We start from the raw sequence: 57,671 nt of genomic DNA on the forward strand, positions 1-57,671 counted from the left end.
GGCCTGCGGCGCCCCGAGCTCCTCGAGGGTCCGCTCGAGCCACTGCGTCCAGAACGTCTCCAGATCGATCCCGGCCCGCAGCACCACATGTCGCAGCCGGTCCTCGACCGTGTCACTGCCCGGCGGGAAGTCCCGCTTCTCGATCTCCTCGTACTCGGCCAACTGCCGCCGGTGCAAGCCGAGATGGCGTCGCAGATCCGCCTCGATGCCGTCCGTGCCGACGACCGCCGCCGCCCGCAGGCGCAGCAGCAGCGTGTCCCGCAGCGGTTTGGGGTCCTGGCTCGCGGCCGTCCAGCGGGCCAGTTCGGCGCGGCCCGCGGGCAGGACCTCGTACTCCTTCTTCTGCCCGCGGGTGGCGTGCTGCTGCTCAAGGGCGCGGATGGCACCCTCCCGCTCCATTTTTCCCAGCTCGCGGTAGATCTGCTGGTGCGTGGCCGACCAGAAGTAGCCGATCGACTTGTCGAACCTGCGGGTCAGCTCAAGGCCCGACGAAGGCTTCTCCAGCAGGGCGGTGAGGATCGCGTGCGGCAGTGACATGGCGGCCATCCTAAGTACGGCGTCCGGAGCGGGCACCCCGCGTGACGGGGCGCCCGGCATCACAGGACACCCGGCGTCACAGCGCCGCGGCCAGCTCCGTGCCCTGCTTGATGGCACGCTTGGCGTCCAGCTCGGCCGCCACGTCCGCGCCTCCGATGAGGTGCGCGCTGTGCCCGGCGGCGAGCAGCTCCTCGTACAGGTCGCGGCGCGGGTCCTGTCCTGAGCAGAGGACGACCGTGTCGACGGGGATGACCGTGGACTGTCCGTCGACGGTGATGTGCAGGCCCGCGTCGTCGATCAGGTCGTAGCTCGCGCCCGCGACCATCGTGACGCCGCGGTGGCGCAGCTCGGTGCGGTGGATCCAGCCCGTGGTCTTGCCGAGTCCCTGGCCGACCTTGGACGTCTTGCGCTGCAGGAGGTGCACGGAGCGCGGCGGGGCCGGGCGGTCGGGCGCGGTCAGGCCGCCGCGGTCCTTGTAGTCCATGTCGACGCCCCACTGACGGAAGTACGTCACCGGGTCCAGGCTCGCCTTCTCACCGCTGTCGGTGAGGTACTCGGCGACGTCGAAGCCGATGCCGCCCGCGCCGATGATCGCGACCCGCTCCCCCACGGGCGCGCTGTCGCGCAGCACGTCGAGGTAGCCGACCACGCTGGGGTGGTCGATGCCGGGGATCTCGGGGGTGCGGGGCGAGACTCCGGTGGCGACGACCACGTCGTCGTACGCCGCGCCGGCGAGGCCCTCAGCGGAGGCCCGGGTGTTCAACTGGATCTGAACGCCGTGCAGTTCGAGCTGCGTGCGGTAGTAGCGCAGCGTCTCGTCGAACTCCTCCTTGCCGGGGACCTTGCGGGCGACATTGAGCTGCCCGCCGATCTCGGACGCCGCGTCGATGAGCGTGACGTCGTGGCCGCGCTCGGCCGCCGACACCGCGAAGGCGAGCCCGGCCGGGCCCGCGCCGACGACCGCTACGCGCTTCTTGTGGCGGGTCGGCGCAAGGACGAGCTCCGTCTCGTGGCAGGCGCGCGGATTCACCAGGCAGGAGGTGATCTGCAGGTTGAAGGTGTGGTCGAGGCAGGCCTGGTTGCAGCCGATGCAGGTGTTGATGGCATCGGCCTTCTCGGCCTTCGCCTTGGCGACGAAGTCCGGGTCGGCGAGCAGCGGGCGGGCCAGGGACACCATGTCGGCGGCGCCGTCGGCGAGCAACTGCTCGGCGATCTCAGGGGTGTTGATGCGGTTGGTGGTGACGAGCGGCACGGACACCTCGCCCATGACCTTCTTGGTGACGAAGGTGTACGCGCCGCGCGGCACCGACGTCGCGATGGTGGGGATGCGCGCCTCGTGCCAGCCGATGCCGGTGTTGATGATCGTGGCGCCCGCGGCCTCGATCTCCTTGGCGAGGTGGACGACCTCTTCGAGGGTCGAGCCGCCGGGGATCAGGTCCAGCATGGAGAGGCGGTAGATGAGGATGAAGTCCGCGCCGACCCGCTCGCGTATGCGCCGGACGATCTCGACGGGGAAGCGGATGCGGTTCTCGTAGGCGCCGCCCCAGCGGTCGTCGCGCTGGTTGGTGGGGGCCGCGATGAACTCGTTGATCAAGTAGCCCTCGGAGCCCATGACTTCGACGCCGTCGTAGCCCGCGAGCTTGGCGAGCTCGGCGGCGCGCACGAAGTCCTCGATGGTCTGCTCGACCTCGTCGTCTTCGAGAGCACGCGGCACGAAGGGGCTGATCGGCGCCTTGATCGCGCTCGGCGCGACCAGGCCCTCGTGGTAGGCGTACCGCCCGAAGTGCAGGATCTGCATGGCGATCTTGCCGCCCGCGGCATGCACGGCCGCCGTGACGCCCGCGTGCTCCTGGGCCTCCGCCTCGGTGGTCAGCTTGGCGCCGCCGTCCCAGGGGCGGCCGAGCTCGTTCGGGGCGATGCCGCCGGTGACGATGAGGCCGACGCCGCCGCGCGCACGGGTCGCGTAGAACTCCGCCATCCGCGCGAAACCGTTCGGGGCTTCTTCCAGGCCCACGTGCATGGATCCCATCAGGACCCGGTTGGGCAGGGTGGTGAAGCCCAGGTCGAGCGGGTTCAGCAGGTTCGGGTAGCGGCTCATGCGGGCCCTCCGTACGGGGTGTGTCGTCAGGACAGTTCTAGAGGACGCCGACCCCTTGTGCAACTAGTTGCATAAAGACGTGGCGGGTGCCACTTCGGCACGACGCACTCAGAGTGGTGACCGTTTTGACTGTTTCGCCGGAAGATTCACGGTGCGCAACGGGGGATTGACCATTCAACGAAGCACTCCTACGCTCCTGGCACCCCCGCAGGTATATCGATTAACCGCCCTGGTTTTGACGCTCCGGTTTAACGCCCTGGTTGGAGACATCCCGCTGTGCGCTCAACGATGAGTCGGCGCGGCTTCCTCGCCGCAGGTTCAGGCCTGGCCGCCGCCACCACCCTGCCCGCCCTCGCCGGCTGTTCCACGCTGGCATCGGCGGATTCCGATCCCGACACGCTCGTGGTGCACAGCCAGCTCGGCACCACCGCCCCGGGCTCGCCCACGTATCTGTCCGCCCTGAACACCTTCCGGGACGAGAACCCCGGCCTGAAGGTGAAGAACCTTGTCAACGGCGACGACCTCGCGCAGGTCTACGAGACCTCGCGGCTCGCCCGCAAGGAACCGGACGTCGTCATGGTCAACCTCTACGACAAGACGCTGGCCTGGACCGATGTCGGGGCAACCGTCGACGTCAAGGGATACATGGACGACTGGGGGCTGCGAAAGCGCGTCCTGCCCGTCGCCCTGGACGCCTGGACCGACGGCAAGGGACGCCTTCGGGCCTTCCCGTACTTCGCCACCAACTGGCCCGTCGCCTACAACACCGCCCTGCTCGACAAGGCCGGTGTCGACGCGATACCCACCACCGGCGACCAGCTGATCGCCGCCGCCCGCAAGCTCCGCGCCAAGGGCATCGCACCGGTGACCGTCGGCGGCAACGACTGGACGGGCCAGAAGCTCCTCGCCCAGATCATCCAGACCTTCCTCACCCCCGACGAGGCGCAGAAGGTGTTCACCAGCGGTGACTTCAGCGGCAGCAGGGGTGCCCGCGAGGGCATCGAGTACTTCGCGGCGCTGCGTGACGCGGGCGTCTTCGCCGACAAGGCGCAGGGCCTGACGTCCGACACGATGACGACGCAGTTCAACACCGGTGCCGCCGCCATCCAGTCCGCGATGTCATCGGCGCTCGCCAAGGTCCCGGAGAAGGTCGCCCGGCACACCGAGGTCGGCGGCTGGCCGCTGGCGCCGGACGCCGCGCACGAAAAGCCGACGATCCTGCGGACGTACACCCTCATCGGCTTCTGGATCAGCCCCAACGGCACGAAGAAGCTGGACTCCGTCGAGAAGTTCCTGCGCTTCATGTACCGCCCGGACACCGTCGCGCGCTTCATCAAGGAGAGCGGTCGCGACATGGCCCTGCGCTCGGACACCCTCAGCACCGACTTCCCGCTCGTCGCCGCGGCGCAGAAGCTCGGCACCGACGTCAGCCAGGCACTGCTGCCCGACATCTACGTCCCGCCGGCGGCGACACAGCCGCTGATCACCGCGACCAGTACGGCGTTCACCCGTGGCACGAGCCCCGCCAAGGTGCGCTCCGTGCTCGAAGCCGCGTACCGCACCGCATGAGCCGCCCGCCCGAGACCCCTGGGAGTCACCAGCGATGACGACACTGACGTCGACGCCGGGCGGGACCGAGGTCCGCCCCGCACCGTCGAAGCCCCCCGTCCCTAAGCGCCGCCGTGAGGGCGGCACGATCCTCGCCGTCCCTGCCCTGGTCTGGTACCTGGTCTTCATGGTCGGCCCGATGATCGCGATCTTCGTGATCGCGGCCCTGCACTGGCCGGGCATGCTGCAGCCCGTCTCGTTCGCCGGGTGGGACAACGTCCGTACGGTCTTCGACGATCCGGTGTTCTGGGACGCCGTGCGCAATACGGCGGTCCAGCTCGCCGTCGCACTGCCGATCATGATCGTCTGCGCGTACATGCTGGGCTACTACGTGGCGCAGAAGCCGCCGGGTCACAAGGTCCTGCGCTACCTCCTCTTCATCCCCGGCCTGATCTCCACCCCGGCCAAGGCGATGGTGTTCTACGCGGCGCTCTCCCCCGACGGCCTGGTCAACGGCGCGCTGAAGTCGGTGGGTCTCGGCTCGGTGACCGACGCCTGGCTGGCCTCTCCCTCGACGGCGCTCGCCTGCCTGATCGTGCTCGACATCTGGGGCGGCATCGGCTTCACGGCCGTCCTGTTCGCCGCGCGTCTCGGCAGTGTGCCCGAGGAGATCGGTGAGGCGGCGCAGCTGGACGGCGCCGGGCACTGGCGGACGATGTGGGGGGTGCACTTCCCGGTCATCCGCGACTACGTGGGCGTGGTCACGATGCTCCAGTTCCTCTGGACGTTCTTCGGTTCTGCGCAACACGTCCTGCTGCTCACGCAGGGCGGGCCCGGCAGTTCGTCGACGACGCTGTCGTTCCTCGTCTACCAGAAGGCGTTCATCGCGGCCGACCTCGGCTACAGCCAGACCGTCGGCGTGATCCTCTTCCTGGTCGGTCTCGTCGGTCTGCTCACCATCCGCCGCGCGTTCCGCCAGAACTACTGACGCCGCACGACCCCCGACACGACCCCCGATCGGAGCCGGTCACCTTGAAGCACGGAAAGTCCTGGCTGCCCGCGCACATCCTGGCGTGGGCGTACGCGGCGCTGCTCGTCGTCCCCCTCTACTACCTGCTCGCGTCCGCCTTCAAGACGAACGAGCAGATCTTCGCCAGCCCCTTCTCCCTTCCCACCTCACTCTCCTTCGGCAACTTCGGTACGGCCTTCGAGAGCGCCGATCTGGGGCTCGCGGTCGTCAACTCGGCGTTGGTGACGTTCTTCTCGCTCGCGCTGACCCTGGCGCTCGCGATTCCGGCGGCGTTCGCGATCGCCCGCGCGACGGGCCCCCTCGGGGCCTTCGTGGAGAAGGTCTTCTCGCTCGGCTTCCTCATCCCGACGTTCGCCGCGCTCTTCCCCACGTTCCTGCTCGCCGCGGCGACGGGCCTGTTCCACACGCGCCTGTTCATGGTGCTCTTCCTGCCCGCCACCGCGATGCCGCTGTCCGTCGTCATCCTGGTGCAGTTCATGCGGACCATCCCCAAGGAGATGGAGGAGGCGGCGCGCATCGACGGCGCGTCGACGTTCGGGGTCCTCCGGCACGTCTATACGCCGATGTGCATGCCCGGCATCGCGACGGTGCTCCTCCTGAACTTCCTCACCTTCTGGAACGAGTACCTGTACTCGCTCGTCATCATCGGCCCCGACCCCTCCCAGCGCACCGTGCAGGTCGCCCTGCCCACCCTCAAGTCCCTGACGGGGACGGATTACGGGGTGCTGACCGCCGGTACGGTACTGACTCTCGTACCGGTATGGGCCGTCTACACGGTGTTGCAGAAGCGGATGCAGCAGGCCCTCGTCAGTGGGGCGGTGAAGATGTGAGCGGGTCGGACACATCCCGTAGGGACAGCGGCGCACGACCGACGATCAAGGCGGTCGCCGCGGCGGCCGGGGTCTCCACGGCCGCCGTCTCGCAGGCCTTCAACGCCAAGGGCCGCATCTCCGAGTCCACCCGGCGCCGCATCCAGGACGCCGCCGCCGAGCTCGGCTGGTCGCCGAGCGCGACGGCGACGGCGCTGCGCAGCGCCCGGACGCGCACGCTCGCCCTCGTGGTGCGCCGTCCCACGGACGTGCTCGGCGCGGACCCGCACTTCAGCGAGCTGATCACCGGTCTGGAGGGCGAACTTGCGCCGCGCGGCTATGGCTTGCTGCTCCATCTGGTCACGGACGTGGCCGAGGAGAGCGCGCTGTACGAACGTCTCGCCGCCGAGGGCCGCGTCGACGGAGCCGTCCTGACCGACGCCCGCGCCGACGATCCGCGCCCGCCGCTCCTGCGGGGCATCGGCCTGCCCGCCGTGCTGCTCGGCGCGCCCCACCCGGACGCACCCGTGCCCACCGTGGGCCTGGGCAACCAGGGCGCGGGCATACACGAGGCCGTCGACCACCTCATGGAGCTCGGCCACCGGCGCATCGCCTATGTCTCGGGGCCCGGCGAACTGCTGCACACGGGGCAGCGGCGCGCGGTCTTCGAAGAGACCCTGCTGCTCAAGGGACTTGAACCCGCCGCCGTTCTGAGCACCGACTTCTCCGAGGCGGCGGCCGTCGCCGCGACCGAGGAACTGCTCGGCATGGCAGAGCGTCCCACCGCCGTCATGTACGCCAACGACTCCATGGCGGTGTGCGGCATCGGCGCGGCCCAGCGCGCAGGCCTTCGCGTCCCGGACGATCTGTCCGTCGTCGGCTACGACAACCTCCCGATCGGCCGCTGGCTGCATCCGCGTCTGACGACCGTCGACCAGCAGGTGCAGCGGGTCGGCGCCGCCGCCGCGCGTGCGCTGCTCGCGCAGTGCGGCGAGGACGTGCCGCCCCTCGCGCTCGACGACCGGCCACGGCTCGTAGTCCGCGAGTCGACCGGGCCCGCCTGACCGCTGAGTAACTTTTCACCCACGTACGGAAAGACCTGAGTACCACCATGCGACGCCACAGCGCACACCTCACCCATGACTCCGCCGTCCTGCCCTGGATCGGCGCCAACTTCTGGTCCCGCACCGGCGGTCCGCTGATGTGGCGGAACTACGACCCGAAGACGGTCCGCGAGGAACTCTCCGTGCTGCGTGAGCACGGCCTGACGATGACCCGCTCGTTCTTCTACTGGCCGGACTTCCACCCCGAGCCGCACCGCATCGACGAGGAGCTGTGCGAGCGCTTCCGTGACTTCCTCGACGCGCACACCGAGCTGGGGATGGGCACGGTGCCCACCTTCATCGTCGGGCACATGTCCGGCGAGAACTGGGACCCGGCGTGGCGCGGGGACCGCGACCTCTACGAGGACGTGTGGCTCGTCGGCCGCCAGGCGTGGTTCGTCTCGCAGATGACGCGCCGCTTCAAGGACCACGCGGCGGTGACCGGGTGGCTCATCACCAATGAGATGCCGGGCTACGGCCGCATCTACCAGGTGGATCCGCCGGCGAGCGATGTCGTCACGGCCTGGGCGCAGTTCATGTGCGACGCGGTGCGTGCGGCGGGCGGCACACAGCCGGTGTCGCTGGGCGACGGCGCGTGGGGCATCGAGGTGACGGGCCGCGACAACGGTTTCTCGCTGCGGGACACGGCCGAGTACGTCGACTTCGTGGGCCCGCACGTCTACCGCTCCGACACGGATCGCGTACGTCAGCACTACCGCGCAGCGTTCGAGTGCGAGTTGGCGGGCGTCACCGAGCAGCCGGTGATTCTGGAGGAGTTCGGGCTCTCGACGGACACCGTGTCCGCCCAGAACGCGGGTATCTACTACCGCCAGACGCTCCACAACTCCCTCCTCGGCGGCGCGACGGGCTGGATGGCCTGGAACAACACCGACTACGACGATCTGTGGGACCAGTCGCCCTACGACCATCACCCTTTCGAGATGCACTTCGGCATCACGGACCGCACCGGCGCCCCGAAGACCCCGCTCGTCGAGATAGCGGCATTCTCCGAGATCCTGGGGCAGGTCGACTTCGCGCGCTGCCGCCGCTCGGACGCGGACGCGGCGCTCGTCGTGCCCGCGTTCCTGGAGCGCGGCTACCCCTACAGCCGCCCTGCCGACCGTCCGCTGATCTTCACCTCCCTCCATCAGGGGTACGTCGCCGCGCGCGGGGCCGATCTCCCGGTGGCTCTCACACGGGAGGCGGACGGGCTTCCGGGAGACGCGGCGCTGTATCTCCTGCCGTCCACCCGGCAGTTCACGACCCGGACGCGGCGCGAGTTGGAGCGGCGGGCGCGCGAAGGCGCCACCGTGTACCTGTCGTTCTGCTCCGGCGAGCACCCCGGCACGCGCGGCCCGTGGTTCGACGACCTGGACGGGCTCTTCGGCGTCGAACTCCAGCTCACCTACGGGGTGGCAGAACCCATCGAGGACGACGTCCTGGAGCTGACCTTCACCGAGGAGTTCGGCGGCATCGCAGCGGGCGAGACACTGCGCTTCCCCGTCGCGGGGAACGAGGACAGCCGCGCCTATCTGCCGGTCGTCCCGACGGGGGCGCGCGTCGTGGCGAAGGACGCGCACGGCCGCCCGGCGCTCCTTGTCAACGAGACGGGCCGTGGCCGCACGGTCCTCGCCACCTACCCGCTTGAGCACATGGCCGCGCGCACGGCCCGCGTCAATCCGGAGCAGACGCACCGCCTTTACGCGGCCCTGGCTCAACTCGCGGGCGTGCGGCGGCCGGTGACCGTCGACAGCCCCTATGTCTCGGCGGACGTCCTGGTGCACGAGGACGGGCGGCGGTTCGTGTGGCTGGTCAGCCAGGCGGACAAGGAGCTGACGGTCCGTCCGGCGGTGGACGGTTCGCTGCACGACCTGGTGACGGGAGAGGCGGTCCAGGAGGCGCGGCTCGTCCCGTTCGGCGTGCGCGTCCTCGAACAGCGATGAACGCGCCGCTGTACAAGGAGGCGGGCGCTCCGGTTGCCGACCGCGTGCGTGACCTGCTCTCGCGGATGACGCTCACCGAGAAGGTGGGCCAGGTCAATCAGCGGATGTACGGCTGGGACGCCTACGAGCGGACGCCTGACGGCCACCGTCTGACGGACGCCTTCCGCGCCGAGGTCGCCGCGTTCGACGGGATGGGCGCGCTGTACGGGCTGCAGCGCGCCGACCCGTGGTCGGGTGTGACGTTCGCGGACGGCATCACCGCCGCGGACGCGGCGCGGGTGGCCGACTCGGTGCAGCAGCACGTCATGTCGAGCACACGGCTCGGCATTCCGGTCCTGCTCGTCGAGGAGGTTCCGCACGGCCATCAGGCCCTGGACGGCACGGTCCTTCCGGTGAACCTCGCGGTGGGTGCGAGCTGGGATCCGGAGCTGTACGAGGCCGCCGCCGCGGGCGCGGCCGCTGAGCTGCGCGCCCGGGGCGGCCATGTCGCCCTCGTCTCGGCGCTCGATCTGGTGCGGGATCCGCGCTGGGGGCGTGCGGAGGAGTGCTTCGGCGAGGACCCGTATCTGGCGGCGCGCTTCACGCAGGCGCTGGTGCGGGGCATGCAGGGCGACGACGCCGTCTTCGCCCCCGACCGGGCAGCGGTCGTGCTCAAGCACTTCGCCGGGCAGGGCGCGACGATCGGCGGCCGCAACAGCGCGGCCACGGAGCTCGGACCGCGTGAACTCCACGAGATCCACCTGGTGGCGGCGCGGGCCGGGGTCCGCGCCGGAGCGGCGGGTGTCATGGCCGCGTACAACGAGTACGACGGTCTGCCGTGCGCGGCCAGCCGTGAGCTGCTCACCGGCCTCCTTCACGAGCGCTGGGGGTTCACCGGCCTGGTCATGGCCGACGGGTGCGCGCTGGATCGTCTCGTACGCCTGGCAGGTGACCCGGTGGCGGCGGGCGCGCTCGCCCTGGGCGCGGGGACGGATCTGAGCCTGTGGGACGGCTGTTTCCCGCGGCTCGCGGAGGCGGTGGAGCGTGGTCTGGTCTCCGAGGACACCCTGGACGCGGCGGTCTCCCGCGTCCTGGCGCTGAAGTTCCGTCTGGGTCTCTTCGAGCGGCCTTACGTGGACGAGGAGCCTGCACGCTCCCCTGCCCTGGATGCGTTGAGCGAGCGCCTGGCCCGCGAGTCCATCGTCCTGCTGAGCCATGACCAGGCGAGCCATGACGAGGCGACCCTCCCCCTGACGGACCCGTCCCGCATCGCCGTCATCGGCCCCAACGCTGACTCGCTCGCCCAGCAGCTCGGCGACTACACCGCGCCGCAGCGCCCCGGCACCGGGCTCACCGTCCTGGACGGCATCAGGACCGTGGCACCGCCTGGCAGCGAGGTGACGTACGCGCGGGGCTGCGAACTGGTCGGCGACGATCTCGGCGGGATCCCGGAGGCGGTGGCGCTCGCCGCCGGTGCCGATACCGCCGTACTCGTGCTCGGCGGGTCGAGCGCGCGGGAGGCCGATACCCGCTTCGACAGCAACGGGGCCGCCGTCGTGGCCTCGGGCGCTCCGGTGGGCATGACGTGCGGCGAGGGCGTCGACCTTGCCGACCTGAGCCTGCCGCAGGGGCAGTTGGCGCTCCTCGATGCCGTGGCCGCCACCGGTACCCCGGTCGTCGTGGTCCTCGTCCAGGGGCGGCCGCATGCCGTGCCGGAGTCGGCCGGGCGGGCCCGTGCGGTGCTATCGGCCTGGTATCCGGGGCCGTGGGGAGGGCTAGCGATCGCCGACGTCCTCTTCGGGCGCGCGGAACCCGTGGGGCGGCTGCCCCTCTCCGTGCCGCGCTCGGCCGCCCAGCTCCCGGTCTTCTACAACGCCAAGGATCACGGCTACCGGGGTTACGTGGACCAGCCCGCCACCGCCCTGCACGCCTTCGGCCACGGCCTGTCGTACACGACCGTCGAGTACGGGGAGCCCCGGCTCTCCCGCTCTCGGGCTCCGGTCACCGATCCGACGCTCACCTGCACGGTCGCCGTGACGAACACGGGTACGCGGGCCACGCTTGAGACCGTGCAGCTCTATGTGCGCAGGGTCGCGGGGTCGAGCTCCTGGCCGCGCGTCCGTGAGCTGCGCGGCTTCGCCCGTGTCGATCTGGCCCCCGGTGAACACGCCGAGGTCGTCTTCGTCGTCGAGGCGGATACGCTGGCCTCGCTGGACCGTGCCCTGGAGTCTGTCGTGGAGCCCGGCGAGCTGCTGCTTGAGACCGGGCCCTCCTCCGACCGCACGAGCGGGACCCTCCTGACCCTGACGCCGTCGTGAGCGCCACGTCCGAATCCCGCCAGCCGCGCGCCCCCGCAGCCCGCAGACTGATGGGTGTCACCGGGGATCAGTGACCGGGAAATAGGGAGCATCTGATGACCAAGGTCATGGCCAAGGCCGTCTACACGACCGTCGGAAGCCCGCTGGGCGAGCTGCTGCTGGTCGGCGAGGAGTCGGCCACCGCGAACGGCGGCACCGCGCTGGCCTCGCTGTCCATGCCGGGCCAGAAGGGTGGCGCCGTCGTCCAGGACGGGTGGGTGCGCGACGACGAGGCCTTCGGCGTGATCGCCGGGCAGCTGCGCTCGTACTTCGAGGGGACGCGTCAGCGGTTCGACGTCGAGTACGCGAGCGGCGTCGGCACCGAATTCCAGCAGCGGGTCTGGCACTCCCTCGACACCCTCCCGTACGGCACGACCACCTCGTACGGGAAGCTCGCCGCGCAGCTCGGCCTCTCGCGCGCCGCGGTCCGCGCCCTGGGCACGGCGATCGGGCGCAACCCCCTGCTGGTCGTCCGCCCCTGCCACCGGGTCATCGGCGCCGACGGCTCACTGACCGGGTACGCGGGCGGTCTTGAGGCCAAGCAGCGGCTCCTTGACCTGGAGTCGCGGAGCCAGTTGAAGAACCAGCCGGTGAACTAGCGCCCGCCCCGGTGGCCCAGGCGTTCCGAGAGGTCGCCCGCGCCCTTGGCGGCGAGCTCGGCGAGTTCGTTCTCGCGCTCCTCGCTCCAGCGGATCACCGGCACGGAAATCGAGAGCGCCGCGACGACCTGGCCCGCACTGTCCCGGACCGGGGCAGCCACGCAGCTCACGTCCGGGTTGGACTCGCGGTGTTCGGCCGCGACCCCGCGCTCCCGGATACCGGCGAGCGCTTCGAGCAGTGCGTCCTGCTCCGTGATGCTGTTCTCGGTCATCGCCACAAGATCCCGCCCCGCAAGGCGGGTTTCGAGCTCGGCCGGGGGCAGCGAGGCGAGCAGCATCTTGCCGACCGACGTGCAGTGCGCGGGCAGCTTGCGGCCCGCGGCGGAGACCATGCGCACCGCGTGCGTGGAGTCCACCTTGGCGATGTAGATGACGTCGGCGTCCTCAAGGACCGCGACATGGACGGTCTCGTCGCAGGTCTCGGCCACCTCGCGGGCCACCTGCTGGCCCTCGGCGGCCAGGTCGAGCTGCTCCGCGTACCGGCTGCCGAGCTGGTAGGCGCGTACTCCCAGGCGGTAGCGGCCCGTCTGGTCCGGGATCTGGACAAGGTACGAGCGGGCGGCAAGGGTGGTGAGCAGCTCGTGCACCGTGGTGCGCGGCAGCTGGAGTCTGCGGGTCACCTCGGGGGCGGACAGCGTTCCGTCGCCCTCCAGGAACAGCTCCAGTATGTCCAGCGCCCTGGTCACCGCAGGAACCAGTCGTCCCATGGTCGGCCTCCCACCCCGTGCGTCCGAAGCTGTGTCCGAAACTTCGGTCAACGATCGATATGACGAACACAGGCTAGGCGCTGCGACGTTCCGCGCGCAACGGCCTGAGGGTTCGCTGTGGACCCAAGACCGTTTTGCTCGACCCATTGACACCCTGCCGCCTGCGTGAATACGGTCACGCCAACATTTCGAACGTGTGACGAAATACCGAACAACCAAGGGGCAACTGCCTTGCGTATTACGGGAATCAGCACGCACGTGGTGGGAACGCCGTGGCGCAATCTCACCTACGTCCAGGTCCACACCGACGAAGGCCTCACCGGCGTCGGCGAGACCCGCATGCTCGGCCGCACCGACGCGCTTGTCGGCTACCTCCAAGAGGCGGCGGCCAACCACATCGTGGGGTCCGATCCGTTCGCGGTCGAGGACCTCGTGCGGAAGATGAAGTACGGCGACTACGGCCGGGCCGGCGAGATCGTCATGTCGGGCATCGCCTGCGTGGAGATGGCCTGCTGGGACATCAAGGGCAAGGCCCTCGGCGTGCCGGTCTGGCAGCTGCTCGGCGGGAAGGTGACCGACAAGGTCAAGGCGTACGCGAACGGCTGGTACACCACCGAGCGCACTCCGGAGGCGTACCACAAGGCCGCTCGGGCCGTGATGGAGCGGGGCTACCGCGCCCTGAAGATCGACCCGTTCGGGACAGGGCACTTCGAGCTCGACCAGGCGGGCACGAACTACGCGGTCTCGCTGATCGAGGCGGTGCGGGACGCGATCGGTCCTGACGCCGAGCTGATGCTGGAGATGCACGGACGGTTCAGCCCGTCCACGGCGGTGCGCCTGGCGCGCGAGATGGCGCCGTTCAAGCCCGCCTGGCTGGAGGAGCCGGTGCCGCCGGAGAACCTCAAGGCCCTGGAAAAGGTCGCCGCCAAGGTGGACATGCCGATCGCCACCGGTGAGCGCATCCACGACCGGATCGAGTTCCGCGAGCTCTTCGAGTCGCAGGCCGCCGACATCATCCAGCCGGACCTCGGCCACATCGGCGGCATCCTGGAGACCCGCAAGCTGGCAGCGACCGCGGAGACGCACTACACGCTGATCGCCCCGCACAACGTCGGCGGCTCCGTGCTCACCGCGGCCTCGCTGCAACTTGCCGCCTGCACACCGAACTTCAAGATCCTGGAGCACTTCAACGACTTCGCCGACGCGGAGATCAAGAAGGTGGTCAAGGGCGCGCCCCAGGTGGTCGACGGCTACTTCGAGGTGTCGCACGAGCCGGGCCTCGGCGTCGAGCTCGACACGGACGCGGCGGCCGAATTCCCTCAGCAGCAGGCCCGGTTCGACCTGTGGGCCGAGGGCTGGGAGAAGCGCGCCCCCAAGGCAGCGGCGAAGTGAGCACCGACTCACGCGCCATCGTCATCGACCGCCCTGGCGCGCACCGGCTCACGGCCGGGACGCGGCCCGAGCCGGGACCCGGCGAGGTCCTGGTCCGGGTGGCCGCCGCCGGGATCTGCATGAGCGACCGCGAGGTGTACGACGGCCATCGGGACGCCGCCTACGTGCGCTATCCCGTGACCCCCGGGCACGAGTGGTCCGGCACCGTCGAGGCCGCCGGTGAGGGCGTCGACCCGGCACTCGTCGGGCAGAAGACCGTCGCCGAGGGGTTCCGTGCCTGCGGCACCTGCGAGCGGTGCCGGTGCGGGGAGACGAGCCTGTGCGGCGGCGGGTACGCGGAGACCGGGTTCACCGAGCCCGGTGCCTTCGCCGACCATGTGGTCGTCCCCGCCCGCCTGCTGCATCTCCTGCACCCGGACGCGGACCTCGCCGCCGCCGCTCTCCTCGAACCCGCCGCGGTGATCGCCGGCGCGGTGCGGGCGGGACGGCCGAGCCCCGGCGAGCGGATCGCGGTGGTCGGCGCGGGCACCCTCGGGATGCTTGCGGTGCAGCTCCTCGCAGCCTCGTCGCCCGGCGAGCTCGTGGTGATCGACCCGCGGGCCGAACGCGGCAGGCAGGCCCTGGAGTTCGGGGTGAGCGAGAGCCTGACGCCCGCCGACGCGGAGGCCTACCACGGTCGTTTCGACCTTGTCGTGGAGACGGCGGGGGCGCCGAGCACGGCCGCGTCCTCCTGTCTGCTCGCACGCAGGGGCGGCCGGGTGGTCCTCACCGGCATGTTCACGCCCGGTGCCGTCGGCATCGATCCGGTACATCTCTCGCTGAGCCAGCTGGAGGTGCGCAGTGTCTTCGGGGCGCCGTCCTCCGCCTGGTCGGACGCGGTCAGGGCGTTCGGGCTCGGGCTGCTCGACCCGGCCCCGCTCATCACGCACGAGTTCCCGCTGGAGCGCTTCGGCGAGGCCGTCGCGCTGGTCGGCGGCGGTGATCCGAAGACCGGGAAGGTGCTCTTGCGCCCCTGAGATGCCCCTGAAACGTACGGCTGAGACGTACGGCTGAGACGTACGGCCGTGCACACACCGTGAACCGACCGGCGTACGAAATATCGAACACAGCAGAATTCACTGCGTATGGGAGTCCCGTGACCAGCCCGTCAGCACCCCGCCGCCCCGGCGTCGACGCCCTAGCCCGCATCGGGCACCCCGTACCCGCCGTCGATCCTGCGGACGCGTCGCCGCACGCGTTCCCCGACGGCGGCACCTGGCGCACCGAGATCCCCTCCGTGGAGGGACCCGAAGCGCTCGCCGTCGTCCTCAAGGAGAGCTCGCGCCTCGATGTGCCGATCCACCGGATCAGCCAGGGCAGCGGAATCTGGATGCTCTCCGACGTCGAGATCACCGAGATGGTCGAGGCCTGCGCCGAACGGGACATCGAGCTCTGCCTGTTCACAGGACCGCGCGGCACCTGGGACATCGGCGCCGCGACCCGCACCGACTCCGGCGGCGGAGGGCTTCGCTCGCGCGGCCATGACGCGCTCGCCGGATGTGTCGAGGACGCGGTGCGCGCCACGGAGTTGGGGGTGCGCTGCCTGCTCGTCGCCGATGAGGGCGTGCTGTGGACGCTGCACCGGCTGCGCGTCGCCGGTGTGCTCCCCGCCGACACCACGTTCAAGGTCTCGGCCCTGATCGGCCCGGTCAACCCGGCCTCGTACGCGGTCTACGAGCGGCTCGGCGCCGACTCCCTCAACATTCCGTCCGACCTCACCCTGGCCCACCTGACGGAGATCCGCCGGGCAAGCCGCGCCCCGATGGACCTGTACGTCGAGGCGCCCGACGACCTCGGCGGCTACGTCCGGACGTACGAGGCGGCCGAGCTGATCCGGCGCGGCGCACCGCTCTACCTCAAGTTCGGCCTGAGCAAGTCCCCCGGCATCTATCCCTACGGCGCCCACCTGCGCGACCACACCCTGGCCACCGCCCGCGAGCGGGTCCGCCGCGGACGCCTCACCCTCGATCTGCTCGCCCGGCACGGCGCCGGCGGCGGGATGTCGCCGCTCGGCGCACGCCTGCCCGGCGAGCTCCAGCGCTTCCCCGTCCCGGAAGGGGACTGATCCATGAGAACCCGCATATCCCGCATGCGACTCACCGCCGCTGTGGCCACCGTCGTCATGATCGGCTCGCTGGCGGCCTGCGGCCAGGAGGCCAAGGGCGGCAGCCGCTACAAACCGGACGAGGGCAAGGGCAGCACCATCGGACTCGCGATGCCGACCAAGGCCTCCGAGCGGTGGATAGCCGACGGCAACAACATGGCCAAGCAGTTCCAGAAGGCCGGCTACAAGACCGACCTGCAGTACGGCGACGACAAGGTCGAGAACCAGATCGCCCAGCTGGAGAACATGATCACCAAGGGGCGCAGCCTCCTGGTGGTCGCCGCCATCGACGGCTCCGCGCTCACCGAGGTCCTGCAGCGCGCGCACGACGCGGGCATCCCCGTGATCTCGTACGATCGCCTCATCCTCGGCACGCCGTACGTCGACTACTACGCGTCGTTCGACAACGAGCGCGTCGGCCGCCTCGAAGCCCAGTACATCGTCAAGAAGCTGAAGCTCGGCAAGCCCGAGAAGGGCGGCGACACGAAGAACATCGAACTGTTCGCGGGCTCGCCGGACGACAACAACACCAAGTACTTCTGGACCGGCGCCATGAAGGTGCTCGAGCCGTACTTCAAGAGCGGTCAGCTCACCGTCCGCAGCAAGCAGACGAAGATGAACCAGGCCACCACACTGCGCTGGGACGGCGGCACCGCGCAGAAGCGCATGGACGACCTGATCAGCAAGAACTACGGCTCCGACAAGGTCGACGCGGTCCTCTCGCCGTACGACGGGATCTCGATCGGCATCATCTCCGCGCTGAAGAGCGCCGGTTACGGCTCCAAGAGCGACCCTCTGCCGGTGATCACGGGCCAGGACGCGGAGCTCGCGTCGGTGAAGTCCATCATCCGCGGCGAGCAGACGCAGACGGTGTTCAAGGACACCCGCAAGCTGGCGGCGCAGACGGTGTCCATGGGCGACGCGGTCCTGAACGACAAGAAGCCGAAGGTCAACAACACCAAGGACTACAACAACGGCAAGAAGACCGTGCCGTCCTTCCTCCTCGACCCGGTCAGCATCGACAAGTCCAACACCCAACTCCTGATCGACGAGGGTTACTTCAAGGCTGGGCAGCTCAAGTGAGCGCGCCCGTGCTGGAGATGCGCAACATCACCAAGACGTTCCCCGGCGTCAAGGCGCTCTCCGATGTGAATCTGACCGTGGGCCCCGGGGAGATCCACGCGATCTGCGGCGAGAACGGCGCGGGCAAGTCGACGCTGATGAAGGTCCTCAGCGGCGTTCACGAGCACGGCAGTTACGACGGCGAGATCCACTTCGAGGGCAAGCAGATGGCCTTCAAGGACATCCGCGCCAGCGAGAAGCACGGCATCGTGATCATCCATCAGGAGCTGGCGCTCGTCCCGTATCTGTCGATCGCCGAGAACATCTTCCTGGGCAACGAACAGAGCAGCCGGGGCTTCATCGACTGGAACGACACGCTGCGCAGGGCGAGCGCACTGCTCAAGCGGGTCGGCCTGAGCGAGAAGCCGCAGACTCCGGTGGCCGACATCGGCGTGGGCAAGCAGCAGCTCGTGGAGATCGCCAAGGCCCTGTCGAAGGAGGTGAAGCTGCTCATCCTGGACGAGCCGACGGCCGCCCTCAACGACGGGGACAGCGCCAAGCTCCTCGATCTCATCCTGGAGCTGCGCGATCAGGGCATCGCCTGCATTATCATCTCGCACAAGCTGAACGAGATCCGGGCCATCACCGACTCGGTGACGATCCTGCGCGACGGGCAGACCATCGAGACCCTGACGGTCCGTGAGACTCCGTCGTCCGAACCGCAGTTGTCGGAGGACCGCATCATTCGCGGCATGGTCGGCCGCGACCTCGACAACCGCTTCCCCGACCGCACGCCCTATGAGGGCGAGGACGCGGGCTCCCTTGCCCTGTCCGTACAGGGCTGGACGGTGCGGCACCCGGTCGACCACCAGCGCAAGGTCGTCGACGACGTGTCGCTGACCGTGCGGCGCGGCGAGATCGTCGGCATCGCGGGCCTGATGGGCGCGGGCCGCACGGAGCTCGCGATGTCCGTCTTCGGGCGTTCATACGGGCAGTACGTCGCCGGGACAGTGGCCGTCAGCGGGCGCGAGGTCGTCACGAAGAACGTGCCCGCCGCTGTCGACGCCGGGATCGCGTACGTCACCGAGGACCGCAAGCAGTACGGCCTGAACCTCATCGACAACATCAACCGCAACATCTCCCTGGCCTCCCTCTCGGGGATGCGGCGCAAGGACGGCTTCGTCGACGAGCACCAGGAACGCTCCGTCTCCGAGCGCTACCGCAAGTCGATGAACATCAAGGCCCCCACCGTCTTCGAACAGGTGGGGCGGCTCTCCGGCGGCAATCAGCAGAAGGTCGTCCTGAGCAAGTGGATCCACGCCGATCCCGAGGTCCTGATCCTCGACGAGCCGACGCGCGGCATCGACATCGGCGCCAAGTTCGAGATCTACACCGTCATCGACAAGCTGGCGGCCTCGGGCAAGGCGGTGCTCTTCATCTCCTCCGAGCTTCCCGAGCTGCTCGGGATGTGCGACCGGATCTACACGATGGCCGAGGGCAGGCTGACCGGCGAGGTCGACCGCGCGGACGCCACCCAGGAACTCCTGATGCGCCACATGACCAAGAACAGAAGCTGAGGCATCCGCCATGACCACCACGACCACGCCACCGAGTGACACGTCGTCCACGCCGCCCGCCAAGGAGTCCACCGGTGCTCTGCTGCTGCAGAGCGTGCGCTCCAACATGCGCCAGTACGGCATGCTCGTCGCCCTGGCCTTCATCGTCATCCTGTTCCAGATCTGGACCGACGGCACACTCCTCCTGCCGAACAACGTCTCCAACCTGATTCAGCAGAACGGCTACATCCTCATCCTGGCCATCGGCATGATGATTGTGATCATCGCCGGTCATATCGATTTGTCCGTCGGCTCGTTGGTCGCCTTCGTCGGCGCCATGTCGGCGGTGATGATGGTCAAACACGACATGCCCTGGGTGCTCGCGCTCGTCCTCTCGCTCCTCATCGGCGCGGTCGCGGGAGCGTGGCAGGGCTTCTTCATCGCCTACGTCGGCATCCCGTCGTTCATCGTGACGCTTGCCGGCATGCTGCTCTTCCGAGGTCTGACGCAGATCGTCCTCGAGGGCCAGTCGCTCTCGCCCTTCCCCGAGGGCTTCCAGAACATCGCCAAGGGCTTCATCCCCGAGATGGGCCCGTACACGCAGTACCACAACCCGACACTGGTGCTCGGCTTCGTGACGGTCGTGTTCCTGCTCTTCCGCGAATGGCGCAGCCGCAAGCAGCAGCTGGCCTACGACCTCGACGTGATGCCGACGGGCCTGTGGGCGGCCAAGCTGGTGGCGATCTCCGCCGCCGTCATCGCCTTCACGCTGACCCTCGCCAGCTTCCACGGCGTACCCGTGGTCCTTCTCATCATGTGCGGCCTCCTGATCGCCCTCGGCTATGTCATGCGCAACGCGGTCGTCGGGCGCCACATCTACGCCCTCGGCGGCAACAAGGCGGCGGCGAAGCTGTCCGGCGTCAAGGACAAGCGCGTCACCTTCCTGATCTTCGTCAACATGGGCGTTCTTGCTGCGCTCGCGGGCTGTGTGTACGCCGCCCGTCTCAACGCGGGCACTCCGCAGGCGGGCCTGAACTTCGAACTCGAGGCGATCGCGGCCTCGTTCATCGGCGGCGCGTCGATGAGCGGCGGCGTCGGCACGGTGATGGGCGCCGTGATCGGTGGCCTGGTGCTCGGTGTCCTCAACAACGGCATGTCCCTGGTCAACATCGGCACCGACTACCAGCAGGTCATCAAGGGGCTCGTGCTGCTTGCCGCTGTCGGGTTCGACGTCTGGAACAAGCGCAAGGTGGGGCGTTGAGACCCAGTTGACCGACCCTGCCTCGCCCCGTGATCCATCGCACCGCAGATCGCCCTGCGGGCTCGTCCTCACTCGCCGGACGGGCTGAGAACTAGGAGCCGCACATGGAAACGAGCAGACGCACCGTCCTGGCATCGGCCACCGCCGTCGGGCTCACCGCCGCCGTCGCGGGCACCTCGTACGCCTCAGCGGGCCGCACGCCCACCAAGGAGCTGTTCGGGAAGCTGGCCGACGGCACCAAGGTGTACCGCTGGTCCCTGGCCAACGGCGGCACCCGTATGAAGGTGCTTTCGTACGGGGGCATCGTGCAGTACCTCGAACTGCCCGACCGGCACGGCCGGTACACCAATGTCTCCCTCGGCTACGACACCATCGAGGAGTACGTCGCCGGAACCACCTTCTTCGGCGCGACGATCGGCCGCTACGGCAACCGCATAGCCAAGGGCCGCTTCACCCTGGACGGCAAGACCCACCAGCTCTCCGTGAACGACGGCGAGAACAGCCTGCACGGCGGGGCCAAGGGCTTCAACACGCGGGTGTGGGACGTCGAGCCGTTCAAGGACTCCTCCGGCGTCGGCCTGCGCCTGCACTACACGAGCGTCGACGGCGAGATGGGCTATCCCGGCACGCTGCGGGTGACGGTGACATACACCCTCACCGAACGCGGCGACTGGCGCATCGACTACGCGGCGACCACGGACAAGGCCACCGTGGTGAACCTGACGAACCACACGTACTACAACCTCGCGGGCGAGGGCAGCGGCGACATCCTCGGCCATGAACTGGCCCTGGCCGCCGCCCGGTTCACGCCCACCGACGCCGGTCTCATCCCGACGGGTGATCTTGCGAAGGTGGCGGGCACGCCCTTCGACTTCCGGCGCGCGAAGACGGTCGGCGAGGACATCCGGGTCTCGCACGAGCAGCTGGTGACCGCCAAGGGATTCGACCACAACTGGGTCCTGGACAAGGGCGTCACGAAGCGCCCCGAGCACTTCGCGACGCTGCGGGACCCCGGGTCGGGGCGCGCCCTGAAGATCGCCACGACCGAGCCGGGTGTGCAGTTCTACTCCGGGAACTTCCTGGACGGCACCCTCACCGGGCCTTCGGGGCGCACCTACCGGCAGGGCGACGGCCTGTGCCTGGAGACGCAGCACTTCCCGGACTCCCCCAACCAGCCCAAGTTCCCCTCGACGGTGCTGCGGCCCGGCCAGACCTACCGGTCGAGCACGGTGCACAGCTTCTCGGCGCGCTGAGCCGTGCGCCGAAGAATTCTGATCCCGCTCCTTGCCCTGATGGCCGGTCTGCTCGCAACGCCCGCGCACGCGGAGCCGACCCATGCCAAGCAGAAGTACGCCGGTTACCTCTTCAGCTACTTCACCGGTGAAGGCACCGCCGACGGCGAGCAGATCCGCATGGCGCTCAGCCGCGGCAACGATCCCACGCGCTACCAGGAGCTGAACGGCGGCAAGCCCGTACTCACCTCGCAGCTCGGCACCAAGGGGCTGCGCGACCCGTTCATCATCCGCTCGCCGAAGGGCGACAAGTTCTACCAGATCGCCACCGACCTGCGGATGTACGGCGGGAGCGGCGGCAGCTGGGACCAGGTGCAGCGCACCGGGAGCAAGTCGGTCATGGTGTGGGAGTCCACCGACCTGGTGCACTGGACCGACCAGCGCCTGGTGAAGGTCGCCCCGGACACGGCGGGCAACACCTGGGCCCCTGAGGCGTACTACGACGAGAAGCTGAAGGCGTACGTCGTCTTCTGGGCGTCCAAGGTCTACGGCGACGACGATCCGGACCACACCGGCTCGACGTACAACAAGATGCTGTCCGCGACGACCAAGGACTTCCGCACCTTCAGCAAGCCCAAAGTCTGGAACGACCCGGGTTACTCGGTGATCGACTCCACGGTGGTCAAGGACGGCCGCGACTACTACCGCTTCACCAAGGACGAGCGGGACCCCGCGTCCGGCACGCCCTGCTCGAAGTTCATCACCGCTGAGAAGTCCAGGACCCTGACGGACACGTCGTACGACTTCGTGGCCGACTGCGTCGGAAAGGGTGTGATCGACCGGGGCGAGGGGCCCGCGGTGTTCAAGGCCAACACCGGGGACAAGTGGTACATGCTCATCGACGAGTTCGGCGGGCGCGGTTATGTCCTCTTCGAGACGACGGACCTCGCGTCGGGCAAGTGGACCGAGACGAAGGACGCCGCTCTGCCGGCGGGCGCCCGGCACGGCACGGTTCTGCCGGTGACCCAGGCGGAGTACGACCGGCTGCTCGGCACCTGCCGCAGCGCTGTACTGCTCTACACCGGCCGCACCCGGAAGGTGGTTGCGGCACCCTCCGATGTGACCCGGACCTCCTCGCCGTCCCGTACCGCGCGGAAGACGGTCGCGGGCCTGCCGTCCAGGTCGGGCACGGTGATCTCGGCTCCGTCCGTGTCCGGCGTGACCAGAAGGGTGAGGTCCTTCAGCCAGTCGCCGTCGGGGCGCTGGTCGTCGGCGCCCAGCGGGAGCAGGGCGCCGGGGCGTACGTACAGGGGAAGGCTGTCGAAGCCGTGGGTCTCGCGTCGCCATGCGGGGCCCTGGACGGTCTCGCCGGTCAGCAGGTGGGTCCAGGTGCCTTCGGGGACGTAGAACTCGACGTCGCCCTCGGCGGTGAAGACGGGGGCGACCAGGAGGTCGGGGCCGAGCATGTACTGCCGGTCCAGGGTGCGGCAGGCGGGGTCGTCCGGGAAGTCCAGGAGCATGGGGCGCATGACGGGGATGCCCGTGCGGTGGGCCTCGACGGCGGCGCCGTACAGGTACGGCATGAGGCGGTGCTTGAGCAGCGTGAACTTCCGTGCCACGTCGACCGCCTCTTCGCCGAAGGCCCACGGCACCCGGTAGGAGACGTTGCCGTGCAGACGGCTGTGCGAGGAGAGCAGGCCGAAGGCGAGCCAGCGCTTGAAGACCGCCGGGTCCGGGGTGCCCTCGAAGCCGCCGATGTCGTGGCTCCAGAAGCCGAAGCCGGAGAGCGAGAGGGAGAGGCCGCCGCGCAAGGACTCGGCCATGGCGCCGAGCGAGGCGAAACAGTCGCCGCCCCAGTGCACGGGGAACTGCTGGCCGCCCGCCGTCGCAGAGCGGGCGAAGAGGACCGCCTGTCCTGGGCCGCGTTCCTTCTCCAGGAGTTCGAAGACCGTGCTGTTGTAGAGCTGCGCGTAGTAGTTGTGCATGCGCTCGGGGTCCGAGCCGTCGTGCCAGACGACGTCGGTGGGGACGCGCTCGCCGAAGTCGGTCTTGAAGCAGTCGACCCCCATGTCGAGCAGCGTGCGCAACTGGCCCGCGTACCACTCGCGTGCTGCCGGGTTCGTGAAGTCCACGAGGGCCATGCCGGGCTGCCAGAGGTCCCACTGCCAGATGTCGCCGTTCGGCCGCCGGACGAGATACCCCTGGGCTACGGCCTCGGCGAAGAGTTCGGACTTCTGCGCGATGTACGGGTTGATCCACACGCTGACCTTCAGGCCGCGCTCGCGGAGTCTGCGCAGCATGCCCTCCGGGTCGGGGAAGACGTCCGGGTCCCAGCGGAAGTCGGTCCACTGGTACTCGCGCATCCAGAAGCAGTCGAAGTGAAAGACGCCGAGCGGGATGTCGCGCTCGGCCATGCCGTCGACGAAGGCGGTGACGGTCTCCTCGTCGTAGGGCGTGCAGAAGGAGGTCGTCAGCCACAGGCCGAACGACCAGGCGGGCGGCAGCGCGGGGCGGCCGGTCAGGCCGGTGTAGCGGCGCAGGACGTCCTTGGGTGTGGGGCCCGCGATGACGTAGTACTCGATCGACTGGTCCTGGACGCTGAACTGGACCTGGCCGACGGACTCGGAGCCGATCTCGTAGGAGACCTTGCCGGGGTGGTTGACGAAGACGCCGTAGCCGCGCGAGGAGAGGTGGAAGGGGATGTTCTTGTAGGCCTGCTCGCTGCTGGTGCCGCCGTCGGCCTGCCAGATGTCGACGTTCTGGCCGTTCTTGACGTACGGGGTGAAGCGTTCGCCGAGGCCGTAGATGTACTCGCCTACGCCCAGGGCGAGTTGCCCGATCATGTGGTGGCTGCCGTCGGGCGCGGTGGCGAAGCCGGTGCCTCTGCGCTCGACGGCCGTAAGGCGCTGCCCGTCGGCGTCGAGGAATTCCAGGCCCCAGGGCTTGTCGGTGTCCAGGCGCACGGTGAGCGGGCCGCTGGTGAGTTCGGTGAGGGTGCCTTCGCGCTTGAGGATGCCCGCGCCCGCGGTCTCGTCCCGGTTCAGGCTGAACTCCGGTCCGTGCGCGGCCTTTCCCGCGTGGTGCGTCGCCCGGACGCCGATCACGCCTTCTGCGGGCGAGAAGCATTCGACGGTGACGAGCGGCGTGTTGAGGGTGTCGCCGCGTTCGCGGACCCGGTGGACGGCGGCGTACGCCGTGAACCGTCCCTCGCCTTCCCGGATGTCACGCACGTCGGTCGCGTACGAGGCGCGCACCCCCTCGCGCATCAGCCAGAAACCGTCGGTGAACTTCATGCGGTCTCCTTCTGCTGTGCCTTCTGCTGTGACTTCTGCTGTGCGGTGGCGGTGAAGGCGAGCCGTGCGAGCCGCAGAGGGCCGCGCAGCCGCACGCGCAGATCACGTACTCCGGAGACGGTGAAACCGGAGGTGCCCAGGGCGTAGTCGTACACGCCGCCGGTCTCCGGGACGGTCACGGTGGTGGCGGTGCTGCCCGAGATGAGGTCGACGGCTCCCGCTCCGGCGGTCTCGACCGAGACGCCGCATACCCCGTCGCCGAAGTCGCAGTCACGGAACAGCAGTTCACCCGCGCCGCCGTCCACCGCGCGCACGGCGTCGCCGCTCGTCCTGGCGCGGTCGACGATCTCGGTGCCGTTCTGTTCGTCGTAGCCGGTCGCGGCCAGGCCCGACCCGCGCACCGGCCTTGCGGCGATCGCGTCGCCCTCGATGTCGACGGTCGTCGCGAGCCGGATGTCACTGCTCGATGCTCCGGCAAGCACCTCGTACGCGCCCGGCGGCACGGCCCAGCGGTCGTGCCGCACGTCCCAGAACGCGAGCTCGGACAGCGGCAGTTGGAACTCCAGGCGGCGTGCGGCCCCGGCCGCGAGGTGGACGCGGCGGTGTGCGGCCAGCTGACGGTGCGGCAGGGCGAGGGCCGCGGCGGCTTCCCGGGGGGCCCGGGTGTAGAGCTGGGCCACCTCGTCCGCGGCGCGAGGTCCGGTGTTGGTGACGGTGAACGCGACCCGGAGCAGCTCCCCTTCGCGGGCGGCCACCAAGTCCTCGTACGCGAAGGAGGAGTAACCCAGGCCGTGCCCGAACGGGTAGAGCGGGGTGCCGTCGAAGTAGAGATAGGTCTGCCGTGAGCCGATGACGTCGTAGTCGAGCAGGCCGGGCAGGTCGGTGTCGGCCGCGTACCAGGTCTGCGGGAGGCGTCCGGCCGGGGAGACGTCACCCGCGAGGACCCGCGCGAGCGCGGTGCCCGCGGCCTGCCCGCCGTGCGCGGCCCACAGGAGTGCGGGCAACTGGGCGTGGGCGTCGGCGACCGCGTACGGATAGGCGGAGACCAGGGCGAGCGCGGTGCGGGGGTTGGCGGCTCGCGCCGCGCGCCACAGCCGCTCCTGGTGGGGCGGCAGGGCGAGTGTCGTGCGGTCCTGGGTCTCGCGGCCGTTGATGTGGGGGTCGTTCCCGGCGACGACGATCACGGCGTCGGCCTCCGCGGCGGCGCGGGCCACCGCGTCCTCGCCGCGCTCCAGGAATTCGACGGTGAAGACCTCCCGCTCCTCGGCAACCTTCACGCCGTCGGCGGCGACAGAGACGTACCCACCCGTCCCTTTGTGCTCGATGAGGTACCCGTCCCCGTGGCCGACCAGCGTGAACGTCTCCTGTACGACCCAGCCGCCCGGCTGGTCCGCGGACGCGCGGACGAAGCCGTCGTCGGCGACCGAGAGGTAGCGGCCGCCGGGGGCGCGCAGTGTCCAGGTGCCGCATCCCCAGTCCACGAGGGCGAACTCGGTCGGCTCGGGGCCGCAGGTCAGGGGTGCCAGGTCGGTGCGACCGGTGAGCAGGGCCGGGTCCAGGGCGATCTCGGCGTCTTGGACGTGTCCGCCCTCCGCGCCGTCCGACGGCACTTGGAGCCATCCGGCCGCGCACTTCAGGCGTACCCGGTCCGCACCTTCGGTGAAGGTGACGCGGTCGGCGCCGAACCGCTCGCGCAGTCCGTCGAGGGGCGTGCTGCGGTGGATCAGGGTGCCGCTGTACCAGTCGGTCTTGCACTCGTCGGCGAGGAGTCCGACGACCGCGATCCGGGTTCCTTCGGGCAGCGGGAGCAGACCGTCGTTCTTGAGCAGGACTACGGCCTGCTCGGCGGTCTCCTGGGCGAGCGCGCGGTGTCCGGGAGTGTCGAAGGCGTGCGTGGCCGGGTCCGCGTACGGCCCCTGACCGGGGTCGAACTCGCCGAGGCGGAAGCGGACCGAAAGGTGACGGCGCACCGCCGTGTCGATGTCGTTCTCCGTCAACAGGCCTTGCTCCAGGGCACGTTGTATGCGGCCGGTGATGATGCTCGCGTCGGTGCCGTGGTCGGTGAAGCTGTCCACGCCCGCGATCAGCGCCGCCGCGGTGGCCTCCTCGTGGGTGTCGAAGTACTTCTCGGAGTCGACGAGGTTGCTGGGCGCTCCCGCGTCCGAGCAGACGAGCAGCTCCCGGTCGGTCCAGGTGCGCAGGTGCTCGCGCAGGTACGGCGAGAGGTGGTTCGGGCGGCCGTTGACCAGGTTGTACGCGGGCATCACCCCGGCCACGCCGCCCGCTTCGACGGCCGCACGGAAGGCCCGCAGGTCGTACTCGTGCAGGACGCGCGGGCGCACCGACGCCGACGACGTGTCCCGGCGCGTCTCGTTGTTGTGGGCCAGCCAGTGCTTGAGCACAGGGGCGGTGCGCCAGTGGTCCGGGTGGTCGCCCCGCAGGCCACGGGTGTACGCGACGGCGATGGCGGAGGTGAGCCGGGGGTCCTCCGAGTAGCCCTCCTCGTTCCTGCCCCACAGCGGGTGGCGCAGCAGGTTCACCGTCGGGGCCCAGAGGTTGAGGCCGACGCGGTCGTCCCGCGCACGCATGGCGCGCGTCTCGGCGCCGACGGCCTCGCCGACTCTGCGGACGAGGTCGTCGTTCCACGTGGCGCCGAGCCCGACGGCCTGCGGGAAGACGGTGGCGGGCCCCATCCAGGCGACACCGTGCAGGGCTTCTTGTCCGGTGCGGAACGGGGCGATGCCGAGCCGTTCGACGGCGGGCGTGAACTGGTGCAGGAGCGCGATGCGTTCACCGATGGTCAGCCGGGAAAGGAGATCGTCCACGCGCTGATCCAGGGGCAGTTCGGGGTCACGGAAGGGCGGTGGTGGGCTTGCGGTCACGTGCGGATCCCCTTGGCGAGCGGTGGGCACGGAGGAGGTGACTCGTTCTTGCGCGGCGGAGCAGTCTTCGAAGCGCTTCGATGCTCTGTGCCGCTCAGGGGTCATGTCAAGGTACGGAACGCGATGTGCCGCCAATCTCGGCCCAGTTGGTGCTTTCTTGGAACTCTCGGTCACCTGAGAGGAATTCAGAACCGAGTCTTGTTACGGCTCAAGCCTTCACTTAACCTCGCAGCAACATCGAAGCGCTTCGAATGCCGACCGGCGGTGACCGCCGTGTGTCCGGGCACGCGCCACGAAGGGTTGACGCAATGACGCCGAACTCTCTCTCCACCAGCTCCGGTTCGAGCCGGAGAACCTTTCTCGCCGGCTCCGGCCTCGCCGCGCTCGCCGTGGCCGGCGGGGCCCCACTGCTCACGGCCTGCGGGGGCAGCGGGTCGAACAACGAGGGCACCACGACGGGGAAGAAGCTCAAGGACCTGCTCCCCGCGTACACCGCGTCGGAGCTCGCAGGACCGGACATCCCCGCCAAGAACGGCTCGGCGGCGGGCTTCATCAAGGCGCTGCCGGCGGACCAGTTGAAGGTCTCGGTGCCGAAGAAGCTCGGCAAGGGCGGCGAGTTCACCGTCATGGCGCCGATCTGGGGAAACGTGCCCAAGCAGGGCAACCCCTACTGGACGGCGATGGACGAGGCAGCAGGCGTCCGCGTCAAGTGGCAGAACCAGCAGGGTGATACGTACGGCCAGAAGCTGGGCGCGGTCCTGGCCTCCAGCGGCGTCCCGGACGCCGTGGTCGTGCCCGGCTGGGAACTGAACGGCAAGATACCGAGCGCCATCGCCAACAAGTTCGCCGACCTCGGTCCTTACTTGAGCGGCGACAAGGTCGAGGAGTACCCGAACCTCGCCGCGATCCCCACCGACGCCTGGCGGCGCTCCGTCTTCGGCGGCAAGCTGCGCGGCCTGCCGATGCCTTCCGCCACCACGCCGAACATCGCGTCGTTCTACCGCACCGACCTCTTCGAGAAGGAGGGGCTCGAAGCACCCACGAGCGCCCAGGAGTTCTACGACCTGTGCAAGCAGCTCAACGCCCCCAAGAGCAAGGTGTGGGCGTGCGGCGACATGAGCTGGGCAGCCTGGAACATCTTCGGGGTGCTGCCCGAGAAGCCGTACTACTGGAAGCTCGTCGACGGCAAGCTCGTCAACCGCTACGAGAGCGACGAGCACCTCGAAGCACTCGAGTGGTCGCGCAAGCTCTACTCGGCGGGCTTCGTCCACCCCGACGCGAAGGCCGAGACGGGCAGCATCGGCGACCTGTGCGCGGCGGGCAAGGTCTGGATGTACTGCCAGGATCTGTCCGACTGGTACGGCAAGGCGGCCGTGCAGCGCGTGGACAACAAGAAGTTCCGCATGGAGGCGTTCGACTATTTCGCCGCCGACGGCGGTGCGCCCACGCTGTACGCGCGTCCGCCGGCCGACATCTGGACGTTCATCAGTGAGAAGGCCGACGAGAAGACCGTCCGCGACATTCTCGCCCTCGCCAACTACACGGCCGCTCCCTACGGTTCTAAGGAGCAGCGCCTTCGCATGTACGGGGTCGAGGGCGTGCACCACACGTTCAAGGACGGCGTCCTCACCAAGAACGGCAAGGGCAACAACGAGGTCTTCTCGACGTACGAGTACCTGGCGTCTCCCGCGCCCTTCGTCGCCTATCCAGATCTGCCGGACGTCACCGAGGGCATGGTCGGGTGGCAGCAGCGCCAGGGAGAGCACACGAAGAAGCCGCTCTTCCACGGCATGACGATCATCGAGCCGACCCGGTACACCGAACTGGACGCCGAGTTCGAGGACCTGGAGAAGGACATCGTGCGCGGCCGCAAGAAGGTCAGCGACATGCAGCGGGCGGCATCGGACTGGCGGTCGGGCGGCGGCGACAAGCTGCGCGACTGGTACAAGAAGCTGCTTGACGAGACCGGCGACTCGGCGTCCTGACATGGCCCAGAGCACGACTCACGCGCGAGACACCACCGCCGAGCGGACGCCAACGACACCCGCCGAAGCCGCGCCCCCGACAAAGAAGGCACCCGCCCGCGTCCCGCTGCGGCACCGGCTGCGCCGCGACCGCGTCCTGCTCCTGATGGTGCTGCCCGCGCTGCTGCTCCTGCTCGTCTTCAACTACGTGCCGCTGATCGGCAATGTCGTCGCCTTCCAGGACTACGACCCCTATATCGCCGACAACGCGTTCCAGGCGATGACGCAGAGCCCCTGGATCGGCATCGAGCACTTCCGGCACATGGTCGAGGACCGGCTGTTCTGGCAGGCGGTCAGGAACACCCTCGCGATCTTCGCGATCCAGCTGACGCTGTTCTTCCCGCTGCCGATCGCGCTCGCGCTGTTCATCAACAGCTTCGTCCGACCCAGGGTGCGGGCGCTCGCCCAGGCGATCCTGTACCTGCCGCACTTCTTCTCCTGGGTCCTTGTCATCACGGTCTTCCAGCAGATGTTCGGCGGGGCGGGGCTCGTCGCGCAGGTCCTGCGGGACCACGGGCACGAGGGCTTCGACCTGATGACCGACCCGGGTCTCTTCAAGTTCCTCGTCACCTTCGAGATGGTCTGGAAGGACGCGGGCTGGGGCGTCATCGTCTTCCTCGCCGCACTGGCCGCGGTCAGCCCTGACCTGTACGAGGCATCGGCGATGGACGGCGCGAACCGCTGGCGGCGCATGTGGCACATCCAGCTGCCCGCGCTGCGTCCGGTGGTGGCCCTGCTCCTCGTGCTCCAGGTCGGCAACGCGCTCACGGTCGGCTTCGAGCAGATCCTGCTCCAGCGCACCGCCGTCGGCGCCACGGCGTCCGAGGTCCTGGACACCTATGTGTGGAACACCGGCCTGGACAACGGCAACTTCGGCTACGGCGCCGCCATCGGCATCGTCAAGGGCGTCTTCGGCCTCCTGATGGTGCTCGGGGCCAACAAGGCCGCCCACCTCATGGGCGAGCAGGGGGTCTACAAGCGATGAGTGTGCTGAACTTCGGCATCAAGCCCGGCAGCAGGTCCGGGCTGCGCCCGGTGTGGGAGGAGCCACCGACCCGGGCCGGCCTCGCCACCAAGGGTGTGACGCTGACCCTGGTCTGCCTGGCGGTCCTCTTCCCGGTGTGGGTGGTGCTCGTCACCAGCCTCTCCTCGGTCAAGACGATCACCGCGACGGGAGGCCTGGTGGTGATCCCCCGAGGTGTCACCTTCATCCACTACCAGGAGCTGCTCGGCGGCGGGCAGGTGTCGCGGGCCGCGCTGGTCAGCGTGGTGGTCACGGTCATCGGCACGCTGTTCAGCATGGTGGTCTCCGTCCTGTGCGCTTACGGTCTCTCGCGCCCCGGATCGGTCCTGCACCGAGCGATCCTCCTGGTCATCGTCGCCACGATGTTCTTCGGCGCCGGGCTCATCCCCACCTATCTGGTGGTGCAGGGCCTCGGCCTCACGGACACCTATCTGTCGCTGATCCTGCCGAGCGCCCTGAACGTCTTCAACATCCTCGTCCTGCGGGCGTTCTTCATGGGCACGGCGCAGGAGCTGATCGAGAGCGCCCGCATCGACGGGGCCGGGGACCTGCGCATCCTGTGGCGGATCGTCATGCCCCTCTCCCGGGCGGTGATCGCGGTCATCACCCTCTTCTACGCGGTGGGCTACTGGAGCGCCTGGTTCAACGCGTCGATCTACCTCAGCGACCCGGACATGATGCCGCTGCAGAACGTCATGCAGCAGCTGGTGATCAAACAGCAGAAGCCGACGGGCCTGGCCCAAGCGATCAACACGGGGCACCTGTCACCGCTCGCCATCCAGATGGCCGTGATGGTCCTGGCACTTCTGCCGGTCGCCGTCCTCTCGCCGTTCGTGCAGCGGCATTTCAAGCAGGGCATGCTCACCGGCGCAGTGAAGGGCTGACCCCACCGATGCCATCCCTCGACGACACCACACGCGGCAGGATCCTGTTCGGCGGCGACTACAACCCCGAGCAGTGGCCCGAGGAGGTCTGGCTCGACGACGTACGCCTGATGCGCGAGGCGTCGGTCAACTCCGTCACCCTCGGCGTCTTCTCCTGGGCGAAGCTCGAACCCCGGCCCGGGGAACGGGACTTCGGCTGGCTCGACCGGCTGATGGATCTGCTGCACGAGCACGGCATCGGCGTCGTCCTGGCGACGCCGACCTCCGCTCCCCCGCCGTGGCTGGGCCGTCTGCACCCCGAGACGCTGCCCAGGGACGAGAACGGCCAGGTGGAGTGGTGGGGCTCGCGTCAGCACTTCGCGCACTCCAGCGCCGTCTACCGCAGGTTCGCCGCCGCCATCACGGAGGCCCTGGCGGCCCGGTACGCGCACCACCCCGCGCTCACGATGTGGCACATCAACAACGAATACTGCACCTACGACTGGGGCGACGAGGCGGCGGTCGCGTTCCGCCGCTGGCTCCGGTCGAAGTACACCTCGATCGACGCGCTCAACTCGGCCTGGGGCAGCGACTTCTGGGGCCAGAGCTACGAGGACTGGGCGGAGATCCTGCCGCCCCGGCGCGCCCACTACATGAAGAATCCCGCCCAGGTCCTCGACTTCAAGCGCTTCACGTCCGACTCCTGGCTGGAGTGCTTCCGCGCCGAGCGGGACATCGTCACCGCCCACACCCCGCACCTGCCGGTCACCACCAACTTCATGCCGCTGTGGGCGGGGCAGGACGCATGGAAGTGGGCCGCGCAGGAGGACGTCGTCTCCGTCGACATCTACCCCGACCCCAGGGACCCGCTCGGCGCCCAACAGGGCGCACTTGTCCAGGACATGACGCGCTCTCAGGCGCGCGGTGGACCGTGGATGCTGATGGAGCAGGCGGCAGGTCCGGTCAACTGGCGGGGCGTGAACCATCCCAAGCCGCGTGGCCTGAACCGCCTCTGGTCCTGGCAGGCGGTGGCGCGCGGCGCGGACGCCGTCTGCTACTTCCAGTGGCGCCAGTCCCGGCAGGGCGCGGAGAAGTTCCACTCCGGGATGCTCAGCCACGCGGGTGAGCAGGGCCGCACCTTCCAGGAGGTCAAAGAACTCGGAGCCGAGTTCGCGGCGGTCGGCCCCGAGGTGGCGGGCACGCGCGTCACGGCCGAGGTGGCCGTCCTGCACGACTGGGACTCCTGGTGGGCGAGTCAGCAAGAGGGCCGCCCCTCCTCCCGGGTCGACCACGCGGAGGTCCTTCGCGCCTGGCACCGCGCGCTGTGGGAGGCGAACACCCCCGTCGGCTTCGCCCACCCCGAGCACGACCTGACCCCGTACCGCCTGGTCGTCGTACCGCACCTCTATCTCCTCACCGACAGCGCGATCGACAACCTCCTGTCGTACGTACGCGACGGGGGCACCCTTGTCTGCGGCTTCCTCACCGGTGTGGCCGACGAGGACGACCGGGTGCGGCCCGGCGGCATGGACGCCCGCCTGCGCGAGCTGTTCGGTATCCGCACGGTGCACGAGTGGTGGCCCCTTGAGGCCGAGGAGAGCGTGGACTGCGGGCAGTTCACCGGCACGCTCTGGTCGGAGGAGCTCAAGGCCTATGACGACACCGAGACGGTCGCCGCGTACCGGGGCGGCGAACTGGACGGCCTTCCCGCGGTCCTTCGCCGCGGCCGCGCCTGGTATCTGTCCACGCTTCCCGAGCCCGATGCCCTGCGCGACCTGCTCGCGCGTGTGGCCGCCGAAGCAGGCGTACGGCCTGTGCTCGCAGGCCTCCCCCGCGGAGTGGAGGCCGTACGCCGCGGCGATCTTCTGTTCCTCCTGCACCACGGCCGAGAGCAGGTGACCGTGCCCGTGCCGGGCAGGCACCTCGATCTGCTGACCGGCAGGAAGGCCGAGGGCGCGATCACCCTCGGCCGCCACGGTGTGGCCGTCCTGCGCCGCGCCGACGACGACCGCGGGCCCGCCCCGGATCCGCGGCACTCCTCGCCCCACCCTGGAGACGACACATGACACGACGCGTGACACGACACCCCCGCCGCACCCTGACCCGCCTGCTGCTCGCCCCCACCCTGGCGGCGGGCGCGGTACTCGGCATGGCCTCCGCCCCCGCCCAGGCCGCCGTCTGGAGCTCCTGCGACCAGTGGGGAAACACCAGCCTGAACGGCTACACCCTCTACAACAACATCTGGGGCTCCGGCGCGGGCAGCCAGTGCATATCGGCGGACTCCGGCACGAAGTGGAGCGTGCACGCCGACCACCCCAACACGAGCGGCATCAAGTCCTACCCCAACTCCAAGAAGGTGATCGGCAAGCCGGTCGACTCGCTGTCCTCGCTGAAGAGCTCGTACAACGTCAAGGTCCCCTCGTCGGGCGACTACAACTCGTCGTACGACATCTGGGACACCGACTACGACTACGAGATCATGCTCTGGGTCAACTACAACGGGAACGTCGGCCCGCTCGGCACCGCCCAGGGCACCGTGAGCCTGGGCGGCCACACCTGGGCGGTCTACAAGGGCACCAACGGCGCCAACGAGGTCTTCTCCTTCCTGCGCACCTCCGACTCCTCGTCCGGGACCGTCGACATCCTCCCGATCCTCAAGTGGATCAAGAACACCAAGGGCTGGATGGGCAACGAGACCATCGGTGACGTGCAGTTCGGCTACGAGATCAGCGGCTCGCCCGGCGGTCTCGACTTCACCACCAACTCCCTGACTGTTACGGGTGGTTAGGCGGGCAGCTCGTCACCGACCAGGGCGAGGTTCTGGATGGCGGCGAGCCCGAAGAGCGCGGTCTCGTTGGTGTTGATCCGCAGGTTCTCGTAGCCGGGCTCCAGGACGGCAGGGCCCTCCAGGTCCGTCTTCGCCCAGCTCATGGCCTTGGTGTAGCCGTCGCTCTCGTGGAACTTCTGCCAGGCGCGCGCCGCCAGCTTCTCGTCCTTGGACCGGGCGGCGGCGTACGCGTCCTGGCGGGAGTGCCCCTGGAAGAGCAGCAGGCTGCCGAAGTCCTTGCCGTAGCGCTCCTTCTGCTCGGCCTTGGTGGCGTTGAAGTAGCGGCAGTAGTCCAGCCACGCCTCCTTGAACTTCGGCTGGTCGACGAGGTCGATCAGCTCGGCGCACATCTCGACGAGGCCGAACATCGCGGAGAGGTGGGAGACGTTCACCGCGGGCTCGGCGGCCACCGCGAACTTTCCGGTGTCCAGGTCGTAGAGTCCGCTGCCCTGGACGAAGCCGTTGGGCTGCGCGGCGATGGTCTCCATGGTGGAGCGCAGGCGGGCCTCGGCCTTGGCAGCCTTGGGGCCGCCGCGTTCCCACTCGGTGAGCCAGGCGGCGGCCAGGCCGCTCCAGTCGGTGCCGAAGCCGATGGACAGGGCGTTGCGGTCGGGTTCGTAGGGCTCGGTGCGGATCTTGCGCAGCGGGTCGAGCACGAGGAACGTCTCGTCGGAGTCGACCAGGGCGTGCATCAGGTCGCCCACGCGTTCGTCGGCGGTGAGGAAGTAGTAGGGGCGGCGGTAGACGGCCGTCGAGATCCGCTGCTGCTTCGCACTGTCCGCGAAGTGCTGCACACCGTGCCGGGTTCCCAGGCCCGCCCACTTGCCGAGGTGGTAGGAGTCGACCTCGCCGGTGTGCCGTGTCATGGCCTCGGCGAAGCGGAAGATGTCGGAGCGGCCCGAGCGCAGGTAGGCGTACCAGAGCCAGAGGTCGGGCGAGAGCTCGGAGTTGTCCCATGCGTAGCCGCCGACGTCGTAGCGCCACTGGTGACGGTCCTCGTCGTAGGTGTGCATGATGTCGCCGTAGTCCCAGAAGCCGTACCAGCGGCGCTGATCGGCCTGTTCCTTGTAGTAGGTGAAGAGGAAGTCGAGGTGATCCTCGATCGTGGCCTTCGCCGGGGTCGAGCGGTCGACGGGTGAGAAGAGACCGCCGAAGACGCCCGTCTTCGTCACATGCTCCGGGGCCGCCGCCAGTTGGGGCGGGATGCGGACGGCGGCGGCCTGTTCGACGAGGGTGGCCGCGGTGGGGGTCGCGGCATTCGCCCAGAACATCAGCTCGCTGGTGCGGGCGATGCCGTACGGGGTGCCGAAGCCCGGTTCGTAGTCCTCATAGGTGATGTTGAGGCCCTCGATCTGCTCAGGGTAGGTGTCCTGCCCCATGCCGTCGTGGTACGTGCGCAGGTCCATCGGCTGCGCCTCGGGCGACCAGAGCCAGAGAGTGACCTCGGCCGTGTCACCGGCGGCGCCCCGGATGTCCAACTGGGCGGGGTGCTTCTCCCAGAAGTCGCGGAGGCCGAAGGAGAACCCGCCGCCGACCCCGCCGACGTACCCGAATCCGGTCGCACGGCCGCCGCCCCCTGCCGTGATCCAGGTGTGCCCCGGCTTGGTGCGCTTGCGCAGGGTGAAGCCGTCGGCGGAGAGCTGGGCGAGGGTGTAGTCGCCCCATGTGGGGATGTACTGCAGGCGGGTGGTGACCCGCTGGTCCCAGGTCGCCGGGTCCGGCAGCTTCTCGCCCTTGACCTGGGCGGTACGGATCGCGGCGCCGGGGTCACGGCGGAGCCCGGTGATGCCCTTGACCGCCTCGGTCAGGAATCCCTTGCCCTCGCCCGCGACACGGATGTGCCGGTCGTACGCCGCGTCGCGCATCGGCACGCTGAAGCGGACACCCAGGCCGCGGATGAAGTCCTTCTCCGCGTCGCCGTCGTACGTGATGGTGTGCACCATGCGAAAGGATTCGGCGCCCGCGTAGAAGTAGAGGCGCACACTGAAGGGGAGCCAACTGCGGCTTCCCTTACGGTGCTTGCCGTCGATGCGGACCACGGCGCGCACGGGACCGTCCTGCTCGACCTTCGCGCCGCTGATCTCGCCGTCGAACCGTTCCCACTTGGCCTTGCCGTGGTCGCCGTCGTCGAGGTTGCCCTGGCGCAGGAGCACGAGCCGACCGTCGGTGGCGATCTTCACGCCGTCGCGGGTGACGGTCTCGACGAGCTTCTCGCCGTCCTTGGAGATGACGGCCTTGATGACGCCGGTGTCGATGGTGATGGCTCTGCGGGTCTCGGTGACGCCGACCTTCTTGCCGCTGCCGGGCTCTGCGGGGCTCCCGGCGCTGAGGTGAAACTTCTCGGTGCCCGCGGCCTGCGGCCCGACCGCGTGCGCCGTCCACTTCACCGAGCCGTCGGGCCAGTGGGCGGTGGTCCAGGTCTGTACGGGGATGTCCTTGCCGTCCGCGGTGGCGAGGGCGAACTTCTGCCCGGCGGGGTGGGCGCCCTTGGGCCACGGGACGCCGAAAGTGGAGCCCGGCGCGGCTCCTAGCCCGCCCTTCTCCAGCCAGCCGACGGTGACGGGGCCTTCGTCCGCCGCCGCGCGGGGAGCCGCTTCGGCGTCGCCGCGGCCTAGCGCCCAGCTGAACTGCGCGGCGGCGCCTGCCACGGCGGCGGCCTTGAGCAGGGACCTGCGGGGGATCGGAGACATCATGGTCCTTTCTCTTTGCATGTTCGCTTTGCATGGGCATGACAGACAACAGACAGAGAGACAGAGACAGGAGGCGGGATCGGAACCGGCGCGCGGGCGTCAGTCCGCCGTGCCGCGCCGTTCGACGGCCAGCGCGGCCGCCGCGACCATCCCCAGTGCGGGCGCGGCGAGCGGCAGGGCGAACCAGGCGGACGCGGCGACCACCGCGAAACCGCAGACGATCACCAGTGAACCGGCGGGGTCGCGCAGCGTGCGGCGCACCGCCCCGGTCAGGAGCGCGTGCCATGACGCTCCGGGGTCCCAGTTCGCGGCTGCCCGAAGACCGGCGACGACCAGGACGAACAGGGCGATGACCCCGACCGCGCCGACGAACGTGCCGCCGGGAAGGCCGGCTCGTACGAACGCGATGTCGGCCAGGAGCAGGGCGAGCGCCGCCCATCCCGCGAGGCCCACCAGCCAGCCGCGCCGCGCCGCCGCGCGCAGATCGGCGGTGAACTCGCGCCACCCGGAAGTCTCATGGGCCAGATGCCGGTTCAAATGGCGGGACCCGGCCGCGAAGGCGGCGGGCAGTGTGACCAGGGGCAGGGCGGCGAGCGCGATCCACACCCCGGTCAGCAGACATTCGGCGAAGGCGCCGAAGCGGTCCATGAAGACGGACTTCTTGCCGGAGTTCGCGCGCACGCGGCCTCAGCCCTTCAGACCCGACGTGGCCATACCGTCGATCAAGTAGCGCTGGAAGGCCAGGAAGAACGCCAGGACGGGCAGCAGCGCGACGAGGGACATGGCGATCATGCCGCCGTAGTTGGCGAGGCCCTCCTGGTCGACGAACATCTTCAGGCCGAGCGAGACGGTGTACTTCGAGGGGTCGTTGAGGTAAATCAGCGGTCCCATGAAGTCGTTCCAGGAGTTGATGAAGGTGAAGATCGCGCTGGTGATCAGTGCGGGCCTGCACAGCGGAAGGACGATCGACCAGTAGATCCGCAGATGCCCGCAGCCGTCGAGCCGCGCCGCCTCGTCCAGTTCCTTGGGCAGGTTCCGCATGAACTGCACCATCAGGAAGACGAAGAAGGCGTCCACCGCCAGGTACTTGCCGAGCAGCAGGGGCGTATAGGTGTTGATCAGGCCCATCTTCTGGAACAGCACGTACTGCGGGATCAGGAGCACGTGGTACGGAAGCAGCAGGGTGCCGATCATCAGCGCGAAGAGCAGATTGCGTCCCGCGAACTTGATCCGCGCGAAGGCGTAGCCCGCGAGCGAGCAGGAGAAGAGCACGCCTACGACCGAACCAAGCGCCAGGAACAGGGAGTTGGAGAAGAAGGTGGAGATGGGGATGTCGGCGATGCCGTCGGCGAGTCCCGCGTAGTTCGCGACGATGGGGTCCGTCGGAAACAGGTCGAGGCTTCCGACGATCTCGTCGTTCGGTTTGAACGAACCGCCGATCGCCCAGATCACGGGGTAGAGGACCACGGCGAGTACCGCGAGGGACCCGATGTGCCAGGCCAACGAACCGGCCCCGCGACGACGACGGGCGGCGAGTCTCGCATAGGGACCACGTGCTGCGCTGCTCAACGGGATGCCTCCTCGTAGTGCACCCAGCGCTTCTGGGACCAGAACAGGACCGCCGTCACGAGCGCCACCGCGAGCAGCAGCATCCAGGCCATGGCAGAGGCGAGGCCCATCCGGCTGTTCTCGAAGCCCTGGACGTAGAGATAGCAGGTGTAGACGAGCGAACCGTCCGCAGGACCACAGGCGTTGCCTCCCGCGCCGCCGCCGACGATGTACGCGGAGGCGAAGATCTGGAAGGAGTGGATGGTCTCCAGGAGGACGTTGAAGAAGAGCACCGGCGAGATCATCGGCAGCGTGATGTTCCAGAACCGCCGCCAGGTGCCCGCGCCGTCCACCTCCGCAGCCTCGTACAGCTCCCGCGGCACCTGCTTCAACCCGGCCAGGAAGATGACCATCGGCGCGCCGAACTGCCAGACGGTGAGGGCGATCAGGCTGTAGATGATCCACTGCGGGTCGCCGGTCCAGCCGCCCACGTCCATGCCGAAGATCGCCCGCTGCGTACGGTCGACGATGGCGTCGTCCGAGAAGATCGCCTTCCAGACGACGGCGATCGAGACGCTGGCGCCGATCAGGGACGGCGCGTAGAACGCGGCCCGGTAGAAGGCCTGTCCGCGCCGCCTCTGGTTGAGCAGCAGCGCCACACCGAGGGCCGCGGCCAGTTTGAGCGGGGTGCCGACGACGACGTACCAGAGCGTGACCTCCACCGACTTGCGCCAGCGCGGGTCGCCGAACATCTCGGTGAAGTTGTCCAGGCCGATCCACTTGGGGGCGTCGAACAGGTTGTAGTCGGTGAAGGCGAAGTAGAGCGAGGCGACCATGGGCCCGGCCGTAAGGAGCAGGAAGCCCGCGAGCCACGGGGACATGAAGAGGAAACCGGCGATGTTCTCGCCCCGCCGTCGCCGCCGCGCGGCCGCGGGGAGGCGGGTACCGCGCGGCGGCTTCGGCTTCTGGGGCGCGGCCGGGGCCACGCGGGTCTGCGGGGACGCCGTCGTGCCGCCCATCAGGAACCGAGCGCGGTCTTGCACTCGGTGAAGAACTGCTTCACCGCTTCATCCACCGACCGCTCCCCCAGGGCGAGTTCCTCGGCGATGCGCAGGAACGCCGCCTCGCAGACGTCCGCGCCCGCAGGATGCGGTGTGATGGTCTCCAGGACACCGGCGTCCACCAGCTGCTCCTCGTACGCGGCGATCTCCTTGTTGACCTCGGCGATCACCTTGTCCTTCTCCTCGGCGGGCTTGTACGCCTCGTACTGCGCGGTCGTGGTGGGCACCCCGCGGTCGTATCCCATGATCTTGGCGACCTCGGGGTCGTGCACCATGAAGTCGATGAACTGCGCGACCTCCTTGGGGTGCTGGGTGCGCTTGGAGCCGCTGAGCATCAGCGAGCCGAGGTACTGCCCCGTCTTCTTGCCGTCGGTGGTGGGGAGCGGCGCGAGGCCGTACTTGCTCTTGCCCTCGGCGGTGTAGCGGACGGTGAAGTTGTCCCAGGTGAACTCGGAGGCCGCGATCTCTGCGGCCACGGCCGACTTGGGCTTGATCTGGGCGACCTTCTTCGGGTCGGAGTAGATCCCCGACTTCACCCCGGCGTACCCCTTGGTCCACCACTCCTTGAGGTCGGTCTCGTCGAAGCCGAGACCGTCCTTGGTGAAGAAGGCCTTGCCCTGCTGGCGCAGGTAGGGATCGTAGAGGTACATGACGCCGTAGAGCCCGCTGTCGCCGGCTCTGCCCTGCTTACGGATCTTCTCCATCGCGGTGTGGAAGTCGTCCCAGGTCCAGCCCATCTTCGGGGTGACGCCGGCCTTCTCGTAGACCGGCTTGTCGATGACGAGGGCCATGGAATTGCTGCCGACCGGGACGCCGAGCAGCTTGCCGTCGACCTCGCCGAACTTCTCCAGGCCCGCGCGGAAACCGTCGAGGCGCAGGTTCCCCGCCTTGGCCTGCGCGTTCAGGTCGAGCAGTACGTTGCGCCTGTCGTACTTGCGCAGGAACCCGATCGCGTTCTGGAAGACGTCCGGTGGATTGCCCCCGGACGCCTGGGTGTTGAACTTCTTCCAGAAGTCCAGGTAGGGCTGGAAGTCCGTCTTCACCTTGATCTTCGGGTACTTCTTCTCGAAGAGCTCGATGGTCCGGTTGATCCGCTTGGCGCGGTCGTCGGAGCCCCACCACGCGTACCGGATGGTGACGGTCCCGTCCCCCGACCCGCTTCCGCCGCCGCATCCCGCTGCGGTCAGTCCGAGGGCCGCCAACGAGCCACCGGCCAGTTTCAACAGGCCGCGCCTGTCAACTTCCCCATTCGTCGGCACAGTTCGCCCTCCGCACGTTCGCGATTGAATCGTTTTAGGTAAGCGCTTGCCGGGACAAAGTAGGGAGCTGAAGTGTGTACGTCAACGGTTCGGACAGGAACCGTCGAAGCGCTTCGAGTCCACCCGACCCCACTCCGAAATCTCGAACGGGTTTTCCTGCGCGAAACATTGACGCAGGCCTTTCGGCGCCCTACTTTCATCGCGTCGTACTTCGTACGTCATATATGAGACGCGATACGCGATGACTGCACGACGGCTGCACGAAGATCGCACGACGGCTGCACGACGACTGAGAGCATCGATGAACTTTGCGCCCCACCCCATCCCCTCGCGCACGCAGTACGTGCTCGAGGCGGTCAAGCACCGTATCCTCACCGGGCAGTTGGCCCCGGGCCAGCCACTCGTCGAGACCGATCTCGCCGCCCAGTTCGCGGTCTCCAAGACGCCCGTACGGGAGGCGCTGAAGACACTCGCCGGGACCGGGCTCGTCGTCATGAGCCAGTACAAGGGCGCCACCGTGCGCACGGTGGACGCGGCCATGGCGCAGGAGGTCTACGACGTACGCCTGCTGCTCGAACCGGAGGCGCTGCGGCGCACCGTCCGGTCCGGCGCCCTTCTGGAGGAGGCGCGCGACGCCCTGGAACGGGCGGACACCGCGGCGGACGCGGCCGAACGCTCCCTTGCCAACCGTGAGTTCCACCGCGCGCTCTATGTCCCGTGCGGCAATCCGCTCCTTTCCCGCATGCTCGACGACGTGCGCGACCAGGCGGCCCTGGTCTCCGCCGTCGCCTGGGCGGCCCTGCCCTCCTGGGAGCGGGAGGCTGCCGAGCACCGGGAGATTCTGCGGCTCGCGCTCGCGGGGGAAGCCGACGCGGCTGCCCGCGGACTCCACGACCACATCGCCTCGTTCGTGCAGCGGGCGTTCCCGGAGGGGGAGCTTTCATGACCGGACCCGGACACCACTCCAGCTTCGACGACCTGCGTTCCGCCCTCGCCGATGTCGTCGCGATCCCGGTGACCCCGTTCGCCGCTGACGGCTCCGTGGAGCGGGACACCTACCGCGCCCTGGCACGGCGTCTCGTCGACGGCGGCGTGCGCACCCTCACCCCGAACGGCAACACCGGCGAGTTCTACGCCCTGAGCCCCGACGAGCGCCGCCTGGTCACCGAGCTGACCATGGAGGAGGCGGGCGGGAGCGGCGCCACCGTGCTCGTCGGCGTCGGCCATGACCTGCCGACCGCGATCGCCGCCGCCCGGCACGCGCGGGACGCCGGTGCGCACATGGTGATGGTGCATCAGCCGGTGCATCCGTACGTGTCCCAGGACGGCTGGGTCGACTACCACCGTGCCGTCGCCGACGCCGTGCCCGACCTCGGTGTCGTGCCCTACATCCGCAATCCCCGCCTCGCCGGTGAGCGCCTCGCGGACCTGGGCGAGTTGTGCCCGAACGTGATCGGCGCGAAGTACGCGACGCCGGATGCCGCAGCCTTCGCCGCGTTCGCGCGGGACGCGGGGCTTGAGCGCTTCGTGTGGGTGGCGGGGCTCGCCGAGCTGTACGCCCCCGCGTACTGGGCCGTCGGCGCCACCGGCTTCACGTCGGGCCTGGTCAATGTCGCACCCGAGGTGTCGCTTCGCATGCTCGATGCGCTGCGGGCGGGCGACTATCCGGCGGCCATGGACGTCTGGGAGCTGATCCGCCGCTTCGAGGAACTGCGCGCCGCCGACCAGTCCGCGGACAACGTCACCGTCGTCAAGGAGGCCCTCGCCGCGCTCGGTCTGTGCCGCCGCGATGTGCGACCGCCGAGCCGGGTCCTTCCCGACGAGCGGCGCGCGGAGATAGCGGCGCTCGTGAAGGCGTGGGCGATATGAGGCCCGACGAACTGCGCAGCCACCAGTGGTGGGGCACGGACGGCCTGCGGTCCTTCAGCCACCGGGCGCGCACCCGGCAGCTCGGCTATCTGCCCGAGGAGCACCTGGGCAAGCCCGTCATCGCGGTCCTCAACACCTGGTCCGACATCAATCCCTGCCACGTCCATCTGCGCGACCGCGCCCAGGCGGTCAAGCGCGGGGTGTGGCAGGCGGGCGGCTTCCCCCTCGAATTCCCCGTCTCCACGCTCTCGGAGACCTTTCAGAAGCCGACCCCGATGCTCTACCGCAACCTCCTCGCCATGGAGACCGAGGAGCTGCTGAGGTCCTATCCGGTGGACGGCGCCGTGCTGCTCGGCGGCTGCGACAAGACGACGCCCGCCCTGCTCATGGGCGCCGCGAGCGTCGACCTGCCGACCGTGTTCGTGCCGGCCGGGCCGATGCTCCCGGGGCATTGGCGCAACGAGGTGCTCGGTTCCGGCACCGACATGTGGAAGTACTGGGACGACAAGCGCGCCGGTCTCATCGGCGACTGCGAACTGGCCGAGCTGGAGAACGGGTTGGCCCGCTCCCCCGGCCACTGCATGACCATGGGTACGGCGTCGACGCTGACGGCCGCGGCCGAGGCGCTCGGCGTGACGATGCCCGGCGCTTCCTCGATTCCCGCGGTGGACTCCGGACACGACCGGATGGCGGCCGCTTCCGGGATGCGGATCGTCGAACTCGTGCGCAAGGACCTGAAGTTGTCCGGGTTCCTGACCGCGGAGGCGTACGCGGACGCGGTCGCCACCGTCCTCGCGCTCGGCGGCTCCACCAATGCCGTGATCCATCTGATCGCGATGGCGGGCCGCAGCGGCGTACGGCTCACGCTCGACGACTTCGACCGGATCGCGCGGACCGTGCCGGTCCTCGCCAACCTGCGCCCCGGCGGGCAGTACCTCATGGAGGACTTCCACTTCGCGGGCGGACTCCCGGCTTTCCTGGCCCAGTTGACCGACGTACTCCATCTGGACCGCCCCACCGTCGCCCACGACACCCTGCGCGAGCAGCTCGCGGACGCCGTCGTGCACAACCCCGAGGTCATCCGACCCCGCGACAAGCCACTCGCCGACGAGGGCGGCGTGGCGGTGCTTCGCGGCAACCTCTGCCCGGACGGCGCCGTCATCAAGCACATCGCCGCCGAGCCGCACCTGCTGCGACACACAGGGCCCGCGGTCGTCTTCGACGACTACCGCCAGATGCAGCGCACCATCAACGACCCGGAGCTCGGCATCACCGCCGACCACGTCCTCGTGCTGCGCGGCTCGGGCCCCAAGGGCGGTCCCGGCATGCCCGAGTACGGCATGCTCCCGATCCCCGACCATCTGCTCAAGCAGGGGGTGCGCGACATGGTGCGGATCTCCGACGCACGGATGAGCGGCACGTCGTACGGCACATGTGTGCTGCACATCGCTCCCGAGTCGTACGTCGGCGGGCCGCTCGCCCTCGTCCGCACGGGAGACCTGATCACCCTGGACGTCGAGGCCCGCTCGCTCCATCTCGATGTCGCCGGCGAGGAGTTGGAGCGGCGCCGGGCCGCGTGGACTCCGCCGCCCGTGCGGTACGGACGGGGCTACGGCGCGCTCTACAGCGAGCAGATCACCCAGGCCGACACCGGCTGCGACTTCGCGTTCCTGGCCCGCGAGGGCAAGGTGCCCGACCCGTACGTGGGCTGAGCCCTCCAGACCGCTCCCCCTCACACCTGTCTTCATTCTTTGCTCGTCCTCATTTGTACGAGATTTCGAACAACGTCTGCGAAGCGCTTCATCTCGCCGACTGTGTGCCGCCCATGAGAACGGAGAAGCAGACATGGCCTCAGCTGTGGCGAAAGCGCCACCGCAGCCACCGCCCCGGCGCCGCATGCCGGGTGCGCACCGGCGCCGAACGGGAGCGACCCCGCGCCGCCTCCCGTATCTGCTGATCGCGCCGGCCGGACTCCTGATGGTGGGCTTCATCGCCTACCCGGTCATCAGCGTCTTCTACTACAGCCTGCGCAATTACAACCCCACCAAGCCCTGGCGCAACGGCTTCGCGGGATTCGACAACTTCGTCACCGCGTTCACCAAGGACCCGCAGTTCTGGCAGACGCTCGGCTTCAGCCTGCAGTGGGTGGTCGTCGAGGTCGTCCTGCAGCTGCTCCTGGGCCTGGGGCTCGCGCTCATCGTCAACCAGACCTTCATCGGCCGCGCGATGGCCCGTGCCATGGTCTTCTCGCCGTGGGCCGTATCCGGCGTCCTCACCTCGACGATCTGGCTGCTCATCTTCAACTCGCAGACGGGTATCACCCGTTACCTCGCGGACATGGGGATCGGCTCGTACGGAACGTCCTGGCTCTCGGACACCAGCACCGTCTTCCCTGCCGTCGTCGTCGCCGAACTCTGGCGCGGTGTCCCCTTCTTCGCGATCCTCATCCTCGCCGACCTGCAGTCCGTGTCGAAGGATCTGTACGAGGCAGCGGAGGTGGACGGCGCGAGCCGCTTCCGGCAGTTCTTCCACATCACGCTGCCGCACCTGAAGGACGCGATCATCCTCTCCACGCTGCTTCGCGCGGTCTGGGAGTTCAACAACGTCGACCTGCTCTACACCCTCACCGGCGGCGGACCCGCGGGCGAGACGACGACCCTGCCACTGCGCATCGCGTCCATAGCCGTCGACTCGCACGACTTCGGCTACGCCTCCGCGCTGACCTCGATCGCGTTCGTGATCCTCCTCTTCTGCTCGATGGTCTATCTGCGGCTGAGCAAGTTCGGAGGTCAGGACAAGTGAGCACCACGCAGCACCTGAACAGGGAAGCCACCGGCATGGCGGGCGGCGCCGCACCCGCCGAGCCCCGCACCGGCGGCCCCCGCGCGCCCAAGCGGCGCCCCTGGGACGAGGCCCCCCGCTGGCAGATCTATCTCCCGCTCGGCCTCTACCTCCTCTTCACCCTCATCCCCTTCTACTGGATGCTGCTCTTCGCGATCCGCCCCGCGGGCTCGACCTCGCTGCTCCCCTGGCCGATCACGTTCGAGCACTTCGACAAGGTGTGGACCGAGCGGAGCTTCGCGCTCTTCTTCCAGAACAGCCTCATCGTCGGCGTCCTGTCGATGCTGATGACGACGCTCGTCGCCCTCGCAGGCGGCTACGCCCTGGCCCGCTTCGACTTCAAGATCAAGCGTGGTTTCATGCTGGCGCTGCTGTGCTCGCAGTTCATTCCCGGCGCGCTGATGCTGGTGCCGCTCTTCCAGATCTTCGCCAACCTGCAGATGATCAACTCGCTCGGCAGCGTCATCATCGCCGAGGCCGTCTTCCAGCTGCCGCTCTCGATGATCCTGATCAGCGGGTTCATCAAGAACGTGCCGTACTCCCTGGAGGAGGCCGCCTGGGTCGACGGCTGCGGACGCTTCCGCGCCTTCTGCGCCGTCGTCCTGCCCCTGCTGCGGCCCGGTCTGATCGCGGTCGGCTCCTTCGCCTTCGTGCACAGCTGGAACCACTTCCTGTTCGCCCTGATGTTCCTCTCCAACCAGGACAAGCAGACGATCCCGGTCGGCCTCGCCACCCTGATGGGCGCCGACAGCGTCGACCTCGGCGCGCTCGCGGCGGGTGGCGTCATCGCCGCCCTGCCCGTGGTGATCGTGTTCGCCTTCATCCAGAAGTGGCTGGTCACGGGGTTCAGCGCCGGGGCGGTGAAGGGATGAGCAGCCTGCCGTCGCCCGCGCCGCGCCGCCGCGGCCTCCAAGTGGCTACCGCCCTGACCCTGCTCGCCGCCCTCGCCGTGCCCTCCGCGCAGGCCCGTACGGAACCGGCGCGCTCGGAGGCGGCCCGCACGGAGGCGGCGCGCGACATCAGCCGCGACACCCTGCCCGCCGGCGACGGCTGGGCCGCGACCGACGGCGGCACGACCGGGGGCGCGGGCCACGTCGAGGCCGCCGACCTGGTCAAGAGCTGGAACGGCAGCGCGCTGCACGCGAAGGGCTCGCTCTTCAACGGCTATCCCGTCGACCTGCTCGCGATCAACAACGCGTACAACTCCGGCAGCGAGCGCGATCTGACCCCCGACGTCGGCTGGGTGCCCTCATCGCACGGCCGCGTCGACAGCGCGGAGCGGGCCGACCACGACGTCGAGCGCGGTGCGGGCGCCGGGAGGATCCGATGAACCACGGCCCGGGGCCCGCGGCGCCCCGCACTCCGCTGCCGCTCGTCCTCGCCGGTGCGCGCGGGCACGGCAGATGGCACCTGGAGAACATCCGTCGGCTCCAACACGACGGTCTCGTACGGCTCGTGGGGATCTGCGAGCTCGATCCGCTGACCGGCGCCGAGCTGGACGGGGTGGTGGGTGAGCCCGCGCAGTCCGCGGACTTCGCCGGTCTGCTCGACGCCACCGGAGCCGCCGTCGCCGTCATCTGCACGCCCATCCCCACCCACGCGGACCTGGCCGTCGCCGCCGCCGCACGGGGCGTGCACCTGCTCCTGGAGAAGCCGCCCGCCCCTTCGTACGCCGACTTCCGGCGGATCACCGACGCGGTGGCCGCAGCGGGCGTGGCCTGCCAGGTCGGTTTCCAGTCGCTCGGCTCGCACGCGGTGCCCGCCATCCGCGCCCTGGTCGCCGACGGGGTGATCGGTGAGCCGATGGGCGTCGGCGCGGCCGGTGCCTGGGCGCGTGACGAGGCCTACTACCGGCGCGCGCCCTGGGCGGGGCGGCGCCGCCTGAACGGCGTGGACGTCGTGGACGGGGTCCTGACCAACCCCCTCGCCCACGCCGTCGCCACCGCCCTGGCGGTCGACGGGTCCCTGCGGGCCGAGGACGTCACGCGGGTGGACACGGAGCTGTTCCGCGCCAACGCCATCGAGTCCGACGACACCTCGTTCGTGGGGATCACCACGGCGCGCGGCAGCCGTATCGGCGTCGCCGCGACCCTCTGCGCCGAGCGTCCCGACGAGCCGTACGTCATCGTCCACGGCACCCAGGGCCGCATCACGTTCTGGTACAAGCAGGACCGGGTGCTCGTACAGCGCGCCGGACACGGACCCGAGGAGGTCCTTCACGGGCGGACGGATCTCCTCGAGAACCTCGTCGGGCATCTCGCGGGCCGTGCGGAGCTCCTTGTCCCGCCCGCGTCGACGGGCGCCTTCATGAAGGTCGTCGAGTCGATCCGCCTTGCGCCCGATCCGCACCCCCTGCCGGTCGAGGCCTGGCGCAGCGTGCCCGGCGAGCACGAAGGCGTCCGGCGCCGGGTCGTGCACGGCATCGACGGGCTCGTCGCGGCGAGCGCCGACACGATGTGCGGCTATGCGGAGCTCGGCACGTTCTGGGCGCTGCCCGAGCAGTCGCCCGCCTCCCGGCCCGCCGCACCTCCGGCCCCTGACACCCGGGCAGCCCCCACCACCGGGCCCTCCACCTCTCGCACCCCCACCGCCGAGACCCCACCGAGGTGAGAACGCCATGAACAGAACCGCGACCGACTCCGCGCTCATGCTGCGCTGCTCGGGCCGCCCCGTAGGCCGCTACGTCATCCACCCCTCGGCCGGTCCACGGCTCGCGCCCCGCCCCTACCTCCACCCCGTCCGTACTTTCGGTGGCCTCCCCGTCACCGAGTTGGGCCCTGCCGACCACCCGCACCACCTCGGCGTGGGTGTCGCCGTGCCCGACGCTGCGGGCCGCAACTTCTGGGGCGGTCGCACCTACGTGCGCGACCAGGGGCCGACCGAGCTCGACAACCACGGTGAGCAGCGCCACCTGGAGTTCAAGCTGCGCGACCCCGACGGGTTCGTCGAGGAGATCGGCTGGCTCGACGGGGAGTGCGAGCTGCTGCGCGAGCGGCGCACCGTGGCCGTCACGCCCCTGACCACGTCCGCCTGGGCCCTCGACTTCACGTTCTCCCTCACCAACCCGGCCGACGCGGAGATCTCGATCGGCAGCCCCGCCACCAACGGCCGCCCCGGGGCCGCCTACGGAGGCTTCTTCTGGCGTGCCCCCAAGGAGGCGCAGGCCCCCCAGGTGTTCACCGCGGACGCCGACGGCGAGGCCGCCGTCCACGGCGCGACGGCCGACTGGCTCGCCCTGGCGGGCCAGGGCTGGACCCTCGTCTTCGCCGGGGCGACGACCGAGACGCGACGCGACCCGTGGTTCGTGCGGACCGCGGAGTATCCGGGTGTCGGTTCCTCGCTCGCGCACGCGCGGCGCCTGCCGATCGGCCCCGGCGGGACCGTCGTACGCCGTGTCATCACCGTCGTCGCCGACGGCCGCCCGAGCAGGGCCGAGGCCGCCGGGCTCGTCCGCAAGGCGGTGACCGCGTGAACGCGCCCCGGACGAGCGCCCCTCAGCATCTTGGCGACCTCGGCGACGGGACCTATCGCAATCCCGTCCTCGCCGCCGACTGGTCCGACCCCGACGTCGTCCGCGTCGGCGACGACTTCTACCTCACCGCGTCCAGCTTCGGGCGCGCCCCGGGACTGCCGCTCCTCCACTCCCGTGACCTGGTGAACTGGACCCTGATCGGGCACGCCCTCGATCGCCTGGAACCGGCGGAGTCGTTCGCGGCGCCGCGGCACGACTGCGGGGTGTGGGCGCCCTCGATCCGGCATTACGAGGGGCGGTTCTGGGTCTTCTGGGGCGACCCCGACCACGGCGTGTTCCAGGTCAACTCCTTGGATATTCGCGGGCCTTGGAGCGCACCGCACCTCGTCAAGGCGGGCAAGGGGCTCATCGACGCCTGCCCGCTGTGGGACGAGGAGCGCGGCGAGGCGTATCTCGTGCACGCCTGGGCCAAGTCGCGCTCCGGCGTCAAGAACCGGCTGACCGGTCATCGCATGAGCCCCGACGGCCGGGAACTCCTCGACGAGGGGCAGGTGTTGGTCGACGGCGACCGGCTCCCCGGCTGGTTCACGCTGGAGGGGCCCAAGCTCTACCGTCACGACGGGTGGTTCTGGATCCTCGCTCCGGCCGGCGGGGTGGAGACGGGCTGGCAGGGCGCCTTCCGCTCACGGACCTTCCACGGCCCCTACGAGGAGCGGATCGTCCTGGAGCAGGGCGGCACCGACGTCAACGGTCCCCACCAGGGCGGCTGGGTGCGCACCCCGTCCGGCGACGACTGGTTCCTGCACTTCCAGCAGCGCGGCGCCTACGGCCGTGTCGTCCACCTCCAGCCGCTGCGCTGGGGCACGGACGGCTGGCCGGTGATCGGGGACGGCGGCACCCCCGTCGCCGTACACAAGAAGCCCGACCTGCCCCCGCAGCCCGTGTCGGCGCCCGCCACCGACGACGACTTCCCCGGTGGACGCCACGGCCGCCAATGGCAGTGGTCGGCCAACCCCCTTGACGGCTGGGCGACTTCACACGCGGCGGACGGTCTGCGGCTTGCCTGCGTACGGTCCGCGGACGCCCACGACCTGCGCCGCCTGCCGCACGTCCTGACCCAGCGACTGCCGCTCACGCCGTGCACCGTCGACGTCGACCTGCGCCTTGACGCCGCCGCGGCCGACGCCAGGGCCGGACTCGCCGTGCTCGGCGACGCCTTCAACTGGATCGGCCTCGAACGCGACGCCGACGGGGCGGTCCGCCTCGTCCACCGGTTCGCCGAGTCCGTCGCCGAGCGGGAGCGCGACGCCGAGCATCCGCGCCCCGCACCCGATGGCACCGCGCGGCTGCGGATCGACATCACGGACGGCGCACGCTGCCGCTTCTCGGCGGACACCGGCGACGGCTTCCGGCCCTCGGGCCAGGTATTCGCCGCGACGCCGTGGCGGTGGGTGGGCGCGTTGCTCGGCCTGTTCGCCACGGCCCCGGCAGGACGGAACGGGGCCGGGACAGCCCTGTTCACACACTTCCTGATCACCACCGACTGACCCTGCCCGTACGCCTGTTGGGAGCCGCAATGGAGCAGCACCTGCGCAGCAGCACCGGACGTCTGAGGGCCCGCGCCCTCGCGGCAGTGGCCGCGCTGGCCGTCGTCATCGGACTGACGGCCGTGCACGACCCGGCCCGAGCCTCGGCCACCCCGGCCCACGACCGTCTCTCCGGCACCCCGCACGGCTTCGCCTCGCTGGCCGGAGGCACCACCGGAGGCGCGGGCGGCAAGGTCGTCACCGTCACCGACCGGGCATCGCTCGCCAAGTACGCGGGCGCCGACGATCCCTACGTCATCCGCGTGAAGGGCACCGTGGCCGTCGAGCCGTTCGGTTCGGACATCGTGGTGGCATCGGACAAGACGATCGTCGGCGTCGGTAGAACCGGCGAGATCGTCCACGGCGAACTGCACCTGAATCCCGGCACGAGCAATGTCATCATCCGCAACCTGACCATCCGCGATTCGTATGTGGACGGCGACTGGGACGGCAAGACGCAGGACTTCGACGCGATCCAGCTGGACTCCGTCGACCACGTATGGATCGACCACAACCGGCTCACGCGCATGGGCGACGGCCTGATCGACCTGCGCAAGGACAGCGAGTACATCACGGTCTCGTACAACCGCTTCGAGAACCACAACAAGGCGTTCGGCATCGGCTGGACCGACCAGGTCAAGACGCAGGTGACCATCGACCACAACTGGTTCAGCGGCACCAAGCAGCGCAATCCGTCCGCCGACAACTGCGCCTACGCGCACCTGTACAACAACTACGTGTCGGCGCAGGTCGCCGACGGCGATCCGGTGTGGACCTACGGCAACTGGGCGCGCGGCAAGACGAATATGGTCATCGAGAACAGCTTCTACGAGGACGTCCAGCACCCCTACCAGGCCGACGCGACGGCCGAGTTGGTGCAGCGCGGCTCGATCGCGAAGAACACGACGGGACGCCACGACGCGTGGGGCACGGCCTTCGACCCGCGCGACTTCTACGCCTACGACCTCGACCCCGCGGCGGCCGTCCCCCGCCTGGTGAGGAAGTTCTCCGGACCGCAGAAGGCGATCGCCCCCTGACCCCACAGCACCTCGCACAACGCGCACAATCCGACCCGCACATCTGAAGAAGAGAGCCGACCATGAACATCAACACCCGAAGAAGCAGCAGAAGCCGTCGTGCGGTGGCCGCCGTCGCCTTCACCGCCGCGTTCGCGCTGACCGCCACCGCCTGTGGCGACGACGGCAGCGGGTCCGGCGGGGACAAGGGCAAGGAGGGTTCCGGGAAGGGCGAGATCACCTTCTGGGACAACAACGGCGGTGTCCGCACCGACGTGTGGAAGGAGATCATCAAGGACTTCGAGGCGAAGAACCCGGACATCCACGTCAAGTACGTGCCGATCCCCGCCGAGAGCGTCCAGTCCAAGTACGACACCGCCATCCAGGGCGGCGGCCTTCCCGACGTCGGCGGCGTCGGCGCCGCGATGCTCGCCGGGATCTCCGCACAGAACGCCCTTGAGCCGCTGGACGACCGGCTGAGCGGGAGCTCCCTCAAGGACAAGCTGAACCCGGGCATGGTCGACAGCGTCCGTGCGGCGGGCGGCGGCAACCGGCTCTTCACGGTGCCGACGTCCGCGAGCAACGGTGTGCTGTACTACCGCACCGACCTGTTCAAGGCCGCGGGCCTGGACGCCCCCACCAACTGGAGCAAGTTCTACGAGGCGGCCGAGAAGCTCACCGCCAAGGGCGACAACAAGTTCGGGTACACCATTCGCGGCGGCGAGGGTTCCATCGCCCAGGCGCTCGACGCGGCCTACGGCCAGTCCGGCATCGGTTCGTTCTGGGACGGCGACAAGACCACCGTCAACGACCCGAAGAACGTCGAGGCGCTGAAGAAGTACGTCGCGCTGTACAAGAACAACACCCCCGCGGCCGACGTCAACAACGACTTCAAGAAGATGAACGCCCAGTGGGACACGGGCCAGATCGGCATGCTCAGCCACAACCTCGGCTCCTACACGGACCATGTGAAGGCGCTCGGTGAGGGCAAGTTCCGCGGCCTGCCCAACCCGACGACCGATGCGGGCATACGCGTCCAGGTCTCCAACCCGGTCGACGGGCTAGGCCTGTTCAAGTCCAGCAAGAAGAAGGCGGCGGCCTGGAAGTTCATCGAGTTCGCGGCCTCGCACGAGTCCAACAGCAAGTGGAACAAGTCGGCGGGCGCCATCCCCGCCAACACCGCGGCCTCCAAGGACGCCTGGGTGAACGAGGCCGAGCCCACGAAGCTGGCCGCCGCGGCGCTCAACGACGGCTCCCTGAAGATCGTGCAGCTGCCGTACTACCTGCCCGACTGGAACACCATCAGCAAGGCTGACAACGAGCCGAACTACCAGAAGGTCCTGCTCGGCAAGATGTCCGCGAAGGACTTCCTCGACACCCTCGCCGAGCAGCTCAACAAGGCTCAGGCCGAGTGGAACGAACAGAACAAGTGACAGCGCGCCCCGCGCACGGCGTCGGCCGACGCCGTGCGGTCGCGGCCCTCGCGAGCCTTCCGCTCGCGGCGGCCGCGGCCCCGGCCGCCCTCGCCCGCTCGTCAGGATCCGCTCCGGCGAGCACGCTCTTCATCGCCGGGGACTCCACCGCCGCGCAGAAGTACACCGACGCGGCGCCCGAGACCGGCTGGGGCATGGCCCTTCCCTTCTTCCTCCACGACCGCCGGCTGAGAGTCGCCAACCACGCGGTGAACGGCCGGAGTTCGAAGAGCTTCGCCGACGAGGGCCGCCTCGCCGTGATCCTGGAGACGATCAGACCCGGCGACCGCCTCCTCGTACAGTTCGCGCACAACGACGAGAAGAGCGCCGACCCGACGCGCTACACCGAGCCCTGGTCCACGTACCAGGAGTACTTGATGCGGTACGTCGACGGGGCGCGGTCGCGTGGCGCGCGGCCGGTGCTCGCCACCGCCGTCGAGCGCAGGAAGTTCGACGCGGTCGGCACCGCGCTGCCCACCCACGGCGACTACCCGGCGGCGATGCGGGCGCTCGCCCGGGCCGAGGACGTGCCGCTGCTCGACGTCCAGGCCCTGTCGCTCGCCCTGTGGCAGAAGCTCGGCGTCGAGGAGACCAAGGCGTACTTCAACTGGACCGCCACCGAGCAGGACAACACGCACTTCAACCCGCCGGGCGCGATCGCCGTGGCACGTCTGGTGGCGGCCGAGCTGCTGCACCGCGGGGTGCTCGCACCGCGGGACGTGCGCCGGCTCGACGCCCCGATACCCGATTCCTGGATCACCTGGCCGGAAGGACCGTGACGATGAGGACACCGCGCACGACAAGCACAGCTGTACGAAGATCACTCACGCTGCTCGCGGGGTGCACCGCGCTGGTCATGACGGTGACGGCCGCCCCGGCATCGGCGGCGGGCGCCCGCGACGTACTGCCGCCCCGGGACGGCTGGGCGTCCGCCGACGGTGGGACCACCGGCGGCGCGCGGGCCGATGCCGCGCACACCTACACGGTCACCACCTGGGAAGAGCTGCGCGCCGCGCTCGCGGACGACGCGGGCGCACCCCGGCTCATCAAGGTCAAGGGCACGCTGAACGCCACGGCCGCGGGCTGCTCCGCGTTCGAGGCCGACGGCTATGACTTCGACCAGTACCTCGCCGACTACGACCCCGCGGTGTGGGGGTACGACACGCCGGTCAGCGGCGCGCAGGAGGACCTGCGGGCGGCGTCGGCGACCCGGCAGGGTGCGGCGATCAAGGCGTACGTCCCCGCCGACACGACCATCGTGGGCGTCGGCAAGGGCGCCGGTATCGTCGGCGGCAGCCTGCAGATCCAGGGCGTGGACAACGTCGTCGTCCGCAACCTCACCCTGGAGAGCCCCCTCGACTGCTTCCCGCAGTGGGATCCCACCGACGGCGCCACGGGGGCCTGGAACTCCGAGTACGACAGCATGGTCGTCCACAGTTCGACGCATGTGTGGGTCGACCACAACACGTTCACCGACGGCGAGCACCCCGACAGTTCACTGCCGTCGTACTACGGGGAGATCTACCAGCAGCACGACGGCGAGCTCGACGTCGTACGCGGCGCCGACCTGGTCACCGCCTCCTGGAACGTCTTCGCCGACCACGACAAGACCCTGATGATCGGCAACAGCGACAGCGCGGGCGACACGGACCGCGGCAAGCTGCGGGTCACCCTGCACCACAACGTCTTCAGGGACATCGTCGAGCGGGCGCCGCGTGTCCGCTTCGGGCAGGTCGACGCGTACAACAACCACTACGTGGTCCCCGCGGGCGGCTATCAGTACTCCTTCGGCATCGGTCAGGAGTCGCAACTCGTCGCCCAGAAGAACGCGTTCACACTCCCGGCCGGGGTCGGCGCGGGGAAGATCCTCAAGAAGTGGAAGGAGGCGCCGGTCACCGCCGACGCCAACTACGTCAACGGCAGGCGGGTCGATCTCATCGCCGTCCACAACGCGGAGATCCCGGAGGAGACCCTCCAGTCAGGTGCGGGCTGGACGCCGAGCCTGCGGACGCGGGTGGACGACCCGCGCAAGCTGCCCGGACTGCTCGCACGTGACGCGGGCGCGGGCAAGCAGCGCCGCTGACCTCCTTCCGCTCTCCCCTCTCCCCTCTCCCCTCCACCTTTTCCTGACTGAGCCGCACAGCGAAGGATCAGCCATGCCCTCGCACTACTCCCCCATGCCCTTCAGCCGACGTACGTTGCTCACCACCGGCGCGGGTGTCGGCGCCGCCCTGGCCCTCGGCAGCACCTCAACGGCCCGCGCCGCCGGTTCCCGCCCCGCCCGCCGGACGCTGTACGTCGACCCGGCGGGCCGCGGCGACCACACCACCGTTCAGGCCGCCGTGAACGCCGCTTCCGGTGGCGGCTGGACGCTGGTCCTCGCCCCGGGCACGTACCGCGAGACGGTGACCGTGCCCGAGACGAGTGCCGGGCTCACGCTCATCGGCGCGAGCGGTGACCCGCGCGACACGGTCATCGTGTACGACAACGCCGCGGGTACCCCGAAGCCCGACGGGTCCGGCACCTACGGCACCAGCGGCTCGGCCACCACAACCGTGCGGGCCGCCGGTTTCGCCGCGCACGCCATCACGTTCGCCAACGACTGGCTGCGGGCGGACCACCCCGACTACACCGGAACCCAGGCCGTCGCCCTCAAGGTGACGGGCGACCGCTCGGCGTTCTTCCGCTGCCGTTTCCTGGGCCACCAGGACACCCTCTACGCCGACACCGCGGACCTGGGCGCCTTCGCCCGCCAGTACTTCCGCGACTGCTACGTGGAGGGGGACGTCGACTTCGTCTTCGGCCGTGCCACCGCGGTCTTCGAGCGCTGCCGCTTCCACACCCTCACCCGGAGCGACCTGGCAGCGGCTCCGTACGGCTTCGTCTTCGCGCCGTCCACCGCCGTCGCCAACCCGCGCGGCTACCTGGTCAGCCGCAGCCGGGTGACGAGCGGCGCCCCGGACGCGTACTACAAACTGGCCCGCCCCTGGGTCCCCAGTTCGGACACGACGGCCCGCCCCATGCTGACGGTGCGCGAGACCCACCTGGGGCGCGGCATCGACGCGGTGACCCCGTACGCGAACATGCGTGACGCCTATCCCTGGCAGGACCAGCGGTTCGCCGAGTACCGCAACACGGGTCCGGGAGCGGCCGTCACCATCCCTCCGAACCGCCCCCAACTCACCCGCAGCCAGGCCGAGTCGGCCACGCGCGCCGCCTACCTGACGGACTGGGCACCTACGGGTAAGGACCGCTGACAGAAGGCCACCAGTGACCGGCCGGCCGGTCGGTCGGTCACTGATGGCCCGGGTATGACGTCTGCTACTGGTAGCTGATGTCCGACGCGCTGTACTTGCAGTACGTGCCGTCGGCGCCGCTGCCCGTCTCGACGGGCTCGGCGCCCGAAGAGTTGCCCGTGTAGCGGATACAGGGCTTGATCTTCTTGCTGCTGTCGCCGTGGATGCGGACCTTGCTCAGGGTCGCCGTGTCGCCGTAGTTGGTGTTGATGCCGACCAGGGACTTGCCGGGCGCGGTCACGTCCACGTCATTGACGGTGATCGTGCGCTTGTACTGCTTGGAGCAGTTGCCGCAGGAGCGGACCAGCTTGCCGAAGTCCGAGACCTGGAATCCGGAGATGTTCAGCTTGCCCGCGCCGTTGAACTGGAGGACCTTGTCGTCGGCCTTCCTGGCGCCGCCACCGGTCACGTTGTACACGGAGCTGGTCGAGGTGCCCTTGAAGCTGGCCGCGTCCTCGCCGACGTCCTCCCACCACACGTTCTGGATGGTGCAGCTGCCCGAGCAGTGCACGCCGTCGGCGGCGGGCTTGCCGATCACGACGTTCTTCAGGACGGCGCCGTCCTTCAGCTTGAAGATCGGGTCCTGGCCCTCTTCCTGGCCGTCGCCGCCGAGGTCACCGCTGCCGTAGAAGCGCTGGAGTCCACCGTCGTAGGTGCCGGACACCTCGATGGTCTTGGTGACGGCCTTGTCGCCAGTGGGGGTGGGCCAGGCGGCCGCGGTGGTCGCCGCTCCCGCCGGGGAGAGCAGTACGTTGGCGCCGAGGGTGGCGCCGGTCAGCAGCAGGGCGCCGCCCGTCGCGCCCACGACGCGGCGGCGGGTGAGGCGGCGCTTGCTGCTCTTGCGCAGTTCGGCTCGTTGCGTGGTCATGGGGGACCGCTCTTTCGCTGGGGGGATGACCTTTGCGTCTGCTGGTCTCCGCCCGGGTGCGGAAGGTTGCCGCCCTGCAGGAAAATTCTCCCGCAGCCTAGGAAGTGCGGGCGAAGTCGCCGCGCACCGCCGCCTTTTGGCCCGCGGTGGTAGCCTCCGCCGCGTACGTGTCCTCGCCCGCGTCCCTGCCGCCCTCGGCGTGGTTGTACTGACCGGCGAAGACGTGCTCCCCCGCCGGGACGGTACGGCCCGCCTTCAGCGTCCAGCGGTAGACCAGCTCGCCGCCCTGTTCGCGTACGGAGACGGTGAAGTCGTCGGCGGACAGGGAACGCCAGTTGCCCGCGTCGGCGACCCCGCCGGTCTG

At 69.4% G+C, this 57,671-nt stretch carries 43 protein-coding genes and 3 pseudogenes (1 of these 46 running past the window's edge); 34 read left to right on the forward strand and 12 right to left on the reverse strand.

Features of this window, described 5'->3' with window-relative positions; all coding sequences use genetic code 11:
- Positions 1-537: PadR family transcriptional regulator (locus ACFQ7F_RS03400; protein ID WP_383265356.1), on the reverse strand; the 537-nt coding region annotated here is incomplete at its 3' end.
- 76 nt (positions 538-613) lie between these two features.
- Complete coding sequence (locus tag ACFQ7F_RS03405; protein WP_383265359.1) at positions 614-2,635, reverse strand: FAD-dependent oxidoreductase; 2,022 nt, start codon at positions 2,633-2,635, stop codon at positions 614-616.
- Between the two features lie 276 nt (positions 2,636-2,911).
- Here ACFQ7F_RS03405 and ACFQ7F_RS03410 point away from each other — a divergent pair, with 276 nt between their 5' ends.
- The 7 genes from ACFQ7F_RS03410 to ACFQ7F_RS03440 all read left to right on the forward strand — a co-directional run bounded on the left by ACFQ7F_RS03410 (position 2,912) and on the right by ACFQ7F_RS03440 (position 12,003).
- On the forward strand, positions 2,912-4,204 hold the full coding sequence (locus ACFQ7F_RS03410; protein WP_383265362.1) for an ABC transporter substrate-binding protein: 1,293 nt from the start codon (positions 2,912-2,914) through the stop codon (positions 4,202-4,204).
- Between the two features lie 34 nt (positions 4,205-4,238).
- Positions 4,239-5,171 carry a carbohydrate ABC transporter permease gene (locus ACFQ7F_RS03415; RefSeq protein WP_383265365.1) on the forward strand — a complete coding sequence of 311 codons (933 nt, stop codon included), beginning with the start codon at positions 4,239-4,241 and terminating at the stop codon, positions 5,169-5,171.
- A gap of 44 nt (positions 5,172-5,215) precedes the next feature.
- Entirely contained in the window at positions 5,216-6,043 is an 828-nt protein-coding gene (locus ACFQ7F_RS03420; RefSeq protein ID WP_383265368.1) for a carbohydrate ABC transporter permease, read from the forward strand.
- Positions 6,040-7,086 carry a LacI family DNA-binding transcriptional regulator gene (locus ACFQ7F_RS03425; protein ID WP_383265371.1) on the forward strand — a complete coding sequence of 349 codons (1,047 nt, stop codon included), beginning with the start codon at positions 6,040-6,042 and terminating at the stop codon, positions 7,084-7,086. The genes ACFQ7F_RS03420 and ACFQ7F_RS03425 overlap by 4 nt, the downstream gene beginning before the upstream one ends.
- 47 nt (positions 7,087-7,133) lie before the next feature.
- Entirely contained in the window at positions 7,134-9,068 is a 1,935-nt protein-coding gene (locus tag ACFQ7F_RS03430) for a cellulase family glycosylhydrolase (protein WP_383265374.1), read from the forward strand.
- Entirely contained in the window at positions 9,065-11,365 is a 2,301-nt protein-coding gene (locus ACFQ7F_RS03435; protein WP_383265377.1) for a glycoside hydrolase family 3 N-terminal domain-containing protein, read from the forward strand. Before ACFQ7F_RS03430 ends, ACFQ7F_RS03435 begins: the two co-directional genes overlap by 4 nt.
- Before the next feature lie 95 nt (positions 11,366-11,460).
- Positions 11,461-12,003: a methylated-DNA--[protein]-cysteine S-methyltransferase gene (locus ACFQ7F_RS03440; RefSeq protein ID WP_383265380.1), complete on the forward strand. Its 543-nt coding sequence runs from the start codon at positions 11,461-11,463 to the stop codon at positions 12,001-12,003.
- Here the strand turns inward: ACFQ7F_RS03440 and ACFQ7F_RS03445 are convergent.
- Complete coding sequence (locus tag ACFQ7F_RS03445) at positions 12,000-12,770, reverse strand: IclR family transcriptional regulator (protein WP_383265383.1); 771 nt, start codon at positions 12,768-12,770, stop codon at positions 12,000-12,002. The two genes, ACFQ7F_RS03440 and ACFQ7F_RS03445, sit on opposite strands and share 4 nt — an antisense overlap.
- A gap of 231 nt (positions 12,771-13,001) precedes the next feature.
- Between ACFQ7F_RS03445 and ACFQ7F_RS03450 the strand changes: the two genes are divergently transcribed.
- From ACFQ7F_RS03450 to ACFQ7F_RS03485, 8 genes and pseudogenes are all read left to right on the forward strand, one after another.
- Positions 13,002-14,162, forward strand: a complete 1,161-nt coding sequence (locus ACFQ7F_RS03450) for a mandelate racemase/muconate lactonizing enzyme family protein (RefSeq protein WP_383265386.1) — start codon at positions 13,002-13,004, stop codon at positions 14,160-14,162.
- Entirely contained in the window at positions 14,159-15,178 is a 1,020-nt protein-coding gene (locus ACFQ7F_RS03455; protein ID WP_383265389.1) for a zinc-binding dehydrogenase, read from the forward strand. Before ACFQ7F_RS03450 ends, ACFQ7F_RS03455 begins: the two co-directional genes overlap by 4 nt.
- Positions 15,179-15,297: 119 nt before the next feature.
- Positions 15,298-16,266 carry a hypothetical protein gene (locus ACFQ7F_RS03460; protein ID WP_383265391.1) on the forward strand — a complete coding sequence of 323 codons (969 nt, stop codon included), beginning with the start codon at positions 15,298-15,300 and terminating at the stop codon, positions 16,264-16,266.
- Positions 16,267-16,269: 3 nt separating this feature from the next.
- Entirely contained in the window at positions 16,270-17,388 is a 1,119-nt protein-coding gene (chvE, locus tag ACFQ7F_RS03465; RefSeq protein ID WP_383265394.1) for a multiple monosaccharide ABC transporter substrate-binding protein, read from the forward strand.
- 17 nt (positions 17,389-17,405) lie between these two features.
- Positions 17,406-18,944: a multiple monosaccharide ABC transporter ATP-binding protein gene (gene mmsA, locus ACFQ7F_RS03470; protein WP_383265689.1), complete on the forward strand. Its 1,539-nt coding sequence runs from the start codon at positions 17,406-17,408 to the stop codon at positions 18,942-18,944.
- A gap of 10 nt (positions 18,945-18,954) precedes the next feature.
- A complete protein-coding gene (gene mmsB / locus ACFQ7F_RS03475; RefSeq protein WP_383265397.1) occupies positions 18,955-20,184 on the forward strand; it encodes a multiple monosaccharide ABC transporter permease in 1,230 nt (409 codons plus the stop codon).
- A gap of 104 nt (positions 20,185-20,288) precedes the next feature.
- On the forward strand, positions 20,289-21,437 hold the full coding sequence (locus tag ACFQ7F_RS03480) for an aldose epimerase family protein (RefSeq protein WP_383265400.1): 1,149 nt from the start codon (positions 20,289-20,291) through the stop codon (positions 21,435-21,437).
- Positions 21,438-21,476: 39 nt separating this feature from the next.
- Positions 21,477-22,467, forward strand: a pseudogene (locus tag ACFQ7F_RS03485) (glycoside hydrolase family 43 protein); the annotation flags it as partial.
- Positions 22,468-22,492: 25 nt separating this feature from the next.
- Here ACFQ7F_RS03485 and yicI read toward each other — a convergent pair.
- Both yicI and ACFQ7F_RS03495 read right to left on the reverse strand, forming a co-directional pair.
- Entirely contained in the window at positions 22,493-24,709 is a 2,217-nt protein-coding gene (gene yicI / locus ACFQ7F_RS03490; RefSeq protein WP_383265403.1) for an alpha-xylosidase, read from the reverse strand.
- Positions 24,706-27,591: a glycoside hydrolase family 3 C-terminal domain-containing protein gene (locus ACFQ7F_RS03495; RefSeq protein ID WP_383265407.1), complete on the reverse strand. Its 2,886-nt coding sequence runs from the start codon at positions 27,589-27,591 to the stop codon at positions 24,706-24,708. The genes yicI and ACFQ7F_RS03495 overlap by 4 nt, the downstream gene beginning before the upstream one ends.
- Positions 27,592-27,899: 308 nt before the next feature.
- Here ACFQ7F_RS03495 and ACFQ7F_RS03500 point away from each other — a divergent pair, with 308 nt between their 5' ends.
- The 5 genes from ACFQ7F_RS03500 to ACFQ7F_RS03520 are packed head-to-tail and all read left to right on the forward strand — an operon-like array spanning position 27,900 to position 34,290.
- Complete coding sequence (locus tag ACFQ7F_RS03500) at positions 27,900-29,576, forward strand: extracellular solute-binding protein (protein WP_383265410.1); 1,677 nt, start codon at positions 27,900-27,902, stop codon at positions 29,574-29,576.
- Position 29,577: 1 nt separating this feature from the next.
- Positions 29,578-30,600 (forward strand): ABC transporter permease, encoded by a 1,023-nt coding sequence (locus tag ACFQ7F_RS03505; protein ID WP_383265413.1) that lies wholly within the window; start codon positions 29,578-29,580, stop codon positions 30,598-30,600.
- Positions 30,597-31,523 (forward strand): carbohydrate ABC transporter permease, encoded by a 927-nt coding sequence (locus ACFQ7F_RS03510; protein ID WP_383265416.1) that lies wholly within the window; start codon positions 30,597-30,599, stop codon positions 31,521-31,523. Before ACFQ7F_RS03505 ends, ACFQ7F_RS03510 begins: the two co-directional genes overlap by 4 nt.
- Positions 31,524-31,531: 8 nt before the next feature.
- Complete coding sequence (locus tag ACFQ7F_RS03515; RefSeq protein ID WP_383265419.1) at positions 31,532-33,568, forward strand: beta-galactosidase; 2,037 nt, start codon at positions 31,532-31,534, stop codon at positions 33,566-33,568.
- Entirely contained in the window at positions 33,565-34,290 is a 726-nt protein-coding gene (locus ACFQ7F_RS03520) for a hypothetical protein (RefSeq protein WP_383265422.1), read from the forward strand. The genes ACFQ7F_RS03515 and ACFQ7F_RS03520 overlap by 4 nt, the downstream gene beginning before the upstream one ends.
- Here the strand turns inward: ACFQ7F_RS03520 and ACFQ7F_RS03525 are convergent.
- From ACFQ7F_RS03525 to ACFQ7F_RS03545, 5 genes are all read right to left on the reverse strand, one after another.
- Positions 34,287-37,019, reverse strand: a complete 2,733-nt coding sequence (locus ACFQ7F_RS03525) for a Tat pathway signal sequence domain protein (protein WP_383265692.1) — start codon at positions 37,017-37,019, stop codon at positions 34,287-34,289. The two genes, ACFQ7F_RS03520 and ACFQ7F_RS03525, sit on opposite strands and share 4 nt — an antisense overlap.
- A gap of 99 nt (positions 37,020-37,118) precedes the next feature.
- Positions 37,119-37,667 (reverse strand): hypothetical protein, encoded by a 549-nt coding sequence (locus ACFQ7F_RS03530; protein ID WP_383265695.1) that lies wholly within the window; start codon positions 37,665-37,667, stop codon positions 37,119-37,121.
- 39 nt (positions 37,668-37,706) lie between these two features.
- Entirely contained in the window at positions 37,707-38,588 is an 882-nt protein-coding gene (locus tag ACFQ7F_RS03535; RefSeq protein ID WP_383265425.1) for a carbohydrate ABC transporter permease, read from the reverse strand.
- A complete protein-coding gene (locus ACFQ7F_RS03540; RefSeq protein ID WP_383265697.1) occupies positions 38,585-39,586 on the reverse strand; it encodes a carbohydrate ABC transporter permease in 1,002 nt (333 codons plus the stop codon). The genes ACFQ7F_RS03535 and ACFQ7F_RS03540 overlap by 4 nt, the downstream gene beginning before the upstream one ends.
- The gene (locus ACFQ7F_RS03545; protein WP_383265428.1) at positions 39,586-40,887 is read right to left on the reverse strand and encodes an ABC transporter substrate-binding protein; all 1,302 of its coding nucleotides are present in this window, start codon (positions 40,885-40,887) and stop codon (positions 39,586-39,588) included. Before ACFQ7F_RS03545 ends, ACFQ7F_RS03540 begins: the two co-directional genes overlap by 1 nt.
- A gap of 301 nt (positions 40,888-41,188) precedes the next feature.
- Here ACFQ7F_RS03545 and ACFQ7F_RS03550 point away from each other — a divergent pair, with 301 nt between their 5' ends.
- The 14 genes and pseudogenes from ACFQ7F_RS03550 to ACFQ7F_RS03615 all read left to right on the forward strand — a co-directional run bounded on the left by ACFQ7F_RS03550 (position 41,189) and on the right by ACFQ7F_RS03615 (position 56,400).
- Entirely contained in the window at positions 41,189-41,833 is a 645-nt protein-coding gene (locus ACFQ7F_RS03550; protein ID WP_383265431.1) for a GntR family transcriptional regulator, read from the forward strand.
- Positions 41,830-42,756: a dihydrodipicolinate synthase family protein gene (locus ACFQ7F_RS03555; protein WP_383265434.1), complete on the forward strand. Its 927-nt coding sequence runs from the start codon at positions 41,830-41,832 to the stop codon at positions 42,754-42,756. The genes ACFQ7F_RS03550 and ACFQ7F_RS03555 overlap by 4 nt, the downstream gene beginning before the upstream one ends.
- Entirely contained in the window at positions 42,753-44,468 is a 1,716-nt protein-coding gene (gene araD, locus ACFQ7F_RS03560) for an L-arabinonate dehydratase (protein WP_383265437.1), read from the forward strand. The genes ACFQ7F_RS03555 and araD overlap by 4 nt, the downstream gene beginning before the upstream one ends.
- Positions 44,469-44,601: 133 nt before the next feature.
- Entirely contained in the window at positions 44,602-45,558 is a 957-nt protein-coding gene (locus tag ACFQ7F_RS03565) for a carbohydrate ABC transporter permease (RefSeq protein WP_383265440.1), read from the forward strand.
- 35 nt (positions 45,559-45,593) lie between these two features.
- Positions 45,594-46,469: a carbohydrate ABC transporter permease gene (locus tag ACFQ7F_RS03570; protein WP_383265700.1), complete on the forward strand. Its 876-nt coding sequence runs from the start codon at positions 45,594-45,596 to the stop codon at positions 46,467-46,469.
- A 215-nt stretch (positions 46,470-46,684) separates the two neighbouring features.
- Positions 46,685-46,927 (forward strand): annotated as a pseudogene (locus tag ACFQ7F_RS03575) (pectate lyase); the annotation flags it as partial.
- Positions 46,924-48,207: a Gfo/Idh/MocA family protein gene (locus ACFQ7F_RS03580; protein ID WP_383265443.1), complete on the forward strand. Its 1,284-nt coding sequence runs from the start codon at positions 46,924-46,926 to the stop codon at positions 48,205-48,207. The pseudogene ACFQ7F_RS03575 and the gene ACFQ7F_RS03580, both read left to right, overlap by 4 nt.
- Before the next feature lie 7 nt (positions 48,208-48,214).
- Complete coding sequence (locus ACFQ7F_RS03585) at positions 48,215-49,069, forward strand: PmoA family protein (RefSeq protein ID WP_383265446.1); 855 nt, start codon at positions 48,215-48,217, stop codon at positions 49,067-49,069.
- Entirely contained in the window at positions 49,066-50,616 is a 1,551-nt protein-coding gene (locus tag ACFQ7F_RS03590) for a family 43 glycosylhydrolase (RefSeq protein ID WP_383265449.1), read from the forward strand. Before ACFQ7F_RS03585 ends, ACFQ7F_RS03590 begins: the two co-directional genes overlap by 4 nt.
- Before the next feature lie 29 nt (positions 50,617-50,645).
- Positions 50,646-51,683 (forward strand): annotated as a pseudogene (locus tag ACFQ7F_RS03595) (polysaccharide lyase family 1 protein); the annotation flags it as partial.
- A 71-nt stretch (positions 51,684-51,754) separates the two neighbouring features.
- The gene (locus ACFQ7F_RS03600) at positions 51,755-53,104 is read left to right on the forward strand and encodes an ABC transporter substrate-binding protein (protein WP_383265452.1); all 1,350 of its coding nucleotides are present in this window, start codon (positions 51,755-51,757) and stop codon (positions 53,102-53,104) included.
- The gene (locus ACFQ7F_RS03605; RefSeq protein WP_383265455.1) at positions 53,101-53,922 is read left to right on the forward strand and encodes a rhamnogalacturonan acetylesterase; all 822 of its coding nucleotides are present in this window, start codon (positions 53,101-53,103) and stop codon (positions 53,920-53,922) included. The genes ACFQ7F_RS03600 and ACFQ7F_RS03605 overlap by 4 nt, the downstream gene beginning before the upstream one ends.
- A gap of 2 nt (positions 53,923-53,924) precedes the next feature.
- Positions 53,925-55,226 (forward strand): polysaccharide lyase family 1 protein, encoded by a 1,302-nt coding sequence (locus ACFQ7F_RS03610; protein WP_383265458.1) that lies wholly within the window; start codon positions 53,925-53,927, stop codon positions 55,224-55,226.
- 73 nt (positions 55,227-55,299) lie between these two features.
- Positions 55,300-56,400: a pectinesterase family protein gene (locus ACFQ7F_RS03615; protein ID WP_383265461.1), complete on the forward strand. Its 1,101-nt coding sequence runs from the start codon at positions 55,300-55,302 to the stop codon at positions 56,398-56,400.
- Positions 56,401-56,464: 64 nt separating this feature from the next.
- On the opposite strand, the gene ACFQ7F_RS03620 is transcribed toward ACFQ7F_RS03615, so the two are convergent.
- Together ACFQ7F_RS03620 and ACFQ7F_RS03625 are read right to left on the reverse strand one after the other, a co-directional pair.
- Positions 56,465-57,307, reverse strand: a complete 843-nt coding sequence (locus ACFQ7F_RS03620) for a pectate lyase (protein WP_383265464.1) — start codon at positions 57,305-57,307, stop codon at positions 56,465-56,467.
- A gap of 97 nt (positions 57,308-57,404) precedes the next feature.
- Positions 57,405-57,671, reverse strand: the final stretch of a protein-coding gene (locus tag ACFQ7F_RS03625) for a hypothetical protein (protein WP_383265467.1). It continues 609 nt past the right edge of the window; the window shows 267 of its 876 coding nt (coding positions 610-876); its start codon lies off the right edge, out of view; its stop codon occupies positions 57,405-57,407.

The organism is Streptomyces sp. NPDC056486, from assembly GCF_042795295.1.
In the GTDB taxonomy this organism is placed as follows: domain Bacteria; phylum Actinomycetota; class Actinomycetes; order Streptomycetales; family Streptomycetaceae; genus Streptomyces.

Excerpts from the sequence above, each read along its gene's own strand:
- ACFQ7F_RS03405 (WP_383265359.1), bottom strand. The coding sequence starts at position 2,635 with ATGAGCCGCTACCCGAACCTGCTGAACCCGCTCGACCTGGGCTTCACC.
- ACFQ7F_RS03415 (WP_383265365.1), top strand. The coding sequence starts at position 4,239 with ATGACGACACTGACGTCGACGCCGGGCGGGACCGAGGTCCGCCCCGCA.
- ACFQ7F_RS03430 (WP_383265374.1), top strand. The coding sequence starts at position 7,134 with ATGCGACGCCACAGCGCACACCTCACCCATGACTCCGCCGTCCTGCCC.
- ACFQ7F_RS03435 (WP_383265377.1), top strand. The coding sequence starts at position 9,065 with ATGAACGCGCCGCTGTACAAGGAGGCGGGCGCTCCGGTTGCCGACCGC.
- ACFQ7F_RS03440 (WP_383265380.1), top strand. The coding sequence starts at position 11,461 with ATGACCAAGGTCATGGCCAAGGCCGTCTACACGACCGTCGGAAGCCCG.
- ACFQ7F_RS03445 (WP_383265383.1), bottom strand. The coding sequence starts at position 12,770 with ATGGGACGACTGGTTCCTGCGGTGACCAGGGCGCTGGACATACTGGAG.
- chvE (WP_383265394.1), top strand. The coding sequence starts at position 16,270 with ATGAGAACCCGCATATCCCGCATGCGACTCACCGCCGCTGTGGCCACC.
- mmsA (WP_383265689.1), top strand. The coding sequence starts at position 17,406 with ATGCGCAACATCACCAAGACGTTCCCCGGCGTCAAGGCGCTCTCCGAT.
- mmsB (WP_383265397.1), top strand. The coding sequence starts at position 18,955 with ATGACCACCACGACCACGCCACCGAGTGACACGTCGTCCACGCCGCCC.
- ACFQ7F_RS03480 (WP_383265400.1), top strand. The coding sequence starts at position 20,289 with ATGGAAACGAGCAGACGCACCGTCCTGGCATCGGCCACCGCCGTCGGG.
- yicI (WP_383265403.1), bottom strand. The coding sequence starts at position 24,709 with ATGAAGTTCACCGACGGTTTCTGGCTGATGCGCGAGGGGGTGCGCGCC.
- ACFQ7F_RS03500 (WP_383265410.1), top strand. The coding sequence starts at position 27,900 with ATGACGCCGAACTCTCTCTCCACCAGCTCCGGTTCGAGCCGGAGAACC.
- ACFQ7F_RS03505 (WP_383265413.1), top strand. The coding sequence starts at position 29,578 with ATGGCCCAGAGCACGACTCACGCGCGAGACACCACCGCCGAGCGGACG.
- ACFQ7F_RS03510 (WP_383265416.1), top strand. The coding sequence starts at position 30,597 with ATGAGTGTGCTGAACTTCGGCATCAAGCCCGGCAGCAGGTCCGGGCTG.
- ACFQ7F_RS03515 (WP_383265419.1), top strand. The coding sequence starts at position 31,532 with ATGCCATCCCTCGACGACACCACACGCGGCAGGATCCTGTTCGGCGGC.
- ACFQ7F_RS03520 (WP_383265422.1), top strand. The coding sequence starts at position 33,565 with ATGACACGACGCGTGACACGACACCCCCGCCGCACCCTGACCCGCCTG.
- ACFQ7F_RS03525 (WP_383265692.1), bottom strand. The coding sequence starts at position 37,019 with ATGTCTCCGATCCCCCGCAGGTCCCTGCTCAAGGCCGCCGCCGTGGCA.
- ACFQ7F_RS03530 (WP_383265695.1), bottom strand. The coding sequence starts at position 37,667 with ATGGACCGCTTCGGCGCCTTCGCCGAATGTCTGCTGACCGGGGTGTGG.
- ACFQ7F_RS03540 (WP_383265697.1), bottom strand. The coding sequence starts at position 39,586 with ATGGGCGGCACGACGGCGTCCCCGCAGACCCGCGTGGCCCCGGCCGCG.
- ACFQ7F_RS03550 (WP_383265431.1), top strand. The coding sequence starts at position 41,189 with ATGAACTTTGCGCCCCACCCCATCCCCTCGCGCACGCAGTACGTGCTC.
- ACFQ7F_RS03555 (WP_383265434.1), top strand. The coding sequence starts at position 41,830 with ATGACCGGACCCGGACACCACTCCAGCTTCGACGACCTGCGTTCCGCC.
- araD (WP_383265437.1), top strand. The coding sequence starts at position 42,753 with ATGAGGCCCGACGAACTGCGCAGCCACCAGTGGTGGGGCACGGACGGC.
- ACFQ7F_RS03565 (WP_383265440.1), top strand. The coding sequence starts at position 44,602 with ATGGCCTCAGCTGTGGCGAAAGCGCCACCGCAGCCACCGCCCCGGCGC.
- ACFQ7F_RS03570 (WP_383265700.1), top strand. The coding sequence starts at position 45,594 with ATGGCGGGCGGCGCCGCACCCGCCGAGCCCCGCACCGGCGGCCCCCGC.
- ACFQ7F_RS03580 (WP_383265443.1), top strand. The coding sequence starts at position 46,924 with ATGAACCACGGCCCGGGGCCCGCGGCGCCCCGCACTCCGCTGCCGCTC.
- ACFQ7F_RS03585 (WP_383265446.1), top strand. The coding sequence starts at position 48,215 with ATGAACAGAACCGCGACCGACTCCGCGCTCATGCTGCGCTGCTCGGGC.
- ACFQ7F_RS03600 (WP_383265452.1), top strand. The coding sequence starts at position 51,755 with ATGAACATCAACACCCGAAGAAGCAGCAGAAGCCGTCGTGCGGTGGCC.
- ACFQ7F_RS03610 (WP_383265458.1), top strand. The coding sequence starts at position 53,925 with ATGAGGACACCGCGCACGACAAGCACAGCTGTACGAAGATCACTCACG.
- ACFQ7F_RS03615 (WP_383265461.1), top strand. The coding sequence starts at position 55,300 with ATGCCCTCGCACTACTCCCCCATGCCCTTCAGCCGACGTACGTTGCTC.
- ACFQ7F_RS03620 (WP_383265464.1), bottom strand. The coding sequence starts at position 57,307 with ATGACCACGCAACGAGCCGAACTGCGCAAGAGCAGCAAGCGCCGCCTC.